55 protein-coding genes and 1 tRNA gene (2 of these 56 cut by a window edge) are annotated in these 56364 nt (G+C 73.4%); 14 read left to right on the top strand and 42 right to left on the bottom strand.

Annotated elements, in window-relative coordinates:
• From trpD to dcd, 9 genes are all read right to left on the bottom strand, one after another.
• Positions 1–998, bottom strand: the 5' portion of a protein-coding gene (trpD, locus tag R3E88_10150; protein ID MEZ4216825.1) for an anthranilate phosphoribosyltransferase. Its footprint begins 55 nt before the window's first position; the window shows 998 of its 1053 coding nt (coding positions 1–998); the start codon lies at positions 996–998; the stop codon falls past the left edge of the window.
• The gene (locus R3E88_10145) at positions 995–1585 is read right to left on the bottom strand and encodes an aminodeoxychorismate/anthranilate synthase component II (protein ID MEZ4216824.1); all 591 of its coding nucleotides are present in this window, start codon (positions 1583–1585) and stop codon (positions 995–997) included. Before R3E88_10145 ends, trpD begins: the two co-directional genes overlap by 4 nt.
• A gap of 5 nt (positions 1586–1590) precedes the next feature.
• A complete protein-coding gene (gene trpE, locus R3E88_10140; protein ID MEZ4216823.1) occupies positions 1591–3078 on the bottom strand; it encodes an anthranilate synthase component I in 1488 nt (495 codons plus the stop codon).
• 172 nt (positions 3079–3250) lie between these two features.
• Positions 3251–5668, bottom strand: a complete 2418-nt coding sequence (gene lptD / locus R3E88_10135; GenBank protein ID MEZ4216822.1) for an LPS assembly protein LptD — start codon at positions 5666–5668, stop codon at positions 3251–3253.
• A 187-nt stretch (positions 5669–5855) separates the two neighbouring features.
• Positions 5856–6479, bottom strand: a complete 624-nt coding sequence (locus R3E88_10130) for a cyclic nucleotide-binding domain-containing protein (protein MEZ4216821.1) — start codon at positions 6477–6479, stop codon at positions 5856–5858.
• Between the two features lie 103 nt (positions 6480–6582).
• Positions 6583–7107 carry a TlpA disulfide reductase family protein gene (locus tag R3E88_10125; GenBank protein ID MEZ4216820.1) on the bottom strand — a complete coding sequence of 175 codons (525 nt, stop codon included), beginning with the start codon at positions 7105–7107 and terminating at the stop codon, positions 6583–6585.
• 137 nt (positions 7108–7244) lie between these two features.
• A complete protein-coding gene (locus tag R3E88_10120; GenBank protein ID MEZ4216819.1) occupies positions 7245–7703 on the bottom strand; it encodes a hypothetical protein in 459 nt (152 codons plus the stop codon).
• A gap of 163 nt (positions 7704–7866) precedes the next feature.
• Positions 7867–8316 carry a D-aminoacyl-tRNA deacylase gene (gene dtd / locus R3E88_10115; GenBank protein ID MEZ4216818.1) on the bottom strand — a complete coding sequence of 150 codons (450 nt, stop codon included), beginning with the start codon at positions 8314–8316 and terminating at the stop codon, positions 7867–7869.
• A gap of 3 nt (positions 8317–8319) precedes the next feature.
• On the bottom strand, positions 8320–8832 hold the full coding sequence (dcd, locus tag R3E88_10110) for a dCTP deaminase (protein MEZ4216817.1): 513 nt from the start codon (positions 8830–8832) through the stop codon (positions 8320–8322).
• Between the two features lie 63 nt (positions 8833–8895).
• On the opposite strand from dcd, the gene R3E88_10105 reads away from it, so the two are divergent.
• Positions 8896–9696, top strand: coding sequence for a glycerophosphodiester phosphodiesterase family protein (locus R3E88_10105; protein MEZ4216816.1), 801 nt, complete (start codon positions 8896–8898; stop codon positions 9694–9696).
• Here the strand turns inward: R3E88_10105 and queG are convergent.
• Positions 9693–10793 carry a tRNA epoxyqueuosine(34) reductase QueG gene (queG, locus tag R3E88_10100; protein MEZ4216815.1) on the bottom strand — a complete coding sequence of 367 codons (1101 nt, stop codon included), beginning with the start codon at positions 10791–10793 and terminating at the stop codon, positions 9693–9695. The two genes, R3E88_10105 and queG, sit on opposite strands and share 4 nt — an antisense overlap.
• 10 nt (positions 10794–10803) lie before the next feature.
• Entirely contained in the window at positions 10804–11664 is an 861-nt protein-coding gene (locus R3E88_10095; GenBank protein MEZ4216814.1) for an exosortase/archaeosortase family protein, read from the bottom strand.
• A gap of 138 nt (positions 11665–11802) precedes the next feature.
• Between R3E88_10095 and R3E88_10090 the strand changes: the two genes are divergently transcribed.
• The 5 genes from R3E88_10090 (at position 11803) to R3E88_10070 (ending at position 16161) form a co-directional block, all read left to right on the top strand.
• The gene (locus R3E88_10090) at positions 11803–12618 is read left to right on the top strand and encodes a cyclic nucleotide-binding domain-containing protein (GenBank protein ID MEZ4216813.1); all 816 of its coding nucleotides are present in this window, start codon (positions 11803–11805) and stop codon (positions 12616–12618) included.
• A 42-nt stretch (positions 12619–12660) separates the two neighbouring features.
• Complete coding sequence (locus tag R3E88_10085; protein MEZ4216812.1) at positions 12661–14028, top strand: GH1 family beta-glucosidase; 1368 nt, start codon at positions 12661–12663, stop codon at positions 14026–14028.
• Positions 14029–14085: 57 nt separating this feature from the next.
• Positions 14086–15099, top strand: coding sequence for a sulfotransferase (locus R3E88_10080; protein ID MEZ4216811.1), 1014 nt, complete (start codon positions 14086–14088; stop codon positions 15097–15099).
• A gap of 29 nt (positions 15100–15128) precedes the next feature.
• Positions 15129–15302 (top strand): hypothetical protein, encoded by a 174-nt coding sequence (locus R3E88_10075; GenBank protein MEZ4216810.1) that lies wholly within the window; start codon positions 15129–15131, stop codon positions 15300–15302.
• A gap of 130 nt (positions 15303–15432) precedes the next feature.
• Positions 15433–16161: a DUF502 domain-containing protein gene (locus tag R3E88_10070; GenBank protein ID MEZ4216809.1), complete on the top strand. Its 729-nt coding sequence runs from the start codon at positions 15433–15435 to the stop codon at positions 16159–16161.
• 10 nt (positions 16162–16171) lie between these two features.
• Here R3E88_10070 and R3E88_10065 read toward each other — a convergent pair whose 3' ends face one another.
• From R3E88_10065 to greB, 5 genes are all read right to left on the bottom strand, one after another.
• On the bottom strand, positions 16172–17290 hold the full coding sequence (locus R3E88_10065) for a CvpA family protein (GenBank protein ID MEZ4216808.1): 1119 nt from the start codon (positions 17288–17290) through the stop codon (positions 16172–16174).
• A 116-nt stretch (positions 17291–17406) separates the two neighbouring features.
• Positions 17407–19002: an ABC transporter permease/substrate-binding protein gene (locus tag R3E88_10060; GenBank protein ID MEZ4216807.1), complete on the bottom strand. Its 1596-nt coding sequence runs from the start codon at positions 19000–19002 to the stop codon at positions 17407–17409.
• Positions 18999–19778, bottom strand: coding sequence for an ABC transporter ATP-binding protein (locus R3E88_10055; protein MEZ4216806.1), 780 nt, complete (start codon positions 19776–19778; stop codon positions 18999–19001). Before R3E88_10055 ends, R3E88_10060 begins: the two co-directional genes overlap by 4 nt.
• Complete coding sequence (locus R3E88_10050; protein MEZ4216805.1) at positions 19775–20329, bottom strand: gamma-glutamylcyclotransferase; 555 nt, start codon at positions 20327–20329, stop codon at positions 19775–19777. The genes R3E88_10055 and R3E88_10050 overlap by 4 nt, the downstream gene beginning before the upstream one ends.
• A complete protein-coding gene (greB, locus tag R3E88_10045) occupies positions 20326–20823 on the bottom strand; it encodes a transcription elongation factor GreB (GenBank protein ID MEZ4216804.1) in 498 nt (165 codons plus the stop codon). Before greB ends, R3E88_10050 begins: the two co-directional genes overlap by 4 nt.
• Before the next feature lie 126 nt (positions 20824–20949).
• On the opposite strand from greB, the gene R3E88_10040 reads away from it, so the two are divergent.
• From R3E88_10040 to R3E88_10030, 3 genes are all read left to right on the top strand, one after another.
• Complete coding sequence (locus R3E88_10040; protein MEZ4216803.1) at positions 20950–21267, top strand: hypothetical protein; 318 nt, start codon at positions 20950–20952, stop codon at positions 21265–21267.
• Positions 21268–21271: 4 nt separating this feature from the next.
• Positions 21272–21778 (top strand): DUF4262 domain-containing protein, encoded by a 507-nt coding sequence (locus R3E88_10035; protein ID MEZ4216802.1) that lies wholly within the window; start codon positions 21272–21274, stop codon positions 21776–21778.
• Between the two features lie 130 nt (positions 21779–21908).
• On the top strand, positions 21909–23390 hold the full coding sequence (locus R3E88_10030; protein ID MEZ4216801.1) for a protein kinase: 1482 nt from the start codon (positions 21909–21911) through the stop codon (positions 23388–23390).
• 24 nt (positions 23391–23414) lie between these two features.
• Here the strand turns inward: R3E88_10030 and R3E88_10025 are convergent, their stop codons facing one another.
• Both R3E88_10025 and R3E88_10020 read right to left on the bottom strand, forming a co-directional pair.
• The gene (locus R3E88_10025) at positions 23415–24026 is read right to left on the bottom strand and encodes a hypothetical protein (GenBank protein MEZ4216800.1); all 612 of its coding nucleotides are present in this window, start codon (positions 24024–24026) and stop codon (positions 23415–23417) included.
• Positions 24027–24103: 77 nt separating this feature from the next.
• Positions 24104–25726: a hypothetical protein gene (locus R3E88_10020; GenBank protein MEZ4216799.1), complete on the bottom strand. Its 1623-nt coding sequence runs from the start codon at positions 25724–25726 to the stop codon at positions 24104–24106.
• 110 nt (positions 25727–25836) lie between these two features.
• Between R3E88_10020 and R3E88_10015 the strand changes: the two genes are divergently transcribed.
• Positions 25837–27345 carry a hypothetical protein gene (locus tag R3E88_10015; GenBank protein ID MEZ4216798.1) on the top strand — a complete coding sequence of 503 codons (1509 nt, stop codon included), beginning with the start codon at positions 25837–25839 and terminating at the stop codon, positions 27343–27345.
• Here R3E88_10015 and R3E88_10010 read toward each other — a convergent pair.
• From R3E88_10010 to R3E88_09985, 6 genes are all read right to left on the bottom strand, one after another.
• Positions 27337–28974 carry a hypothetical protein gene (locus tag R3E88_10010; protein MEZ4216797.1) on the bottom strand — a complete coding sequence of 546 codons (1638 nt, stop codon included), beginning with the start codon at positions 28972–28974 and terminating at the stop codon, positions 27337–27339. The two genes, R3E88_10015 and R3E88_10010, sit on opposite strands and share 9 nt — an antisense overlap.
• Positions 28971–29720, bottom strand: a complete 750-nt coding sequence (locus R3E88_10005; GenBank protein MEZ4216796.1) for an SDR family oxidoreductase — start codon at positions 29718–29720, stop codon at positions 28971–28973. Before R3E88_10005 ends, R3E88_10010 begins: the two co-directional genes overlap by 4 nt.
• Positions 29721–29830: 110 nt before the next feature.
• Positions 29831–31351 carry an OmpA family protein gene (locus tag R3E88_10000; protein ID MEZ4216795.1) on the bottom strand — a complete coding sequence of 507 codons (1521 nt, stop codon included), beginning with the start codon at positions 31349–31351 and terminating at the stop codon, positions 29831–29833.
• Between the two features lie 47 nt (positions 31352–31398).
• Positions 31399–31860, bottom strand: a complete 462-nt coding sequence (locus R3E88_09995; GenBank protein MEZ4216794.1) for a hypothetical protein — start codon at positions 31858–31860, stop codon at positions 31399–31401.
• Between the two features lie 195 nt (positions 31861–32055).
• Complete coding sequence (locus R3E88_09990; GenBank protein ID MEZ4216793.1) at positions 32056–32310, bottom strand: Rho termination factor N-terminal domain-containing protein; 255 nt, start codon at positions 32308–32310, stop codon at positions 32056–32058.
• Positions 32311–32628: 318 nt separating this feature from the next.
• Entirely contained in the window at positions 32629–32802 is a 174-nt protein-coding gene (locus tag R3E88_09985) for a DUF1328 domain-containing protein (GenBank protein ID MEZ4216792.1), read from the bottom strand.
• A 196-nt stretch (positions 32803–32998) separates the two neighbouring features.
• On the opposite strand from R3E88_09985, the gene R3E88_09980 reads away from it, so the two are divergent.
• Genes R3E88_09980 through R3E88_09970 form a run of 3 tightly spaced genes read left to right on the top strand, consistent with a single transcriptional unit; the run spans position 32999 to position 34791 of the window.
• Positions 32999–33622, top strand: coding sequence for a superoxide dismutase (locus R3E88_09980; protein MEZ4216791.1), 624 nt, complete (start codon positions 32999–33001; stop codon positions 33620–33622).
• A gap of 7 nt (positions 33623–33629) precedes the next feature.
• A complete protein-coding gene (locus R3E88_09975; GenBank protein ID MEZ4216790.1) occupies positions 33630–33902 on the top strand; it encodes a hypothetical protein in 273 nt (90 codons plus the stop codon).
• The gene (locus tag R3E88_09970; protein MEZ4216789.1) at positions 33874–34791 is read left to right on the top strand and encodes an endonuclease/exonuclease/phosphatase family protein; all 918 of its coding nucleotides are present in this window, start codon (positions 33874–33876) and stop codon (positions 34789–34791) included. The genes R3E88_09975 and R3E88_09970 overlap by 29 nt, the downstream gene beginning before the upstream one ends.
• Positions 34792–34827: 36 nt before the next feature.
• Here the strand turns inward: R3E88_09970 and R3E88_09965 are convergent.
• From R3E88_09965 to R3E88_09900, 14 genes are all read right to left on the bottom strand, one after another.
• Positions 34828–34903, bottom strand: a tRNA-Gly gene (locus R3E88_09965).
• Positions 34904–35015: 112 nt separating this feature from the next.
• Entirely contained in the window at positions 35016–36329 is a 1314-nt protein-coding gene (locus R3E88_09960) for an AAA family ATPase (protein MEZ4216788.1), read from the bottom strand.
• Between the two features lie 52 nt (positions 36330–36381).
• Complete coding sequence (locus R3E88_09955; GenBank protein ID MEZ4216787.1) at positions 36382–39432, bottom strand: tetratricopeptide repeat protein; 3051 nt, start codon at positions 39430–39432, stop codon at positions 36382–36384.
• Between the two features lie 156 nt (positions 39433–39588).
• The gene (aroQ, locus tag R3E88_09950) at positions 39589–40035 is read right to left on the bottom strand and encodes a type II 3-dehydroquinate dehydratase (protein MEZ4216786.1); all 447 of its coding nucleotides are present in this window, start codon (positions 40033–40035) and stop codon (positions 39589–39591) included.
• A gap of 74 nt (positions 40036–40109) precedes the next feature.
• A complete protein-coding gene (locus tag R3E88_09945; GenBank protein MEZ4216785.1) occupies positions 40110–40484 on the bottom strand; it encodes a hypothetical protein in 375 nt (124 codons plus the stop codon).
• Positions 40481–41440: a hypothetical protein gene (locus R3E88_09940; GenBank protein ID MEZ4216784.1), complete on the bottom strand. Its 960-nt coding sequence runs from the start codon at positions 41438–41440 to the stop codon at positions 40481–40483. Before R3E88_09940 ends, R3E88_09945 begins: the two co-directional genes overlap by 4 nt.
• A gap of 23 nt (positions 41441–41463) precedes the next feature.
• Complete coding sequence (gene aroB, locus R3E88_09935) at positions 41464–42612, bottom strand: 3-dehydroquinate synthase (GenBank protein MEZ4216783.1); 1149 nt, start codon at positions 42610–42612, stop codon at positions 41464–41466.
• A complete protein-coding gene (locus R3E88_09930) occupies positions 42609–43196 on the bottom strand; it encodes a shikimate kinase (GenBank protein ID MEZ4216782.1) in 588 nt (195 codons plus the stop codon). Before R3E88_09930 ends, aroB begins: the two co-directional genes overlap by 4 nt.
• 163 nt (positions 43197–43359) lie before the next feature.
• Complete coding sequence (gene pilQ / locus R3E88_09925) at positions 43360–46332, bottom strand: type IV pilus secretin PilQ (protein ID MEZ4216781.1); 2973 nt, start codon at positions 46330–46332, stop codon at positions 43360–43362.
• Between the two features lie 26 nt (positions 46333–46358).
• A complete protein-coding gene (locus tag R3E88_09920) occupies positions 46359–46937 on the bottom strand; it encodes a pilus assembly protein PilP (protein MEZ4216780.1) in 579 nt (192 codons plus the stop codon).
• A gap of 12 nt (positions 46938–46949) precedes the next feature.
• Complete coding sequence (pilO, locus tag R3E88_09915) at positions 46950–47600, bottom strand: type 4a pilus biogenesis protein PilO (protein ID MEZ4216779.1); 651 nt, start codon at positions 47598–47600, stop codon at positions 46950–46952.
• A gap of 3 nt (positions 47601–47603) precedes the next feature.
• Positions 47604–48191: a PilN domain-containing protein gene (locus R3E88_09910; protein ID MEZ4216778.1), complete on the bottom strand. Its 588-nt coding sequence runs from the start codon at positions 48189–48191 to the stop codon at positions 47604–47606.
• Complete coding sequence (gene pilM, locus R3E88_09905; GenBank protein ID MEZ4216777.1) at positions 48191–49270, bottom strand: type IV pilus assembly protein PilM; 1080 nt, start codon at positions 49268–49270, stop codon at positions 48191–48193. The genes R3E88_09910 and pilM overlap by 1 nt, the downstream gene beginning before the upstream one ends.
• Positions 49271–49305: 35 nt before the next feature.
• Positions 49306–49557 (bottom strand): helix-turn-helix domain-containing protein, encoded by a 252-nt coding sequence (locus R3E88_09900; protein ID MEZ4216776.1) that lies wholly within the window; start codon positions 49555–49557, stop codon positions 49306–49308.
• 270 nt (positions 49558–49827) lie between these two features.
• Between R3E88_09900 and R3E88_09895 the strand changes: the two genes are divergently transcribed.
• Entirely contained in the window at positions 49828–51186 is a 1359-nt protein-coding gene (locus tag R3E88_09895) for a sigma-54 dependent transcriptional regulator (GenBank protein ID MEZ4216775.1), read from the top strand.
• A gap of 4 nt (positions 51187–51190) precedes the next feature.
• Here the strand turns inward: R3E88_09895 and R3E88_09890 are convergent, their stop codons facing one another.
• The 4 genes in view from R3E88_09890 to R3E88_09875 are tightly spaced (at most 45 nt apart) and all read right to left on the bottom strand, a layout consistent with a single transcriptional unit that may run on beyond the window.
• Positions 51191–52591, bottom strand: a complete 1401-nt coding sequence (locus R3E88_09890) for a sigma-54 dependent transcriptional regulator (GenBank protein ID MEZ4216774.1) — start codon at positions 52589–52591, stop codon at positions 51191–51193.
• Positions 52588–54342 (bottom strand): ATP-binding protein, encoded by a 1755-nt coding sequence (locus R3E88_09885; GenBank protein MEZ4216773.1) that lies wholly within the window; start codon positions 54340–54342, stop codon positions 52588–52590. The genes R3E88_09890 and R3E88_09885 overlap by 4 nt, the downstream gene beginning before the upstream one ends.
• A gap of 16 nt (positions 54343–54358) precedes the next feature.
• Positions 54359–55570, bottom strand: coding sequence for a type II secretion system F family protein (locus tag R3E88_09880; protein MEZ4216772.1), 1212 nt, complete (start codon positions 55568–55570; stop codon positions 54359–54361).
• 45 nt (positions 55571–55615) lie between these two features.
• Positions 55616–56364: the 3' portion of a PilT/PilU family type 4a pilus ATPase gene (locus R3E88_09875; protein MEZ4216771.1), read on the bottom strand. The gene runs 349 nt beyond the window's last position; only the last 749 of its 1098 coding nucleotides appear in the window; the start codon falls outside the window, past its right edge; the stop codon is at positions 55616–55618.

Here is a 56364-nt window from a genome sequence, read left to right as displayed (position 1 = left end):
ACGAGCGCGTCGAGCTTCTCGCGGGCGGCGCCCGAGTCGATGCTGTGCCGCGCGCGTTCGAGCCCTTCCGCGAGGTCGCGCGCACCGCGCGCCACCCAGATCGCGGCCGCCGCGTTGAGCGTCGCGATGTCGCGCGCGGCGCCCGGCTCGCCCGCGAGCACGGCGCGCGCGATCTCCGCGTTGCGGGCGGCGTCGCCCCCGTCGAGCGCGCCGGCCGCCGGCGGCGCGATGCCGAGCGCGCTCGGCTCGACCGACAGCACGCGCACCTCTCCGCCGTCGAGCAGCGCGGCGGCGCTCGGCCCGCGCGTCGTCAACTCGTCGAGGCCGTCGCTCCCGTGCACGACGAGCGCGCGCTCGCCGCCGAGCCGTCCGAGCGCCTCGGCCATGGGTCGCAGCAGCGCGGCGTCGTACACGCCGACGACCTGGTAGCGGGCGCCGACCGGGTTGAGCAGCGGCCCGAGTGCGTTCATCAGCGTGCGGATGCCGAGCTCCTGGCGGACGGGCGCCACGTGCCGCATCGCGGGGTGGGCGGTGCGCGCGAAGAAGGCGGCGATCCCCGTCTCGCGCAGCACGCGCGCGCTCTCCTCGATCGAGAGGTCGATCGCGACGCCGAGCGCTTCGAGCAGGTCGAAGCTGCCGCTGCGGCTCGTGGCCGCGCGGTTGCCGTGCTTCGCGACGGGCACGCCCGCGCCGGCGACGACGAAGGCCGCGGTCGTCGAGACGTTGAAGGTCTTGGCCGCACCCGCGCCGCCCGTGCCGCAGGTGTCGACGGTGCGGTCGTCGGCGGCGAGCGCCGTCCTCGCGCGCGCGCGGAGCGCGCGCGCCGCGGCGACCATCTCGCCGACGGTCTCGCCCTTCGTGCGCAGCGCGACGAGCAGCGCCGCGATGCGCACGGGCGTCGCGCGCCCGTCCACGATCTCGCCGAACGCGGCCTCGAGATCGGCCGCGTCGACCTCGCGACGCGCCGCCGCCGCCTCGATCGCGCGCGCGAGGCTCACGCGGCGCTCTCGCCGCGGCAGCGCGCGAGGAAGTTGGCGAGCAGCGCCTTGCCGGCCGACGTCAGGATCGACTCCGGGTGGAACTGCACGCCCTCGACCGGCAGCTCGCGGTGCCGCACGCCCATCACCTCGCCGTCCTCGCTGCGCGCAGAGACGACGAGCGCGGGCGGCCAGGTGGCCTCCTCGATCACGAGCGAGTGGTAGCGCGTGGCCTCGAACCCCTGCGGCAGGCCGCGGAACACGCCCTTGCCGTCGTGCTCGATGCGCGAGGTCTTGCCGTGCATGATCGAGCGCGCGCGCACGACCCTGCCGCCGTAGACGACGCCGATCGCCTGGTGACCGAGGCAGACGCCCAGCACGGGCGTCCCGCGCGCACCGAACTCGCGCACGACGTCGATGGAGACGCCCGCGTCGTGCGGCGTTCCCGGCCCGGGCGACACGACGACGCCTTCCGGCGCGCGGGCGAGCAGCTGCTCGAGCGTCTCGACGTCGTTGCGCACGACGTCGACGTCGGCGCCGAGCTCGCCCAGGTACTGCACGAGGTTGTACGTGAACGAGTCGTAGTTGTCGATCATGAGGAGGCGCATCGGCGTCAGTCCGTGCCCTCGCGGGCCAGGTCGATCGCGTGCACGAGCGCGCGCGCCTTGTTGAGCGTCTCCTTGAACTCGAGCTCCGGGTCGGAGTCCGCGACGACGCCGGCGCCGGCGAGCATCGTGATGCGGCCGTCCTTCACGACCGCGGTGCGGATCGTGATCGCCATGTCCATGTTCCCCGAGTAGTCGACGTAGCCGACGCAGCCGCCGTAGACGCCGCGCCGCACGGTCTCGAGCTCGTCGATGATCTCCATCGCGCGCACCTTCGGCGCGCCGGAGAGCGTGCCGGCCGGGAACGTCGCGCGCAGCACGTCGAGCCAGTCGAGCCCCGCGCGCAGGCGCCCGTGCACGTTCGAGACGGTGTGCATGACGTGCGAGTACTTCTCGACGATCGCGTACTCGTCGACGACGACCGAGCCGATCTCGGCCACGCGCCCGACGTCGTTGCGCCCGAGGTCGACGAGCATCACGTGCTCGGCGATCTCCTTCGGGTCGGTGCGCAGCTCGTGCTCCATGCGCGCCTCGTCCTCGGGGTCGCGGCCGCGGCGGCGCGTGCCGGCGATCGGGCGCACGTCGACGCGGCGCCCTTCGAGGCGCACGAGGATCTCGGGCGACGCGCCGATCAGCACGGCGCCCTCGGCGCGCACGAAGAAGAGATAGGGGCTCGGGTTGATCATGCGCAGCTGGCGGTAGATCGTGAAGGGATCGACCTGGAGCGGCACGGAGAACTGCTGCGCGAGCACGACCTGGAAGATGTCGCCCGCCTCGATGTACTCCTTCGCGCGCTTCACGACCTCGTGGAACTGCTCGCGCGTCATGCTGCGCTCGACGTCCATCGGCTCGCGCGCGGCCTCGCGACGCGGCTCGGGAGCGAGCGGTGCGCGAAGCAGGTCGACGACGGCGTCGACCTCGCGCCGCGCCTCCGCATAACGACGGGCCGGGTCGTCGCCGGCGCGCACGTGCACGTGCTTCACGATCAGCGCCGTGTGCCGGACGTTGTCGTAGACGACGACGGTCTCGGGAAGGCAGAACGCGAGGTCGGGGAGCCCGACGGTGTCGGGGTTCGCGTCCGGGATGCGCTCGACGAAGCGCACCCAGTCGTAGCCCACGACGCCCACCGCTCCGCCGACGAAGCGCGGCAGGTCGAGGTCGTCGGGCTTCACCGCCCGGTAGCGCGCGAGCTTCGCGCGCAGGAACTCGAGCGGGTCGCCCTCGGCGGTCGCGCGCTCGTGGCGGTCGCCCTCGAACCAGTCGATCTCGCGTCCGCGCGCGCGGAAGCGCGCGCGCGCGCCCGTGCCGATGAAGCTGTAGCGGGCCCACTTCTCGCCGCCCTGCACGCTCTCGAGCAGGAAGCTCGTCCGGCCGTCGTCGAGGCGGCGGAAGAGCGAGAGCGGCGTGTCGAGATCGGCGAGGATCTCGCGCGCGACGGGGATCAGGTTGCCTTCGCGCGCGAGCGCTTCGAACTGTTCGAGCGACGGTCGCAGCACCGTGTTCTCACTGGCGCCCGTTCCGGGTCGCCGGGCCGCGACCACCGCGGGCCGCGAAAGGTAGGGGCGCCGGTCCTCGGTCGCCGCAGGGTCGCGGCGGCCTCCTCGCGCGAGGCGAGCCGCGATCGAAGCGCATGGGCCGGAGGGCGTCAACGGCCGCGCGCGTCGCCGCTCACGGCGCGCCGGCGCCGATCCAGCCGCCGCGCTTCGCGAAGGGGTTCGAGAGATCGTCGCCGAGCCCGAGGATCGTGTAGCGGAAGCGGACCTGGAGCCCCTGGTTGCGCGAGTCCGAGAGCTCGAGGCCCGCCGCCCAGCATCCGCACTTCGACACGTAGTCGACGGTCGCCGCGTTCGTCAGGAACTGCGAGCCCTCGAAGCTGTAGTTCGCGCGGTACTGCAGGATGAAGCGATCGAGCACCGGCACGTAGACGCCGCCCGAGAGCTGCGAGATGCGGTCGAACGAATCGGGCCTCCCGGTCGTGTACGACGCGCTCTGGAACTGCTCGTAGAACTGCGGCGCGTCGCGCAGGTAGCGGTAGCGCGCGAGCAGCGACGCGCGGCCGACGAGCGGCATCCACAGCTCCGCCAGTCCCTCCGCGACCTCGGCCTTCCGCTCCGCGTCGAGCGCGAGCAGGAAGCGCGCGTTCGCGCGCCCGAGACGCAGGCTGCGCCCCTCGAGCACGAGCTTTCCGTACTCGCCCGCGGCGAAGTCGCGATCGAACGCGACCCCGACCTCGCCGAGCAGGCGGCGCGTCGGCCCGCGGCCGAGGTAGAAGCGGCTGTCGACCCCGACCACCAGCCGGTTCGTCGAGGCCACGACGTCGGCCGGATCGCGCACGACGGCGTCGAGCGCCTGCTGTCGCACGCGGTCCTGCAGGCGCGCCGTCTGCGGCGTGAAGAGCGGGTTCGTGCGCTGTCCGCGCTCGCTGTCGACGAAGGCCCAGCCGACGTGCGGCACGAGCTGGTGCTCGACGGGCGCGCGGCCCTCGCGCGCGTAGGTCCGCTCGAGCCGCAGCGACAGGTCGCTGCGACCCGTGATCTGGCCGCGCTCCTCGTAGCCCTGCAGGTCGCTCCAGTAGAGCGTCTCGCGATAGCCGCCCTCGCTGTACCACTCGAGCGCGCCGAACGGTCGCAGCGGAACGCCCATGCGGGGGTGCACGGTGAGTCGATGGCCGCGGTCGGCGAGCGGCTCGCCCTCGTCGAACACGGCGTTGCCGTCGCCGGGAACGGTCACACCCGCGATCTCGAGCGGTGCGATGCCGATGTCGTAGAAGCGACCGCCGACGAGGTCGGTCGTGCCGCCGACGAGCACGCGCGCCGGGTCGCGCTCGCGCCCGAAGAACGCGTAGTCGACGTCGAGCGCCGACGTCAGCCACGGAAGGCCGGCGAGCGGCCCGGACAGCCACTCGGCCTCGGCCCCGCCGTAGCGCTGCAGCAGGAACGGGTCGCGATCGAGTCCGTCGAGGCCCTGCAGGTCGTTCGCGTACGAGCCCGTCAGCTGGAAGGTCGCGCGGCGCTCCTCGCCCACGCCGCCGAACGCGAACGCGCGCGCCTCGAGGTAGCGGTCGCGGCGACGAGCGGTGAGGTCGTCGAAGTCGAGCGCGTACTGGTTGTCGGTGACCCAGGCCCCGTCGATCTTGACGCGCGTCCCGAGCGGCAGGTCCTGGTCGTGCTCGATCGCGGCGAACCCGCGGTCGCGCATCGCGCCCATCGGCGTTCCGTCGCGCGCGAGGTCGAGCGGCACCTTCGACCCCGTGGCGCTCGCGGTCGACGTGTCGTGCAGGAAGGCACCGCGAAGCTCGGTGCGCGAGCGCTCGCCGTAGACCGCCTCGATCTCGAGGTCCTGCTTGAACCCGCGCCGCGTCGAGTACTGCGGCGTCGCGAGCACGTTCACGTTCTCGCGCGCGGCCCAGAAGAACGGCAGGCCGACGAGCAGGCCGTTGCGGTTCCCGAACGACACGTCGGGGACGAGCAGGCCCGTCTGCCGCTCCGTCTTCACGGGGTAGAGCAGCCACGGGAGCCACACGACGGGAACGCCGAGCACCTCGAGCGTCGTGTTGCAGGACGTCCCGTAGCCGCCGACGTGCACGTCCGAGCGCGCGGCGTGCAGCTCCCACGGCAGGCGATCGTGCTCGTCCGGGCAGCGGCAGGCCGTGAAGCGCGCGCCGCGGATGCGGTAGCGGTCCTCGCCCGTGCGCACGAGCTCCTCGGCCGCGATGCGGAAGCCCGTCTCGCCCATGTCGAGCTCGGCGCCGAACACCACGCCGTCGAGCGTGTCGACGTCGAACTCGAGGAAGCGCGCGGCGACGGCCTCGCCCTCGGCGCGGTAGACGACGTCGCCGCTCGCGACGCCGATGCGGGTGGAGGCGCCGAAGGCCGCCCAGCGGGCCTCGAGCTCGCGCCCGCCCTGCACGACCCGCACGTGGCCGTCGGCGACGTACACGTCGCGGTCGCCGAAGTACTCGATCACGTCGGCGGTGATCTGCGCGGGCTCGCCCGGCTCGAAGCGCGGCGTCTGCGCGCGCGCGCTGGGCGGCGCGGCGACGAGCGCGATCGCGAGAGCGGCGAAGGCCGCGGTCCCGATCCCCATGCGCCCCAGGCGCCCCGTGCGCGCGAGCAAGCGGCCGCCCCCCCGGTGCCGATGTGCCGTGGCGGGCGGACCCTATCAGATCCCCGCGCGGCGGACTGCCCGGGCCGGCGGGCGAAAGGGACGGACGGGACGGACGGGACGGATTGGGAACGCGGCGGGGGTCGCGGTGTGTGGCGCGCGACGCGCGCTAGGCGGGGCGCTCGAGGCAGGCCGTCAGCGTGTCGAGGCTCGGCGTCACGAGCACGTCCTCGACGAGCCGCAGCGCCTTGCGATCGAAGAGCTGGTGCAGCGCGCGGTGCGCCTCGAGCATCGTGAGCCCCGTGTCGTCGGCGAGGCGTCGCAGCGTCGTGCGGATGCGCATGCCGTCGGCGCACGGCTCCGCCTCGTCGACGAGCACGCGCACGAGCGGACGCACGAGGTCGTCGACGCCGAGCTTCGAGAGCCGCCGCTCGGCGTCGATCAGCCGCTCCGTCAGCATGTGGATGACGCGGATCGCGACCTCGGGGCGGTCGATGCACAGCCCTTCGAAGGTGGCGGCGTCGAGCTGGATCAGGCGCGTCGGCACGAGCGCCACCGCGCGCGCCGTCCGGCGCTCGCCGAGGATCACGCTCATCTCGCCGAAGAACGCGCCGGGGCCGAGCCTCGCCACGACGCTCCGGCCGCTCGCACCGAGGCGCGAGAGCTCGACCTCGCCGCTCTGGATCACGAAGACCGAGTCCCCTTCCGCGCCTTCCTCGAAGACGATGTCGCCGGCCTCGAGCTGGCGCTCGTACGTCTGCTTGATCCGGAACTCGGTATCCGTGCCGCCCACGGCGCCCCTCCACCGGCGCGCTGCGCTCCGGCCGGTCGCGAATCGACCGGCCCCGGGGAGGGCTTGAGATGGGCCACGCGCGATGCGCGATCGGGCGAGCGCCCTAGTCGGCGGACGCGGCCGGGCCTGCGCGCATGCGCGCGAGCGCGAGCGACGCCTCGAGCTCGTCGAGCTCCACGGCGCCGACGTGCCGCGCGACGATCGCGCCGTCGGGCGCGAGCACGACCGTGGTCGGCAGCCCGGGCGCGCCGAAGGCGAGTGCGAGGTCGAGGTCGCCGAGCGCGATCGGGTAGCGGACGCCCTGCTCGGCGACCCACGGAGCCACGACCTCCGCCCCATCCTCGTCGGTCGCGACGCCGAGCACCGCGACGTCCCCCTCCGCCGCGTGGGCCTCGGCGAAGCGGTTCAGGACGGGGACGGTCTCGAGACAGGGCGCGCACCAGGTCGCCCAGAAGTCGAGGACCGCGACGCGCCCGGCGAGGTCGGCGAGCGCGACGCGCCCGCCCCCGAGCCGGGGCAGGTCGAACGGCGGAGAAGGCTCGCGCGAGGTGAGCGGGGCGGCTCCCGGCTCGGCGACGGCCGCGGGCGAGCCACCGGGAGCATCGGCCCGCCCGCAGCCCGCGAGCAGGATCGCGAGTGTGAGCGCGAATGCGAGTGCGAGAAGGCGCCCGCGCCTCGGGCGCGGGCGCCTTCTCGCGCACCGTGCGCGGACGCGACGAAGCCCGCCGCGAGCCGGGCTCGCGGCGGGCGCCGTCGTCTCCGCGGCTACCAGCCTTCGGGCGCCGACGCGACGTCGGACTCGGGCGGCGTCTCGCGATAGCGGTCCTGGTAGGCCGACGCGGGCTCGTCCTGTCGACCGAAGAACTCGATCTGCTGCTGGCCCGTCAGGTGGCCCGTCGTGATCACGTAGTCGCCGAGCACCGACGGCTCGAGCACGACCCGCGCCACCTCGGCATCTCCACCCGAGAACGCCCACGCCAGCCCGCCGACGACCACGCCGCCGAGCGCGTAGGCCGTCTTCACCGGTGCGTAGAGCAGGCTCGCGATCGCGGACCCGAGGCCCACGCCCGCGTCCTTCGCCATCGCCGCATCGTCCGCCCAGCTGGCGGCGGGCGCCGCGGCGACGGCGACGGCGCAGGTGATGACGGCGCCGATGCGCCGCGCGCCGGTCGCGCGTCGGCGCTCCGTCCGACTCGTTCGTTCCATCCCGTTCATGCGTTCCAACGTCCTCTCCTTTCACGGAGCCGCCGGCAGGGGCGGTTCCGCATCCCCCCAATTCGACCGAGTGTGGCGAGTCGCGCTCGGGCTGGCAACCGCCTAACAGCGTTCGACCGCGGGGGCGCGCGGCGTTTCGACACCGGGAGACTCGCGCGGGGTGATCGGCGACTCAGAACGTTCGTGCGGTGTCGAGCAGGAGCGTCACCGGCCCCGCGTTCGCGAGCTCGATATCCATCATCGCGCGGAATCTTCCCGTGACGACGCTCACACCCAGTGCGCGCGCCGCGCTCGCGACGCGGTCGACGAGTGGCTCGGCGCGCTCGGGCGGCGCGGCGTCCTGGAACGACGGTCGCCGTCCCTTGCGCGCGTCTCCGAGCAGCGTGAACTGCGAGACCACGCCGAGCGCGCCGCCGGTGTCGAGGAGCGAGCGGTTCATCCGCCCCTCGTCGTCGGGCAGGACGCGCAGGTGCACGAGCCGGTGCGCGAGCTCGTCGGCCGCCTCCGGCCCGTCGCTCGCCGCGACGCCGACGAGCGCGAGCAGGCCCTCCCCCATCTCGCCGACGAGCTCGTCGCCCACGCGGATGCGCGCGTAGCGCACGCGTTGGACCACCGCGCGCAGGGCTCAGATCCTGTCCTGCTGGGCGAAGCGCCCGCGGTAGATCGCCTCGCCCTCGGTGCGCATCAGCACGAGCTGGCAGATCCGAACGCCCGCGTGGATGCGCAGCGGGTGCCCGGAGATGTTCCCCATCTCGAGGACCTGGTGGTTCCGCACGCCCGGCTGCACCAGCGCAGAGGTCACGTGGATCATGAGGCCCAGCCGCGCAAACCGGCTCCGGCCTTCGAGAAATCCGACCAGATCGGACGGCAGGTCGACGCGCTCGCGCGTGATGCCGTGGATGGTCGCACCGGGCGCGAGGACGTAGGGCTCGGCGAGCGACGCGACGCGCGTGTGCTCGCGGTAGTCGCTCGACTCGCGGATGTCGATCGGCGCGGGGCCGCGCTCGATCACGCGGATCTCGTCGCCGAGCGTGAGGTCGATCGAGGCGGGACCGATCTGGTCGTCGGCGAGCGGGTCGACGACGAGCCGCCCGGCTGCGAGCTCGCGGCGGATCGCGTCGCGCGTGAGCACTCCCATGCGGGCGCGAATAGCACAGCGGCGCGCAGGCTCGCGCTGCCGCATTCGAGTACCGTCGCCGGAATGGCGCACCCGTACTTCGACGTCCCGGTCCCGACGGTCCTCGGACACCGCGGCGCGGCCGGCGATGCGCCCGAGAACACGCTCGCCTCGTTCGCGCTCGGGCTCGAGCTCGGCGCGCACATCCTCGAGAGCGACGTGCACGCGACGCGCGACGGCGTGCCCGTGCTCGTCCACGACCCGGACGTCGGTCGCATCGCCGGGCGGCCCGCGCGCGTGGTCGACCTCGACTGGGTCGAGCTGCGCGCGCTCGACGCGAGCGCGGACTTCGCGGGCGACCTGGACGCGATTCCTCAGACGTTCCGACCGTTTCGCATCCCGACCCTCGAGGAGGCGTTCGAGGCCTTCCCCGGCGCGCGCTTCAACCTCGAGATCAAGTGCGACGCGCCCGGCCTCGTCGAGCGGGTGGTAGAGCTCGTCGGCGCGCACGGGCGCGCGCCGCTCACGCTGCTGGCCGCGGAGCGCGACGAGCGGATGGCGCGCATCCAGGCCGAGGTGGACCGCCGCGGGGTCGACGTCGCGCTCGGCGCGGCGCTCGGCGACGTGCTCGAGTTCGTGCGCACGGCGCTCGCCGGCACGGCGCCGCAGAGCCGCGCGATGGCGCTGCAGATCCCCGTCGACTTCGGCGGCCGCCCGTTCGTGACGCGCGAGCTCGTCGAGCACGCGCACGCCCACGGGCGCTTCGTGCACGCCTGGACCGTGAACGACGAGGACGAGATGCGCCGCCTGCTCGCGCTCGGCGTCGACGGGATCGTGACCGACCGGCCGGGCGTGATGGCCGCGCTGCTGCGCGCGGCTCGCTAGTCGGCGCGCCGCGTGCCGCGCCCTTCCGCACCGGCCTCGGCCTGCGCGATGCGCGCGAGCGCCCAGCGGGCGTGCTCGGCCAGCATCGGGTCGTCGCCGCGCGCGTGGCGCTCGACGAGCGGCGCGAGCGCGCGGTCGCCCGCGTTGCCCGCCGCGACGAGCGCGTTGCGCACGAGCCCCCGCCAGCGCGCCCGCCGCACCGCGCTGTGCCGCGTGACCACCGTGAGCTCGTCCTCGGACACGGCGAGCAGCCAGCCGAGCGTCCCCTCGCACCAGGCCTCGCGGGGCGCGGCCAGTCGCTCGTGCAGCCCGAGCGGGTCGGAGAGCGCCGGGCGCGCGCGCCGGCGGTTCCACGGGCACACGTCCTGACAGACGTCGCAGCCGAAGACGCGGTCGCCGTGCGCGGCGCGCAGCTCGGGCGGGATCGGGCCCGGGTCCTCGATCGTCGTGTAGGCGATGCAGCGGCGCGCATCGAGCACGTAGGGCGCCGCGAAGGCGTCGGTCGGACACGCGTCGAGGCAGGCGCGGCACGTTCCGCAGTGGTCCGGCTCGGGCGTGCCGGGCGCGAGGTCGAGGTCGAGCAGGAGCACCCCGAGCAGCACGTGCGAGCCGAGCCGCGGATGGATGAGGCACGCGTTCTTGCCGATCCAGCCGAGCCCCGCGCGGGCCGCGAGCGCGCGCTCGGCCACCGGTCCGGTGTCGACGTAGGCCTTCGCGCGCACGGAGCGCCCGCACGCGACCTCGATCGCCGCGGCGACGGCGCGCAGACGGTCGAGCAGCACCTCGTGGTAGTCGTCGCCCCGTGCGTAGCGGGCCACGCGCAGCGCGGGCGGCGGGCGCTCGCACCCGTCGTCGCATGCGAGGCCGACGACGAGCGCGCTGCGCGCGCCCTCGAGCACGCGCCGCGGGTCGACGCGCTCCTCGAGGCGCGCCGCCATCCAGCCCATCGAGCCCGCGTAGCCGCGCGCGACCCACTCGCGCAGGCGCTCGGTGTCGGGCCCCGGCTCGACCGGGGCCACGCCCGCGAGGTCGAAGCCGAGCGCGAACGCGATGGAGCAGATGCGCTGCTCGAGGTTCTCGCCAGAAGCGTCCGTCATTCCTCGAGGATCATGCGACACGCGATGCCGTCCGCGCGTCCCGCGCGTCCGGCCAGGCGCGCCGCAGCACGGCGCCCACCGCGAGCAGCGCCAGGCAGCCGAGCACGTACGTCAGCACGCCCGCGGCCTCGTGCCACGAGCCCTCCGTCGCGGCGCGCGAGCCCACGCGCGTCGCCGCGACGATCGTGCCCACCACGCGCACGAGGTTGCCGAGCAGCGCGAGCGGCACCACGGACGCGACGAGCGCGACGCGCCGCCGGGGCGAGCGATCGGTGAAGTACGCGAGCACGACCGCGATCGGGATCAGCGTGACGACCGACGTGATGCCGCTGCACGCCTCGGCGACGAACAGCGCGTCGCCGCCCGGCAGCTCGATCACGTTGCCATCGCGGTACACGGCGAGCCCGAGCGCGCGCGCGATCTCGACGCCGACGTGGCTCACGAGCAGCTGCAGGCGCACGATCACCGGCGCGACCCACGCGTCGGGCAGCGGAATGGCGAAGGCCAGGAAGCCGAGCGGGAAGGCGAGCGCGCGCACCCAGGCCGCCCCGCACCGGAGCCACACGAGCGATGCGACCGCGGCGACGAGCGCGAGCCCGACGAGCGCCGGCCAGCCGGCGCCGAGCCCCGCGGCGTAGGCGACGACGGCGAGCGCGAGCGGCGCGAGCCCGCGCGCGTCGGGGCGCAGCGCGAGCGACCGTCGCGCGCCGGCGATCCCGGCGGCCGCCCACAGCGAGACGAAGGGCACGAGGAAGCCGTGCGTCGACCACTCGTTCGCGCGCCACGCCGCGGCCAGCTCGGGCCACGCCGGCGCGAACGCCGCGAGGAGCGCGATTCCCGGCAGTCCGATGGCGCGCGCGATGCGGAGCATGCTCTCCCCGAGGAGGTGCGGACGCGCCGGCATCGGCAGGTGGAGCCCCGCGCTCGACGCCCGCGCGCGTTCCCGGAGTGGCGGATCGTTCAAGGGATACTGGAACCGTGCCGAAAGCGGGAGCCGGAGGTGGCATTCGTGGCTCCGACTCCGCGCGGGCGCGCGCCCGACGACTTCGCCGACCCGCTCGAGCTGCGCGCCGACCCCCGCATCGCGTCGGACACGCCCGCGCGCGTCTTCACGAGCGACTTCCGCGGCTCCCTCCCGGCCCAGCTCCGCGATCTGAGCGTCCACGGCGCGTGCATCGCGACGGCCTCGCCCTTCGCCTTCAAGTCGATCGAGCGCGTCGAGCTCGCCCTGCCCTCGGGCCCGCTCGCGGTGCGCGCGAGCGGCCGCTGGCAGCGCGACGAGGAGGCCGACGACGTGGTGCTCACGGGCGTCGCGTTCGACGGCATCGAGCCCGAGACGTACGACCGGCTGTGGGAGGCCGTGGTCCACGGCGGACACGTGCTCGCGCGCTTCCTTCTCGAGTGCTGCGACCTCCCCGAGCTCGCGCTCGAGGATGCGATCGGCCTCGCGCAGGTGACGCGGCGGCGCAGCGTCCCGGTCGGCCGCGCGATCTACCGGCAGGGCGACGCCGACGCGGGCACCCACTCGTTCTTCCTCGTCTGGAGCGGCGAGGTCGCCCTCACGCTCCGCATCCGCAACGCGATCGAGCGGGAGACGGCGCGCCTGCAGCGCGGCGGCGCGTTCGGCGGCCTGCCGCTCGTCGCCGGCGCGCCGCACGCGGAGTCGGCGATCGCCGCGACCGACTGCGAGCTGCTCGAGATCGACGCCGGCTCGTTCGCCTATCTGCGCACGGCGCGGCCGTGGCTCGGCCTGCGCATGGGCCAGGTGCTGCTGCGCACCAACGCGCAGCGTCTGCTCCGCGTCCTCGACGAGGCCACGCGCTAGGCTGCGCCGCGCGCGGCGGCTCCGCCGCGCGCGAGGAGCCCGATGGCGCGCATCCGTTTTCCCGACGGCTTCCACTGGGGCGCGGCGACCGCCGCCTACCAGATCGAGGGAGGCTGGCGCGCCGACGGCAAGGGCGAGTCGATCTGGGACCGCTTCGCGCACACGGAAGGTCGCGTGCGCGGCGGCGACACCGGCGACCGCGCGTGCGACTCCTACCACCGGCTGCGCGACGACGTCGCGCTGCTGCGCGCGATGCACTGCACGAGCTACCGCTTCTCGATCGCCTGGCCGCGCCTGCAGCCGAACGGCCGCGGGCGCGCGCAGGACGCGGGCGTCGACTACTACCGGCGGCTCTGCGACGCGCTGCTCGACGCCGGCATCCGTCCGTTCCCGACGCTCTACCACTGGGACCTGCCGCAGGCGCTCGAGGACGCGGGCGGCTGGGCGGTGCGCGACACCGCCTTCCGCTTCGCGGACTACGCGGAGCTCGTCGCGCGCGCGCTCGGCGACCGCGTCGAGTGCTTCTCGCTCCTGAACGAGCCCGCCGTGTTCACGACCTTCGGCTACCTCGTCGGCCTGCACGCGCCCGGGCGGCGCGACGCGGACGCCTTCTGGGCGGCGACGCACGTCGCGAACCTCGCGCAGGCCGAGGGCTTCCGCGCGATGAAGGCGACACTTCCCGCCGCGCGCATCGGCAGCGCGTTCAGCTTCTCGCCGTGCGAGCCGGCGGGCGACGCCGAGGCCGACGCGGCGGCGGCCGAGCGGTGGCACCGCTTCGCGAACGAGTGGTTCGTGCGGCCGGCCCTGGACGGCGCCTACCCCGCCCTGTTCCCCGTCGAGGAGCTGCTGCCGCGGCTGCGCGCCCGTCCCGACGACCTCGCGCGCCTCGCCGTACCGCTCGACTTCGTGGGCGCCAACGTCTACGTCCGCACGCGCGTCGCGGCCGTCGACGGCGGACCGCTCGGGATCGACGCCGCGCCCGCCATCGCGCCCAGCGCGGGCGACGGGCCGCGCACGGACTTCGGCTGGGAGGTGTGGCCGGACGCGCTGCGCGACGTGCTCGTGTGGCTGACGCGCGCGTTCACGCGCGACGGCGCGAAGCCCGTCCTCGAGGTCACCGAGAGCGGCTGCAGCTACGCGGACGGGCCCGACGCGGAGGGCCACATCCGCGACGAGCGCCGCATCGACTACCACCGTGCGTACCTCGAGGCCGTGCACCGCGCGATCGAGGCCGGCGCCGACGTGCGCGGCTATCACGCGTGGTCGCTGCTCGACAACTTCGAGTGGAGCGAGGGATACGCCCAGCGCTTCGGCCTCGCGTGGGTCGACTTCGAGACGGGCGAACGAACGCTCAAGGACTCGGGCCGCTGGTACGCAGAGGTCGCGGCGACGGGTGGGTTCGACACCTGAGCCCGGCCGCGGGCCACTCCCGGAAGGCCGGCGGCGCGGCAGGCACGGAAGGACACGGTGCAGGATCGACTCGTCTTCCTGATCGGCTCGATGCGCTCGGGCTCGACGATGCTCGCGCGCATGCTCGGCGCGCACCCGGCCATCCACTCGCCCGCGGAGCCCCACCTCGTCACGCCGCTCGCCCATCTCGGCTACTACGAGAAGGTCGAGAAGGCGGCCTACGAGCCGCACATCACGCAGCAGGCGATGCGCGAGATCGTGCGCGCGCTCCCGCGCGGCGAGGACGACTACCTCGACGCGATGCGCGCGCTCACCGACACGCTCTACGAGCGGCTGCTCGCGCCGACCGGCCGCACCCACCTGCTCGACAAGACGCCCGCCTACGCCCTCGTCCTCGACTTCCTCGCGAAGCTCTACCCGCGCGCGAAGTACGTCGTGCTGACGCGCCACCCGATGGCCGTCTGGTCGAGCTACGTCGAGTCGTTCTTCGACGGCGACCACGAGGCCGCCCACCGCCACAACCCGATGCTCGAGCGCTACGTGCCGCCGATCGCGCGCTTCCTGCGCGAGCGGCCCGTGCCGCTCGTGCACGTGCGCTACGAGGAGCTCGTGCGCGACCCCGAAGCGCAGGCGCGCCGGATCTGCGAGCACCTCGAGCTGCCCTTCGAGCCCGGGATGATCGAGTACGGCGAGCAGGAGGGCGGCCGCACGCGAACGGCGCGCGGGCTCGGCGACCCCATCCAGGCCGGCAAGGAGAGTCGCCCGACGACGAAGTCGCTGGCGAAGTGGGCCCGGGAGCTCGCCGGGCAGACGGCGAAGATCGAGCAGTGCGAGCAGATCCTCGGGCGCCTGTACGACGAGGACCTCGCGACCTGGGGCTTCGAGCGCGCCGCGATCGCCGCCGAGCTCGCCGCCATCCCGCGCGAGGGCGGCGCGGTGCGGCGCAAGCCGCTCGACGCGCACACGCTCGAGCGGCGCCTGCTCGTGTGGCTGCGCCGCGACATCCACCGCAACGCGCTCGGGCGGCTCGTGCGCAAGGTGCGCGACGCGTGCGACGTGCTCCTGCGGTAGCGCCGCGCGCCGTGCTATAACGAGCCGCCATGACCCACGACGTGCACCGCGACGGTTCGTCCCTGGCGCTCCCGTCCAAGCTGGCCGCTGGCGCCTCCGGGCTCCTCGGCGAGCGCTACGAGCGCCCGGGCTTCGAGGTGATCCCGCTCGACTGCGAGATCTCCTCCTACGCCCCCGACGGCGACGACCGCCCGCTCTTCTGATCCTGGGGAGTCCACCGGGCGCGCGCGCCCGTAGGCTTCCCGAGGTCGCACTCCGACGCGCCCACGAACGCGGCAGGTCGCCCTGCGACTGCCAGTCAATCGGTTCCGCTCGCCTGCCGATGACCCGCGCATGGCCAGCGGACCCGAGCTCCGGTGGGATTCGATGCTGACGCGCCTCTGGCACGGACTCCGCGAAGCGACGCGCCGCTACTTCGTCGCCGGCCTGCTCGCCTTCGCCCCGCTCGCCATCACCTTCTGGGCCATCTCCTGGGCCGTGAAGTGGCTCGACAACCTGCTCCTGCCGCGGCTCGTCGGATGGATCTTCCCGAGCGTCGCGGAGGCGCCGCACCTTCCGCCGTTCGTGGGCGCGCTCTTCACGTTCGGCGTGATCCTGCTCGCCGGCGTCTTCGTGCGGCACTTCTTCGGCCACCAGATCGTGCGCCTCAGCGAGCAGGTGCTCGAGCGCGTGCCGGTCGCGCGCAGCATCTACGCCGCCGTCAAGCAGCTCTTCGAGGCCGTGTTCCGCTCCGAGGAGACCGCGCGCAACTTCAACCGCGTCGTGCTCGTCGAGTACCCGCGCAAGGGCGTCTACGCGCTCGCGTTCACCACCGGCCCGGCCGAGGGTGCGCTGGCGGATGCGGTCGGCGACGGATACCTGAACGTCTTCGTTCCGACGACGCCGAACCCGACGTCGGGCTTCTTCCTGCTCGCGCGGCGCGAGGAGATCGTCGAGATCGACCTGCCCGTCGAGGAGGCCTTCAAGGTGATCATGTCGGCGGGCATCGTGCAGCCGCCGTCGCGGTCGCGGAGGGTCGCGACGCTCTCGCCCGAGGTCGTCGCGCGCGCCGTCGGCGACTGAGGCGCGCCGCCTAGCGACGCGCGACGTCGCTCGCGGCGGGGATCGCGCGCCGGCCGGACGCGGCCGGAGAGAGCGCGGAGCGCGGCTCGCGCGGCCGCGGATCCGGAGCATCGGACGCGCTCGCGCCCGCCGCCTCGGGAGCGGGCTCGCCGGCGGCCGCGCTGCCACCCCCCGGCGCGTCGGCCGCGAGTCGCGATGCGAGCGCCTGGATGCGCGGGTGCGCGACGAGCCCGAACGTGTTGCCCGACTCGAGCATCGCGAGGATCTCCGGGTCGCGCGCGAGCGCCTGGATCTCCGGGTCCTGCTTGATGCCCTTGATCCGGGCCCCCACGACGTCGAGCACGACGCGCAGCTCGTCCCGGAAGGCGTTCGAATCCCCGGCCGCCGCCGCGCTCACGAAGCCGAGGTCGGCGAAGGTGGCTCGCATCTCGGGGTCGTGGGCGATCCGGTAGAAGCTCATGCGGTTGAGCGCGCGCTCGCTGGCGCCGTTCTCGACCAGCGTCCAGAAGAACGCGTCCTCCTGCACGGCGCGCACGCGCGGGTCGTCGAGCAGCGTCTGCACGGCGCGCAGCCGCTCGCCGGGCCGCGCCGCGACGCGCGCGATCACGCGCGACGCCGGGTCGTCGCCGAGCGCGCCCTCGACCACCTGCTCGACCGCCACCTCGGTGAGCCCCGCGGCGAGCGACCCCTCGGCCGAGGGCAGCGCCGCGAGCGGACCGTCGGGCGCGACCTCGCGCGCCGCGGCCGCGAACATCCCGAGCCAGGCGAGCAGCGCGGCGAGCACCGCGCCGCGAAGGCCGCCGAAGACGGCGCCGCCCACGCGGTCGAGGCCCGAGCGCGGGAGCCCGCCCCGCCGCTCGGCATCCCAGCGCTTCGCGAAGAAGCCCGCGACGCCGACCAGGACGAGCGCCGCCACGAAGCCCGCCGTGCCGGCGACGAGCGGGCCGAGCGCCGGCGCGACCCCGAGCCCGCGCGCGGCGGCCTCGCCGCCGCGCAGCGCCGCCTGGAAGCCCGCGACGTAGCCGATCGCGAGGCCCGCGAGGCTCGTGAAGGAGGCGATGGCGCCGCGCCAGGCGCCGATCGCGACGAAGACGGCGAGCAGAGCGACGAGCGCGAGGTCGAAGAGCATGCGCCCGCATCGGATGCCGCGCGGGCACGCTGAAGCCGCTCGCCGCCGGCCGCGACGACGAGGGCGGAGGGCGCGGCGGTCGTCCTTCGCGCGAGCCCCGGCCGACCGACCGGACGCTAGTCGCGCCCCCTGCCCGCGTCGTCCGGCGCCGCGGCCCCGAGCCGCTCAGCGACGAGCTCGGCCGCGACCTCGGCGGGCGCTCGCCCCTCTCCTTCGACGGCGTCGTTCATCCGCCGCATCCGCTCCGCGTCGATCGCGCCGTCGAGCCGCGCGAGCGCCGCGAGCACGGCGGGCTCCTCGCGCGCGAGACGCGCGCTCGCGAGCACGATCGCGTCGTAGGGCGGAATCACGCCCTTCTCGTCGCGGAGCACGCGGAGCCCGAGCGAGGCGATCCGGCCGTCGGTCGAGTACGCGCTGATCGCGTCGACCTCGCCCTGGACGAGCGCGGGCACCATGAGCGAGGCGTCCATCGCGCGTCGCTGGCGAAGGCGGATGTCGTAGCGCGCGACGAGGGCGCGCCACTCCTCCCGCCCGAAGAACTCGTAGTCGCCCGCCATGGCGAGCGCGGGGGAGTGCCGGGCGAAGTCGCCGATCGTCTCGATCCCGAGCTCGCGCGCGCGCGCCTCGCGCATCGCGATCGCATAGGTGTTCTCGAAGCCGAGCGCGGCGGCGACGCGCACGCCGTAGTCGCGCGCGAGCCGCGCGCGAACCTGCGCGAGCACGTCGCCGCGATCGGACGGGAGCCCGGGCTCGTGGAACACGGTCGCCCAGATCGTGCCGGAGTAGTCCACGTACACGTCGATCGCGTCATCGCGGAGCGCATCGAAGGCGACCGTCGATCCGAGCGACTCGACCGCGCGCGTCGGGCGCCCCGTCTCGCGCTCGATCCACTGCGCGAGCACCGCTGCGAGCACGTACTGCTCGGTGAACGACTTCGCGCCGATCGCGATCGCGCGGCGCGGCGCGCGTGCCCCATCGACGCCTCGCACGGCGAGCGGCGCGATCGCGATCGCGACGAGCGCCGCGAGCGCGGCGCCCGCGAGTGCGACGCGCGCGCGGCTGCGCTCCGCGACGCCTCGCTCGAGCGCGCGCACGATCCCGTCGAGCACGAGCGCGAGCGCGGCAGCCGCCGCGCTCCCGGCGACGACCGAGCCGAAGCTCCGCGTCTGCAGTCCCGCGAAGATCAGGTTGCCGAGGCTCGCCGCGCCGACGGGCGTCGCGAGCGTCGCGGTGCCGACGATCCAGACCGTCGCCGTCCGCACGCCGGCCACGATCACGGGGAGCGCGAGCGGAAGCTCGACGCGCACGAGACTCTGCCGCGGCGTCATGCCGACGCCGAGCGCGGCCTCGCGCAGCGCCGGATCGACGCCGCGCAGCCCGGCCACCGTGTTGCGCAGCATCGGGAGCAGCCCGTAGAGCGTGAGCGCCAGCGCCGCGGGAAGGAATCCGATGCTCGGGAGCGCGAAGCCGAGCGCGCGCTCGGTGGCACCGCTCGCGACCGCGAGCAGCGGCACCATGAGCGCGAGCAGCGCGAGGCTCGGCACGGTCTGGAGGACGCCGGCGGTCCCGAGCGCGAGCGCCTCGGTGCGCGCGCGACGCGACGCGACGACGCCGAGCGGGATGGCGATCGCGGCGCCGAGCCCGAGCGCGACGAGCACGAGCTGCAGGTGCGCGAGGGCGAGCCCCGGCAGCTCGGCCCACGGCCCGCTCACGCGGAGCCCGGGCGCGCGGCGGCGGCCCGCAGCGCCTCGATGCGCGCGAGCTGACGCTCGGGTGTCGAGAGCAGCTCGGCCACGCGATCGCTGCCCGGCGCCGCGAGCAGCTCGGCGGGCGTGCCGACGCGCACGAGCCGCCCCGCGTCGAGCACCGCGATGCGATCCGCGAGCAGCAGCGCCTCGCCCATGTCGTGCGTGACGAACACGATCGTGAGCGCGAGCTCGTCGCGGATCGCCGCGAGCTCCTGCTGCAGGTGGTCGCGCGTGATCGGGTCGAGCGCGCCGAACGGCTCGTCGAGCAGCAGCACTTCGGGCTCTGCGGCGAGCGCGCGCGCGAGGCCCACGCGCTGACGCTGCCCGCCCGAGAGCTCCGCCGGATCGCGGTCGCGGAACTCGCGCGGCGGGAGCCGCACCAGCTCGAGCAGCGCATCGACCCGCGCCGCGATGCGCCCGGCGTCCCAGCCGAGGAGCCGCGGCGTGACCGCGACGTTCTCTCCGACGGTCATGTGCGGAAAGAGGCCGACGCGCTGGAAGCCGTAGCCGATGCGCCGCCGCAGCTCGTGCGCCGGCACCTGCGACGCGTCGCGACCGGCGACGTGCACGCTCCCCGCGGTCGGCTCCACGAGCCGGTTGATCATCTTGAGCGTCGTCGTCTTGCCGCAGCCCGACGCGCCGATCAGCACCACGAGCTCGCGCGCCGCGACGTCGAGGTCGATGCCGTCGACCACCGCGCGTCCGCCGTAGTGCCGCGCCAGGCCGCGGAGCGCGATCACGGCCCGCGCTCCGCGAGCACGAGCCGCTCGATCTCGAACACGTGCGCGTCGTCGGCCCCGAGCGCGCGCAGCGCGGCCGCGAGCTCGAGCACGTAGTCGACGTTCGCGCCCGACGGGCCTCGCGCCGCGCGCACCTCGCGCGCGATCGACGCGGCGTCGGCCGGGCCGAGGTAGTTCGGGTTCGCGGGCGTCGCGGCGTAGGCGAGCGCGCGCACGGAGGCGCAGCGCGCGGGCGGGGGCGCGGCCAGGTGGGCGTCGACCGCGAAGCGCGCATAGCCGCCGCGCTCGCGGTGGTCGAGCGCCTCCAGCACCGCGGCCTCGAGCCCCGAGGCGACGCGGAACGCGCGCCCCACGCAGTGGGCCCCCGACTCGGGCACGAGGGTCACGACGCGCCCCGGCGCACCCGGCACGCCGCGGTGGTCGGTCGAGCCCTGCCAGAAGGCGCGCCGGTAGCCCTCGATGCGCGCGGGGTGGCTCTCCGCGAACGCGAAGTCGGGCCGCCAGACGAGCGAGCCGTAGCCGAAGATCCAGAGCGGGTCGGGCGACGTCACGCGCGCGCCTCGGCGGGCGGCTCGTAGCCGATCGCGACGATCTCGAACGCGGCCTCGCCCTTCGGCCGGCGCACGACGACCTCGTCGCCGACGGCGCGCCCGAGCAGCGCGCGCCCGATCGGCGAGTCCATGCTCACGAAGCCGCGCGCCGCGTCGAACTCGTCGGGGCCGACGATGCGGTACACGCGCTCCTCGCCGTCGTCGTCCTCGAGCGTCACCCACGCGCCGAAGAACACGCGATCGCGACGCGCGGGAGGAGCGTCGACGACCGTCAGCTCGTCGAGCCGCTTCTGCAGGAAGCGGACGCGCCGGTCGATCTCGCGCAGCCGCTTCTTGCCGTAGATGTACTCCGCGTTCTCGGAGCGGTCGCCGTGCGCGGCGGCGACCTGCACCTCGCGCGTCACACGCGGTCGCTCGATGCGCCAGAGCCGGTCGAGCTCGGCCGCGAGCGCGGCGCGCCCTTCGCGCGTGATGTAGTGGCCCTTGCCCGCCATCGTCGACGCTCCCTCGCGGGCCGCTAGGCTCGTCGCTCGCTCGGCGCCGCGCAAGCCGTGCGAGCGGCGCACTCCGCACGCGAACCGCAGCGAGCGCGCCCGCCGGCCGCGCTATGCTGCGCGCCCATGTCCGACGACTCCGACGATCGCGACCTCCGCGCCGACGGCGCGCTCGACGACGACGCCAGCGACGACGACGCCGACGAGCCGTCGCCGACGCCGTTCGACCACCCGCTCTTCCTGCCCGCCCTCTTCGTCGCGTTCGCGCTGTGGTTCGGCTACGACGGCTGGTTCAACCCGCACATCGAGTCCGTCCAGTTCAACCGCATCATGTTCGGCGTCTGGGTCGTGGGCGCGCTGTGGTTCGGGCGCAAGGGCTGGCTGGAGCTGCGCGAGGACCGCGAGCGCGCCGCCTCCGCCTCCCGCGGCGAGACCGCCGACTAGCATCGTGGACGAGATCGACCTGCGCGTCCGGCGCGACGTCGACACCTTCGGCTGGCACGTCGCGAAGATCGCGGGCGACGACGCCGCGCCGCCGTGGGCGTTCTCGATCGGGCTCGAGGAGCGCTTCGCCCACCCCGAGGTCGTCGTGTTCGGAATGGAGCTCGACGTGCTCCACCGGCTCGTCAACCACGTCGGCGACGAAGTGCGGCGCGGCCGCGTGTTCGTCGACGGCGAGCGCGCGGAGCGCGTGCTCGCGCACCACCCGCCCGTCTTCCGCAGCGTCCGCCCGTGCTGGCACGAGGCCTTCCTCGGCAACGCCGGCTGGTTCTACCGCGGGCGCCCGTTCCGCGCGCTGCAGTGCTTCTGGCCGGACGCGAACGGTGCGCTGCCGTGGGAGCCGGGCTTCGACGCGGCCTGGCAGGGACGCCAGCCCTTCCTGTTCGAGGAGGACGAGGCGCGCGCGCTCGGGCCCGGGCTTGCCGCCGTGCTGCGCGCCGAGGGCGCGCTCTAGCGCGCAGCCCCCGGCCGCGCGGCGGGCAGCGCTCGGGCCGACACACGCCGCGGCGACCGGACGCCGCGAAGCGCGCGATGCATCGCGCCGAGCGCTCCGGTCGGCTCGCGCGTCGGCCGATACGGGCCGCGTGTCGGACCCCGCCGCAGAGCAGGACGAGACCGGCCCCGGAAGCCGGACGCGCACCGTCGCGAGCCCCCACGTCGACTCGGGGGCGCGGGCGGTCCGCCCGGAGCCCCGCCGCCGACGACCCCGCCCGGCGCGCGAGGAGACGGGCGCGCGGCCGCAGCCCGGCGACGTCCTGCACGCGGACTTCCGCTACCAGATCGTGCGTCGACTCGGCCGCGGCGGCTTCGGCTCCGTCTACATGGCGCGGTGCCTCGATGCGGGCGAGCCCGGAGCGCCGCCCGCCCACGTCGCGATCAAGGTGCTCGGCTCGAGCCGCGACCCGCGCGCCGCGAGCGCGCTCAAGCGAGAGCTCGCGGCGCTGCTCGCGATCGAGGACGATCGCATCCCCAAGGTCTACGACTGGAGCCTCGATGGCGAGAACGCGTTCGTCGCGATGCAGTACTTCGCCGCCGGGAGCCTCGCCGACGCGTGGCCCTTCCTCGACCACCGCGACGAGCAGCAGGTCTGGCGCCTGATCACCGACCTGCTGCAGGCGCTCTCCGCCGCGCACCGCGCGGGCATCCTCCACCTCGACCTCAAGCCCTCCAACGTGCTGCTCGACGGCGACGGCGGCTTCGTGCTCACGGACTTCGGCGTCTCCCAGGCGGCGCGCATGTCGAAGGGCCTGCTGCACCAGGGCAAGGTCGCCGTCGGCCTCGGCACGCACGGCTATCGCGCGCCCGAGCAGGACAAGCTCTCGCTCAAGGACTTCGACCTGCGAACGGACCTGTGGGGCGTCGGCGCGACGGCGTGGGCGCTCTACACGGGCATCGATCTGAACAAGCGGCAGGAAGTGCTGCGACGCGCCGAGGACGGCTACGTCTACGGTCTCCCGCTGCTCTCGGACGTCGCGATCTCCTGCCCGCCGCCGCTCGAGGAGGTCGTGATGAGCCTCCTCTTCATCGATCCCGACCGCAGGCCCGGCGGCGCCTCGCAGGTGCTCGCGCAGGTGCGCGCGATCGCGAGCGGCTTCGGCCTCGACTCGCAGACGGTCGCGTCCGCGCGCCGCTCCGCCACCGACCCGACGCAGGTGCAGGCCGTGATCGACGCGATCGTCGACCCGCTGTGGTCGTCGATCTCCAAGGCGCCCGGCTTCGACCGCTACTTCGCGAAGTACGAGGACGGCGAGGTCCTCGCGAGCCACGTCGACGGCGGCTTCCACACGTTCCTGCTGCTGTCGGGAACGGTCGAGGTCGTGCGCAACGACGCGGTCGTCGACATCGAGGACCGCGAGGGCGCGATGCTGTGCGCGATCTCGACGCTGACGGGCGCGCCGCGCGAGCTCACGCTGCGCGCGCGCGGAACGGTCTGGACCTGCGTGTTCAACGAAGCCGAGCTCGAGCAGCTCATCACGTGCAACTCGTCGGTCGCCGTGCGCATGCTCCGGCAGCTCGCGAAGCGCGTGGCGTCGGGCCCGCCCCGCCACGGAAGCGCTGCCGACTGACGCACCGAGCGGGCTGCGGCTCGCTCAGGGCTCGATCGACGCGGGCGTCGCCGCCCCGTCGTGCGACGGCATCGGCGCGGGCGGCTCGGCGCCCGCGACCGCGCGCGAGGGCGCGGGCGCGGCGATTGCGGCGGGCGCCGCCGGCGCGATCGCCGTCGGCTCCGCGTCGGGCTCGCCGGTGCTCCCGCGCGAAGGGTCGACCGGCGCGTGCGCGACGGGCGGCGGCGTCGCGCGCGCCGACTCGAGGCTCGCGATCTTGCGCTTCCACTCGGCGCGCTCGCGTTCGAGGTAGCCGACGCGCTTCTGCGCCTTGTCGAGCTCGCGCTCGGCCGCGCGCTTCGCGTCGACCGCCTCGTCGCGCGCCGCCTCGAGCGACGCGAGCGACGAGGCGTCGGGCTGCGCGTCGAGCTCGGTGCGCAGCGACGCGAGCGTCGCCTCGAGCTCCTCCACGTGCTCCTCCTTCGCGAGGAGCGCGGACTCGAGCCGCTCGATCTTGCGCATCTCCACGGTGTGGAGCGGGATGTAGGAGTAGAGGAAGGAGGCCGCGCCGCCGGTCGCCGCGGTCGCGACGAAGAAGAGTGGATAGGTGATCACGAGCCGGCGCCAGTGCAGCAAGCGTCCGCGAAGTCGTCCCACGCGAGCCTTCCCTTCCCCGTCCGTCGCCGCGCGCCGACGGCGCGCGCGTCTCGCACGTTCGCGAGCGACGGCGCGCGTCAGCGCCGGCGCTCGTACACCACGACGGGGGGGCCGCCGCGAGCCGACCGGAACCGGTGCTCGCCCGGCTCCTCGCGGTTCTCGAACGCGGTATCGGTAAACGGGAGCTCGATCTTTCGGAAGGCGCCGAGATCGATGCGCGCCTCGATGAATCGCCGCACGCGCCCGTCGCGGTCGGGATGCACGACGGTGCTCCGGATCACGACCCAGTCGGGCGGTGCATCGACGAGCGCGCGGTCGAGGTCCTCGCCGGTGAGCCCGCCGACGACGCGCAGACCGGTGTAGAGCTTGAGCGGCATGTCTCCGTAGGTGATCCACACCACGTCGCTCGGGCGCGCGTGCGCGCGGAGGAAGGTGACGAGCCCCGCGATCGGGCCATCGATGTCGTGCGTGAGCTCGCGGGCGAAGGACGCGAGCGGCTGCAGCGCGAGGAAGGCGACGACCGCCGCACCGGCGAGCGCGCGGTGGGTGCGCGCGAGCGCGGCGCACGCGAGCCCGAACCCGACGGCGACGAGCGGAAGCAGCGGCGCCGCGTAGCGGAAGAACGGGCCCGGCGCGACGACGGCGAGCACCGCGAGCGTCGCGAGCGCGGGCCCCACCACGAGCGCGACGCCCTCGCCTCCGAGCGCGCGCGCCGCTCGCGCGGGGCCGCCGCGCGCGAGCGCGAGGAGCACCGCGCCCGCGCCCGCGGCGAGCCACGCGAGTCCCGACGTGTAGGCGAGCAACCGTCGCGCGAAGACGGCCGCGTTCGCGACCCACGTCGCCGGGCTCCGCATCGCCTCGACGTAGCTTCCCGGGTACTCCATGCCCGCTTGCCAGACGATCCACGGCAGGCAGACGGCGAGCGCCGCCGCCGCAGGCACGGCGAGCCGCCGCCACTGCGCGCGGTGGAAGTACGCGGCATGGAGCGCGAGCGCCGCGAGGAGCGGCGGCACGTACACGTAGTGCGCGTGGAAGAGCGCGACGAGCGCCGCGCCGAGTGCGACAGCGCCCGCGCGGCGGCCGCGCATCGCGTGCACGTACCCGAGCAGCGCGGCCGCGAACGCGAACGTGGCGAGCGAGTAGTAGCGGCACTGGCGCGACAGCACCCAGTGCGGAACGAGCCCGAGCAGCGCGACGCCCGTGCAGCACGCCGCCGTTCGCCCGCGGTGCAGGGCGCGCGCGAGCGCGACCGCGACGGGGAGGACGGCCAGGCCGAGTAGCGCCGCCGGGAGTCGCGCGGCGGTCGTCGTCTCCCCGAGCAGCGCGAACGACGCAGCGACCAGATAGAAATGGAGCCACGTGTGCCAGCGCCAGCGCCCGTGCTCGTCGACCTCGACGCCGAGCTCCTGCGAGAGCGAGTTCGCGCCGTCGAACCCGTGCGGGATGCCGGTGGCGAGCGTCGTGCGCGCGAGCAGCGCGGACTGCGCCTCGTCCTGCCAGAGCAGCTGCCCGTCGAGGTTCGCGAGCGCGAGCCACGCGCCGAGCCCGAGCGCGGCCAGCGGGCCGAACGCGCGGCGCCATCGGGCCGCGTTCGCGCCGAGCCGGGCACGTCCGGTGCCGCGCGCACCCCGCGCTCCATTGGGCGACACCTCGAACGTCGCGCCGCCCATCATCGGAGCGGCCGGATCGATCGGAGCCATCGGAGCCGTTCGGCCGGCTTCGCCGTGCAAGGAGTCTCCGCCACCGCGCACGCCGACGCGGGCGACCGTGGGAGTCGGCGGGTGATAGCATAGTCGCGGTGCGCGAACGGATGCCGAGTCGCGGTGGGCAGCGAGGCGATGCGCAGCGACCGGCCACCGACGCGGTGCCGACGCCGCTCTCGCCGGTGCCGCGCTGGGAACGCGTCGCAGTCGCCGCCGCGCTCGCCTATCTCGCCGCACGCCTCCTCTTCCTCGCGACGCACGTCGACCCCTCCCTGCCCCCCGACGAAGTCACGCACGCCGGCTTCGCGCGCTACCAGGCGGGCGCCCTCCTCCTGCGCGCGGACGGCGAGGGCTCCTACGCGCTCGGCCTCGTGTCGCACCGCCCGTGGCTGAACACGTGGATGCTCGCGCGCTGGCTCGCGCTGCGGCCCGGCGAGCTCGTGTCGGACCTCGTCTGGATGCGCTTCGCCAACGCGGCGATGGCGATCGCGACCGCGCTCGCCGCCTGGGCGTTCGCGCGGCGCGCCGGGCTCGAGGCCGGCGCCCGCGTGCTCGCGATCGTGCTGCTGACCAACGTCCCGATGTGGAGCTTCCTCGCAGCGTCGGCGAGCTACGACAATCTCGCGACGCTGCTCGCGACGGCGGCCTTCGCGCTGCTCGCGCGCTGGATCGACACGCACCGCGCGCGCGACGGGCTCCGCCTCGCGGCCACCTGCGCGGCAGGCGTGCTGACGAAGTCCGCCCTGCTCCCGCTCGCCGCGCTCCTCGGCGCCGCGAGCCTCGCCGCGCGCCGCGCCGCCGCGCCGCGCGCGCTGCTCGCCGCGCTCGCATCGCCGCGCTCGCTCGGCGCGCGCGGACTCGCGCTCGCCGGGCTCGCCGCGGGGCTCGTGGCGCTCGCCGCCGCGCTCTACGGAGGCAACCTCGTCCGCTACGGCGTGCTCGAGCCCGCGGCGAACCAGGTGCTCCCGCTCGAGGCCGCACTCGAGAACCGCATCTTCCGCCAGGAGCACGTGCTGCGGAGCTTCCGCGCCGGCGCCATCGACTTCCGCCAGGCCGCGCGCGAGATCGAGGCGATCGAGCACGCGGGCGACCGCGCGGGCGCGATGTGGATGCTGCGCCGCGCGCTCGAGCTGCGTCGCGGCGAGGGCGAGCCGCTCGTCGGTCGCCTTCGTTATGCGGCGACCTGGACTGCGCTGATGGCCGAGCGCGTCTTCGGCGTGATGGGACATCGCGCGCTCTACAAGGAAGGAGGGCTCGCGGCGACCTACGGCGCCGTGGCGCTCGCCGCCTTCGCGGCGCTCGCCGCGCGCTTCCGCCACCTCTCCCTCCACCTCCGGATCGGCGCGCTCGTCGCCCTCGCCTACGCGCTCGTCCTCATGCAGCTCGTCAACTATCCCGTCTACCGGGCGACCGGCCTCGCGGTCGAGGCCGTGCAGGGGCGCTACCTCTTCCCCGTGCTGGCTCCGCTGCTCGCGGCACTCGTCGCGGGCGCGCGCGATGCGCTGCCCGTGCGCGCGCGCACGCCCGTCGCCGTCGCGGTCGCCGCACTGTTCGTGCTCGGCGACTTCCCGTACTTCCTGCTCCGCGCCGGCCCGGAGTGGTTCGGCTCACCGTAGCGACGCGTCGCGCGCGGGGACCCAGACGCGCACGAAGCGACCTTCGGAGGCGAGCCGCCACTCGCCGCTCCGCGCGAGCGCGGCATCGAGCGCGGCGGCGTCGGTGCGGTAGCGCTTCGCCGCCTCCTCGAGACGCGCCGGGTCCATCGTCAGCGGTGCGCCGGTCGCGTGCTTCCACTCCTCGACCAGGTCGACGTGCACGATCGCGGCGTCCGCGCCGCCGAGATCGAGCGCGTCGCCGCGCGCGCGCGCCACCGTCGCGAAGCGCACGCCGGGCGCGTGGAACGTCCAGAACCCGGTCGCCGTCCGCACGCGCGCACCGTGGATCGCCTGATAGTCCGCGGGAAGCGCGAGCGGCCACTCGAGCACCCAGGGGATCTCGACGACCGTCATCGAGGCGTCGACGCGGGCGTAGCCCTCCGGAAGCGCGTCGCGCACGAGCGCGTACGGCGCCGGTGCGAGGCCCGACGGCCGGCTCGTGTAGGCGTTCTCGCGCGCGTAGTCGGTGACGAGCGGACCGAGAGCCGCCATCCCGGCGATCGCCGCGCCCGTCGCGGCGGCGGCGGCGAGCGGGCTCGCGAGCGCGCGCGCGGCGCGATCGAGACCGACCGCCACGAGCACGAGCAGTCCGGGCAGCGCGGCGATCGCATAACGAGCGATCACGAGAGGGTCGTCGCCGCCATAGGGCGCGATCCACGCGAACGCGCCGAGCTGCGCGGCGAACGCGCCGATCGCGACGCCTGCGAGCGCGGGTGTGCGCCGCAGGCTCGTCGCCGCGCCGAGCGCGGCGAGCCCGAAGAAGGCGACGACGGCCGGCGCTGCGGCTCCATCGCCGATCGCGGCGCGGACGCCGGCCGTCGCGCGCGCCGCGACCCACCAGGCCGTCCACGACGCGGGGGCCGCGGCGCCCTTCGCGCGCGCGAACGCGAGCAGCGCGGGGAGAGCGGGTGCGACGAGCAGCGCGCCGATGCCTGCGGCCGTGGCGAGCGCGATGCGCGAGGCGCGCCGGCCGTCCGCACCCGCGCGTGCGCGGAGCCCGGGTGCCGCGCCGAGCCAGAGCGCGAGCCCGAGCGCCGGCGCGGCGGCGGCGTTCCACCAGACGCCGAGGGCACACGCCGCGCCGAGCGCCACCGCGGCGCGCGTCGACGCCTCGCGGCGGAGCGCGTCGGCGGCGAGCAACGCCACTGCGCCGCAGAGCGCGACCAGCGCATAGGGACGCGCGACCCGCGCGTACATCACGAGCAGTGGACACAGCGCGGCGAGCCATGCGCCCGCGACGCCGGCCCCTGCCCCCGCCGCGCGCCGCGCCGCGAGCCCGACGAGCGCGACGACGGCCACGCTCGCGAGCCACATCGGGGCGCGCAGCGTCCACTCGTCGACGCCGACGGTCGTCGCCAGCAGCCGCACCCACAGGGCGAGCGGGCTCGAGAAGTCCGAGAGCGGATCCTCGGGAAGCGTGTTGTGCAGGAAGAGGTAGGCCAGGTCGAGATCGGGGCGGAGCCCGGCGCGGAGCGCGTGGAACTCGTCGTCGATCGGCACCTGTGCGCCGAGCCCGAGCGCGCGCAGCGCCGCTCCCGTCGCGGTCGCCGCCGCGATTCCGGCGAGCCCGCGGCTCGCGCGCGCGCTCATCCCGCGAGGTAGCCGCCGTTGATGACGAGCATCTGGCCCGTGACCCAGCCGGCCTCGTCCGAGGCGAGGTACACGACGCCGGCCGCGACGTCGTCGGGCGTTCCGATCCGCCCCATCGCGTAGGCGCGTTCGACACCGCGTCCTGCGATCACCTCGGGCGGCACCGTGTCGATCAGCCCGAGGGCGATCGTGTTCGCGGTGACGCCGTAGCGGCCGACCTCCTTCGCGATCGTGCGCGTGAGCGCGTCGACCGCGGCCTTCGCCGCGCCGTACACCGAGGAGCCGACGTGGCCGACGCGGCCCGCGTCGGACGTGATCGAGACGACGCGGCCGAAGCCGCGCGCGCACATGCCGCGCAGCGCGATGTGCGTGCAGGCGAGCGCGCCCTCGAAGTTCATCGCCATGTAGCCCGGCCAGACGTCCGGCGGCGTCTCGAGGAAGGGCGCCGGCATGCGGCGCCCCGGGCTTCCGCCCGCGTTGTTCACGAGGATGTCGATCGGGCCGAGCTCGACCTCGGCCGCCGCCATCGCGGCCTCGGCCGCCGCGTAGTCGGCGACGTCGAACGGGGCGGCCACGGCGCGGCCCGCCGCGTCGCGGATCGCGGCGGCCGACGCCTCGGCCGTCCGCGGATCGACGTCGTTCACCACGACTGCGGCGCCGCGCCGGGCGAGCGTCGCCGCGATGCCCGCACCGATGCCGCGTCCCGCTCCGGTCACGAGCGCGACGCGCCCCGAGAGATCGAACATCCGCCCGCCTCCTCGCCGTCGCCGCGGCCCCTCCGTCGGGCGCGCGGCGCGGAGCGGATCCTACGCGAGGCGGGCGGACCGCGACGAGGGGGCGGACCGCGCGCGGTCGCTCACTCGAGCGACCGCGCGGCGCCCGCCGAGGCGGCGGCGACCGTGACGACGCGGCGCGTGTCGAGCAGGACGTCGATGCGCCGATTGAGCGCGCGCCCCTCCGCCGTCGTGTTCGGGGCCAGCGGGTCGGCGGCGCCGCGACCGACCGCCACGATGCGGTAGCTCGGGAGAGCGTGGTTCGCGACGAGATACGCGCGCACCGCCCGCGCGCGCTCGCGCGAGAGACGCTCGTTCAGCGCCGCGCCGCCCGTCGCGTCCGTGTGTCCCTCGATCGTGACCGAGGGGCTCCCGAACATCCGGATCACGCGCTGCACCTTCGCGAGCAGCGCGTAGGCCTCGGGCTCGATCTGCGCCTCGCCGACCGCGAAGTCGAGCGCGCGCAGCCGGATCACGAGCTGCCCGTCCTGCCGGTAGACCTCGGCCTCGTCCGGCTCGAAGCGATCGCGCGCGCGCTCGAAGAGCGCGTCGAGCTCCTGCTCGCGCGCGAGCGCGCGGTTGCGCCCGCCGAGCTGCGCCACCTCTTCGCGCGACGCGGCGAGCTCCTCGCGGAGCCTCGCGTTCTGGTCGACGACGAAATCGCGATCGCGGCGCAGCGACGCGACCGACGACTCGATCGCGTTGCGCCGCTCGTCCATCGGGACGTCGCGCAGGTCGGGGAGACCGAGGCGCTCGCCGAGCTGGCGCAGGTACTGCTCCTGCGCGAGCACCGTCGCCTCCGCGCTCCGTTCCTCGACGCCGCGCGCTGCGCGGCCGAGCGCGAGCGCGCGGCGCGCGTGGAAGGCCGCGACCTCCGCGCGCTGCTGCATCGCGGCGTCCGCATGGCGGTGGTACTCGATGAAAGCGGACGATTCGTCGAGCTCCGCCGCCGCCAGCGCCTCCGCTTCGGGCACGCGCTCGCGCGCGCCCTCCTCCCGCGCGCGCTCGAGGGTGCGCCGCGCGTCGCCGAGCGTGCGCTCCTCGATGGCGCGGAGCTCGAGCGCGTTGTAGCGGGACGCGAGCGCGTCGCGCGATGCGCGGGCTCGGCCCACGTCGCCGTCCTCGATCGCGCGCGCGAGCTCGCGGAGCCGCGACTCGGCCGCCTCGAAGGGCTCGCCGAGCCGGTACGCGCCGGCGCGCAGCGCGCGCGAGCGCGCGTTCCAGGCCGGCGCGAGCGTCGTGCGCGCGATGTCGGCGGATGCCTCCGCCGCGTCGAGCGCCGCGTCGCCGACCGCCACCTGGTGGAGGATGGCCGCGACGTCCTCGCCCTCGCGCCGCAGCGAGCTCGCGCGCTCGAGCGCCGACTGCGCGTGATCCATGCCGGCCGGTGCGAGCACGTCGATCTCGCGACTCCGCGCCGCCGACAGGTCGAGCGCGAGCTGCGTGATCCGGTTGCCCGGATCGGCCGTGAGCGGAATCGGCTCGACGTCGAGCGACGACGTCGCACACGCGAGTCCGAGTGCGACCGCGACCGATGTCGCGACGAGCGAGCCGCGTCGCGCGGCCGGCACCGGCCGCGCGCGAGCAAGGGTTCGTGCGTGCATGTCTCCTCCTCCGATCTGGTCGTCGCGTGATCGCGCCGCGGGCCCTCTCACGACGCGGCGGACTCTCCGTCGTCGCCCGCGAGCGCCGCCGTCACCTCGCGCCGCGCCTCGGCCATCTCGTCGAGGGCGTCGGACACGCGGCTGCGCGCCGCATCCCATCCGTCCGCACCCGCTTCGCGCAGCTCGCCCATCTCGTCGGCGAGCGCGTCGCGCGCGCGCTGTGCGCGGTCGATCGCCGGCTCGAGACGCCCGCGCGCATCGTCGGGCAGGCCGGCGAGCTCGCGCCGCGCCTCGTCGATCTGGCGGGCGGCATCGTCGACCGCGTGCTGCGCGCGCGCGACGAGCTCCTCCCGCTGCGCCGCGACGTAGCTCGCCGCCGCATCGACGGCCTCGCGCGCCTCCTCCTGCACGTGCTCGGCGGACGCATCGGACGCGTCGCGCGCGTCTCCTCCGCAGCCCAGGAGCAGTGCGGTGCCCGTCGCGATCGCACTCGCTGCGGTCGTCGTCATTCGTGTCATTCGTTCCTCCCTGTCGGTGCGAGGGTGCGAGCGGTGCGAGCGGTGCGAGGGTGCGAGCGGTGCGAGGGTGCGAGCGGTGCGAGGGTGCGAGCGCATGGACGCGCTTGCCGCGCGAGTGCGCAGATGCGCTCCCGGTGCGAGCGCGGGCCGCGCCTCGCGACGCCTCCCGCGCACCCGATCCCCGCGTCACCGCTCGGCGCGCAGCGCGGCGATCAGCTCGTCCTTGCGCATCGTCGAGCGACCCTCGATCTCGCGATCGGCGGCGAGCGCGTAGAGCTCGTCGCGCGTCCGCTCCTCGTAGGGGCGCGTGTCCGTGTCGTCGCTGCCCGGGGTGGCGCTCCGGGCCGCCTGCTTCGCGTCGTCGGCGAGCCTGCGCGCCTCGCGCCGGCCCTTCTCGAACGCGCTCCCGGCGCGGTCGACCGCCTCGTCGACGGTCTCGATCGCGCGGTCGGCAGCGAGCGCCGTCCCGCCGATCGCGAAGTCCGCGGCCGTCTTCGCGGCGCGTCGCACCGCGCCCTCGTCCCGATCCTTCGATGCCATCTGTCGAACCTCCTTCCGACGAGAGCCCGCGAGGACGACCGCGCGCGTCGTCGCGCGCGCCGACCGCCACGGGCGTTCTCGTTCGCTCGATGGAGTGGAAGAGCAAGGTCCGTGCCGCCGCGCACGACGTCGCATCGCAGGGCGGCAAGGGCCGGCGCGCGCCGCGGGGCGCGAGGCGTGTCGATTGTACGAACGACGCCTCGCCGGCGGCCGCGCGACTCAGACGACCGGCCGCCCCGGACGCCTGCCTGCGATGAGCGAGATCACGAAGGCGACCAGGAACACGAAGAAGAGCACCTTCGCGATGCCTGCGGCCGTGCCCGCGATGCCGGTGAAGCCGAGCGTCGCGGCGATCAGGGCCACGATGAAGAACGTCAGGGACCAGGAGAGCATGCGCGTCACCTCCGTGTGTGCGGACTCCGTTGCGGAGCCTTCGGGTCGGGAGATGCGAGTCACGTGCCAGCTGCGGTCGCGCGTGCGACGGCACGTCGCTTGCTGCTGTCTCGAGGCCGAAGCGTCGGCCGAGAAGGAGCGCGTGGCGCAGCCGCACCGCGCGCGGAGTGCCGACCCGCACCCGGAGGAGAAGAACGTGAGATTCGAGATCCCGCCCCTTCCCTACGCGAAGAACGCGCTCGAGCCGCACATCGGCGCCGAGACGCTCGACCTCCACTACGAGAAGCATCACAAGGGCTACCTCGCGAAGCTGCGCAAGGCGATCGAAGGCACGCCGGACGCCGAGCAGAGCCTGGCCGCGCTCGTGCGCAAGAGCTCGGGCGACGTGTTCAACAACGCCGCGCAGGTGTGGAACCACGACTTCTACTGGCTGAGCCTCAAGCCGGGAGGCGGCGGCGCTCCGTCCGGCGAGCTGCTCGAGGTGATCGAGGGCTCGTTCGGATCGCTCGGCGATTTCCGCACCGCGTTCGCCGAAGCCGCGAACGGCGAGTTCGGGTCCGGCTGGGCGTGGCTCGTGAAGGACGCCTCGGGCGCGCTCGCGGTCGTCCACAGCTCCGACGCCGAGAACCCGCTCCAGCGCGACCTCGTCCCGCTGCTGACGCTCGACGTCTGGGAGCACGCCTACTATCTCGACTACCGCAACGAGCGCGCGCGCTACGTCGACGCGTTCCTCGACCACCTCCTCAACTGGGACTTCGTCGCGAACAACCTCGCCTCCGAGTCCACGCCCGGCCGCGCGGCGGGCGCGCGCGGTCGGTGACCGCGCCGTGACGACGCAGGCCACCGACCGACGCACGTGCGCGCACGAGGCGTGCGGCTGCGCCGCACCGGAGGGCGCGGGCTACTGCAGCGGCTACTGCAGCAACGTCGACGCCGACGACTCGCCCGACGCGGCGCTCGCCGCGTGCGCGTGCGGTCACGCGGCGTGCGCGGAGTCGCAGCGCGTTCCCGCCTCGGGCCGCGCGGTCGTGACCGCCCTCGGCGGCGGCCCCGGGCGCAACGCGGGCGGCGATGCGGGAGACCCGAGTGACGGCGCCTGACGCCCCGCGTGCGCAGCGCCCGTCGCCTCGCACCGCAAGCGAGGCAATGCGCGTCGTGCTCGTCGGGTGGAACGTGCACGCGTGGGTCGGCGACGACGGGCGCCGCGACCCTCGGCGCGCCCTCGGCGCCCTGCGCGCCTTCGACGCCGACGTCGCCGCGCTCCAGGAGGTCGACGGCCCCGACCGCCGTCTCGCCAGCGAACCGGGCGGTGCCCGCAATCCCGGCAGACGCAACGTCGCGCGCGACGACGCGGGATGCGAAGCCGGATGCGGGTTTCGTCGCCATTGCAGCTGCGACTGGGAGCGCCTGGCGTCGGCGGCTGGCTACCGAAGCGTGCACGGTCCGACCCTAGACACTGGATTCGGCAACGCCCTGCTCGTCCGTCGCCCGATCGAGATCGCACATCTCGAGAGACTCGACCTCTCCGTGCTCCCGCGCGAGCCGCGCGGTGCGATCGACGCGCGACTCGCGCTCGACGGCGGCGACTCGCTGCGCGTCGTGGCGACGCACCTCGGCCTGCGCAGCTCGGAGCGCCGCCACCAGGCGCGCCAGCTCGCGCGGCACCTCGAGGCGACCGACACCGGCGGGCCGATCGTGCTCCTCGGCGACTTCAACGACTGGACGCCGTGGGCCGGCCAGCTCGCGCCGCTCGCGCGCATCGCCGGCCCGCTGTCGCGCGTCGCGACCTTTCCCAGCCGGCGGCCGATCCTCCCGCTCGATCGCGCCGCGTGCCGTCTCCCGCGGGCGTGCGCCGCCTCGATCACCGCGCTTCGGATGTCGTCGGTGCGCGGGATCTCCGACCACCTGCCGCTGCGCGTCGCGCTCGGGTCGGCCGCCCGGACCGCGCCGTGCGCCAAGCGGGGTCGAGCGCGGAGAGCAAACCAGTGAATGGAACGAACCACCGCGCGGCGACCGCGGGAAAGATGGAGCGCGAGACGAGGCTCGAACTCGCGACCCTCAGCTTGGGAAGCTGATGCTCTACCAACTGAGCTACTCGCGCGCCGGCCCGAGGTTGGCACCGGGCGCGCGGGTCGGCAAGAGCGCGGCGACGTGTCGCGCGGCACCCGGCGCCGCGCCTCCAGCGGATGGGCGGCGGCCGGTGGCCCGCCGGGTCAGTCGTCGAGCAGCTCGACGAAGAGGTCGTCGATCTCGTCGGCGTCGGTGATCTCGGCGCTCGCGATCGGGCCCGAGAGCTCGAGCTCGTCCTCCTCGTCGGGCAGCGCGATGCGCGTCGCCTCGGCCTCGGGGCCGCCTGCATTGTGGGCACCGAAGCGGGGTAGCTCGTCGTCGGGCTCTGCGAGCGCGCCGGCGAGCTCGACCGCGTCGTCGTCGCCGTCGTCGAGCAGCGAGGTCAGGTCGGCCTCGGCGTCGTCGCTCGACGGGTCGGCGAAGGCGCCCATGAGCATCGTCGCCTCGGCGGCGCCGCGCGGGGTGCCGGCCGTCGAGCGCGCGGGCGCGGCGGGAGCGACGAAGTCGAGCGGCTCGTCCGACGGCTCGTGGATCGCGATCTCGGTCGCTGCGCCGAGGGCCTCGTCGGGCGGCGCGGCGGGCGACCGGGGGGCGCGCGCGACGGCGCGCGCCGAGCTCGGCTGCGGCTTCGGCGCGAGGATCGGAGCGGGATCGAACGCGAGGTCGCGGCCGGCGTTCTCGACGTCGCCGGCGGCCACCGACTTGTGGCCGGCGAGATAGGCCTCGAAGAGCGCGTTGTCGGCGAGCGCGTTGATGCGGCGCGGACGACCGCCGCCGAGCTTGAACAGGGCCAGGACGGCCTCGTCGTCGAAGATCTCGCTCGTCGCGCCGGCGGCCTCGAGGCGCTGCTCGACGTAGGCGCGGGCCTCGCGCTCCGACAGCGGCTGGAGCGGCACGCGCACGTCGACGCGCTCCCCGAGCGACGGGATGCTCGCGACCATCGCATCGAGCTCCGGGAGACCGACGAGCAGCAGCGAGAGCAGCCGCCGCCCCTCGTACTCGAGATTCAGCAGGCCGCCGATCTCGGCCATCGCCTCGCGTCCGAGCACGTGCGCGTCGTCGAGGATCAGCACGGCGTGGCGGCCGTCCTCGCGCACGATCGCGAGCTGCTCGTAGAGCATGCCGATCAGCGCGGCGCGCTCGGACGGCGGGCTCTCGATGCCGAGCTGCGCGGCGAAGCGCCGGAGCACCGACGTCGCGTCGGCCGTGCCCTGCATCATCACCATCAGCGCCGACTCGAACATCTCCTCCTCGAGGCCCTCGAAGAGGCGGCGCGCGAGCAGGCTCTTGCCGGTGCCACCCTCGCCCGTGAGCACGACGAGCCCCTTGCTCTGTCGCAGCGCGCGATCGATGCGCAGCTGAGCGCGCCGGTGCGTCTCGCTCTCGACGTAGAAGCGCAGGTCGGGCTCGTTCTGGAACGGATCCTGCGCGAGTTCGAAGTGGTAGAGATGCTCCACGGGTCCCTCGATTCGTCGGAGTCGTCGTTCGGCGCACGGGCGACGCGCGCCGCTACACGAACGAGATCTTCTTCTTCGCCTTCTTCTTCGGCGCGGGCTCGACCGCCGGCTCGGGCTCGATCGCAACGTCCTCGTCCGCCGCGTCGACCGGCGCATCGTCCGGCTCGGCGAGCTCGACGTCCGCGTCCGCGAGCACCTGCTCGGCCTCCTCGATCACGTCGTCGAAGCTCTCGAAGCCCGAGGCCGGCGCCTCGGATTCGGCATCGGATGCCGCCTGGGTCGCGGCCTCCTCGGCCTGCGCATCGGCGACGAGATCGTCGAACGTCTCGAACGCCTCGTCGGAGGCCGCGGCCTCCCGCTCGGCGCGCGCGGCGGACGTCTCGTTGATGCGCTCGAGGAGCTCGGCGACCGCGTCGTCGAGCCCGGGGAAGCGCGGGTCGAGCTCGCTCGCGTTCTCGTAGGTGGTGCGCGCGCGGTCGTACTGGCCGCTCTCCATGAAGGCGCGACCGAGGTCGAGGAAGAGGCCCGCGCGGCGCGCGTTCGGCACGTCGGGGCTCGACAGCGCCTGCTCGAGGTGCCCGATCGCGTCGTTCGGGCGGCCGACCTCGAGCTGGCACTGCGCCATCAGCTGGAGGCTGTCGAGCGCGCGGCTCGGACTCGCGACGCACACCTGGAAGGCGGCGATCGCGTCGTCGAGCAGGCCCATCTCCTTGTACGCGATCGCGAGGTCGTAGCGCGTCTCGTAGTCGCCGTCGTCGAGCGTCTGGCTGACGCCGCGCTTGAAGTCCTCGAACAGGCTCGCGAACGCCTCCTCCTCGGTACCTGCGAGCGAGCCGTCGCGACTCGCGTCGTTCGGATCGTCGTCGGCGAGGGCGTCGGTGAGCTCGGCGGCGAGGTCGAACGTGTCGTCCGCGGATGCGGCCGCGGCGAGCGGAGGTGCGGTGGGTTCGGCGGCCGCGACGGGAGCGGGCTCCGGAGCCGCCGCGATCGCGGGCGCCACCGGAACCTCTGTCGCCGGATCGGGTGCGGCCGCCGGCTTCGCGGGCTTGCGGACCGCGTCGAGCGCGGCGGCGAGCTCCGAAGCGTCGAGCGCCGGCTCGGCGCCCGAGGACGCGGCGAGGTCGGGCTCGGTGTCGTCGACACCGCCCTCGTCGGCGTGCTCGAAGTCGTCGAGGTCGACGTCGATCTCGATGCCGTCGGCCTCGTCCGCGGCGACGTCGAGCTCCGAGTGCGTGTCCTCGTCGGCGATGTCGCTCCCGGAGAGCGTCGCGCCGGGGTCCGCCTTCGTCGCAGGCACGCGCGTCGGATCGGCGCCGCGCGACGCGGCGATCTCGCCGATGCGCAGCAGCGCGCTCGGATGATTCGGCGCGATCCGCAGGATGCGCTCGTAGACCTCGCCCGCCTCGTCGTACATGCCCTGCTGGAAGAAGAACTCGGCCTCCTCCAGATCGGCGCGCACCTGCTGGGCGGTCGTGGTGCTGTTGTCGCCGTCGCTCGTCGCGCCGGGCGTCGAGACCTCGTCCGTCGTGTCGTCGTCGAGATCGAGGTCGATCTCGATCTCGTCGGCGAGCGCGGAGTCGCCGACCTCGCTGGCGACCTCCGAGACGTCGGCGTCGGAGAAGAGCGCATCGTCGCGGTCGACGTCGGCGTCGTCGCTCGCGTCGATGGGCGAGAGTGCGTCGGCGGCCGCGGCGTCGAGCTCGGCGATGCGGCTGCGGAGCACGTCGAAGCCTTCGCCGTCGCCTTCCTCGCGCGCGCGCTCGGCGGCCGTCGTCCACATCGCGACGGCGCCGCTCTCGTCGCCCGTCGCGCACAGCGCCTCGCCGAGCTTCTCGAGGGCCGTGCGATGGCCCGGCTCGTCCGCGACGACCGCACGCAGGCTCGCGATCGCCTGGTCGGTCTTGCCGTACCGCAGGTACACGCTCGCCTCGGCGAGCAGCTGCTCGGGGTCGCCCTGCGGAAGCGGCGTGTCGTCGTCGGGAACGAGCGTGTCGGGCTCGGTCTCGTCGGCGAGGATCAGCTCGTCCTCGAGACCGTCGCCGAGCCCGTCGTCGCCGAGATCCGGCGCCGTGGCACCGGCGCCGAGGTCGCCCGGCGCGACGCCGCCGAGATCGTCCTGGGCGCCGAGCTCGAAGACGTCGGTCCCGTCGTCGACGAGCAGCTCGTCGTCGAGCAGCTCGTCGTCCTCGATCAGCGCATCGTCGGTCTCGTCGCGCGCATGGCCGAGGTCGGAGACGTCCGCGCCGAGCCCCGCGGAGCCGACGGACGGGAGGCGCTGCATGATCGTGCGCGCCATGTCGTCGTCGCCGCGATCGCGGTAGAGCTTCGCGAGCCGCCGCGTGACGTCGACGAGGTCTTCCGTGCGCTCGAGCGCCTTGTAGACGTCGCACAGGACCTCGAGCGAGGCCTCGTCGGCAGACGCGTCGACCGCGCGCCGCGCATAGCCTTCGGCGCGCTCGGGCTTGCGCATCGCGATCGCGTTTCGCGCGAGCAGGATCAGCACGTCGGCGCGGCCCGGCTGCACCTCGAGCACGCGCTCGTAGACCTTCTCGCTCTGGCCGGGCTCGCCCTGCCTCGCGAGCTCTTCCGCGACCGCCTCGAACTCCTGCGCGGCGTCGTCGGTGAGCCCCTCGGCCTGGAGGAGCTCCGCCACCTTCAGCCGGCTCGTCGTGTTCGTCGGGTCGAGCTGCGCCATCTTGCGCAGCAGCTCGAGCGCCTCGCGCTTCTTGCCTTCCTTGTGGTAGCCGTCGGCCGCGCTCTGGAGCGCACCGACGGCCTCGGCGTCGAGCCCCATCCGCTGGTAGAGCTCGGACAGCGACACGTACGCGACATAACGTTTGGGATCGAGATTCAGGATCTGCTTGTAGACCGCGACCGCGCGCGCGTCGAAGCCGTCCTGCTGGTACTGGTCGGCGACCTTCGTGTAGTAGCCGATCGCCTCTTCGTTCTCGCCCCAGCGGCGGTGCGCATCCCCGATCTCGAGCCGGAGCTTGGCGTCCCGGGGGTCGAGCTTGAGGAGCGTCTGGTACTCCTTGAGGGCCTTCTGCTTCGCGCCCTTCTGGGCGTACTTGCGCGCGGCCTCCAGGACTTTCCGCTTGTTCACTGCCACGAGGCCCCTCGTCCCCCGCACCGTTCGCCGACCGCAAGAAGGCAGATCGGGTGCAGAACACCCGCTCTCCGCCCTATCGGACGTTGGGACCGGGCCACTTGAGGATGGGGACGGGACGAGGGCGACCGGGTCGGCCCGGCCCGGCCGGACTCAGTCGCGCAGGTGGGCGAGGAGCGCGTCGAGGCCGAGCGCGTAGCTCTGCGCGCCGAAGCCGGAGACGACGCCGATCGCGACGCCCGAGACGTAGGAGTGGTGCCGGAAGGGCTCGCGGGCGAAGACGTTCGAGAGATGGACTTCGACCACGGGCAACGCGACGCTCGCGAGGGCGTCGCGGAGCGCGACGCTCGTGTGCGTGAGGCCTCCGGGGTTGATCAGGATCCCCTGCTCGCGCCCCCGCGCCGCGTGGATCCGGTCGATCAGTGCACCCTCGTGGTTCGACTGGAAGGGCTCGATCGCGGCACCCGCCGCGCGAGCGCGCTCGGACAGGGCGGCGTCGATCTGCGCGAGCGTCGTCGCGCCGTACACGTCGGGCTCGCGCTCGCCCAGCAGGTTCAGGTTGGGACCGTGGAGGACGAGGATGCGCGGCGATGCGGTCACGGTCGCGGCTCCTTCGCGGGCCCGGGTCCCCGGCCGCGCCGGCCTCGGGCCGCGGACCGCGGAGCACGACGCGGCTACAGCTCGTCGCGGATCGGGAGCAGGTGGCGGCGGATCAGATAGCGCGCCTTTCCGAGGTTGCCATCGGGAAGGAGCGCGAGCGCGACGAAGTTCTCCTCGTCGACGCTGTGGATCACGACCGTGAAACGCTGGAGCGCGAAGACGCACTCGCGCGCCGGCCCGCCCGCGAGCGCGTCCGACGCCTTGCGCACCTCCTCGAGGATGCGTCCGAACTCGACGCCCGCGATCGCGATGTCGTCGAGCTCGGCGCGGCCCCCTCCACCCGAGGCCTCGACCTGTGCGATCGGGATGCCGTCCACGCCCATGAGCGCAGCCGCGATCCCGCCGCCGCAACCGTCGACGATCGCCCGGAGCGAGGCCTCGAAGCTCATGCGTGCCCCCTCTGCAGGTTCGCGAGCCAGGACTCGAGCGTCGCGAGGAGCTGCGCGCGCCGCGCCCCGTCCGCAGCGGGAGCGAACCCGCCTTCGGGCTCCGCGGCGTCCGCGCGGAGCGGGGATGCTAGGCCGAGCGCCGAGGCCGCGTCCAGCTCGATGGCGCGGCCGCCGACCGGGCCCTCGGGCGCCCGCTCGGCGAGACGGCTCCGGATGCGCTCGGCCGCCGCCGGGTTGCCCTGCTCGGCGAGCAGCCGCGCCATGGTCGCGGTCGCGAAGCGCGGTGCGACGGCCGCATCGTCGATCTGGAACGGCTCGAGCTCGACGGCCGACAGCGCCTCCACGTCCTCGAGCGGAAAGCCCTCCGGCTCGTCGAGACGCCCCGCGATCATCGCCTCCGCGGCGATCGAGTTGGCGTCCCGCATCTCCTCGCGCACCGAGGCGGCTTCGGCGAACGCCGCCTCCAGCTCGTCCTCACCGACGGCGTCGGCGCCGAGCGCGTGTGCGGCTCCGAACGGAGCGTCCGCCCGCGCCTCCGCGGCCACGGCTTCGATGTCGGGGAGCGACTCGACGTCGGACGCGAGCACCCGCGCGGGCGAGTCCGAAGCGGGAGGCGCGGGCGCGCCACCGGCGTTCGTGATGCCGCCGCCGTAGGTGGCCTCGCCGTCGGCCGGCGTGAACAGCGATTCGGACGCGCCGCCCGCCATGCTTCCCATCGCACGCTCGAGCTCGTAGCGGGCCGCCGCCGTCTCGCCGAGGTCGAGCAGTGCGAGCCCGAGCGCGATGCGGCCGGCGGCGTCGTCCGGGCGCGCGACGAGCCCCGCGACGGCGACACGCCGCGCATCGTCGAGCCTCCCGGCGCGGCGGTAGAGCTCGGCCAGCATCGCGAACTCCGCGCTCGACGGATCGGCCTCGACCCGCCGTTCGATCTCCTCGACGTCCGTTCGGAGTGCCACGGCTCCTCCGCGCGCGGCCCGCATCAGGCCGCGCGCCCGCGCTTGGGATAGATCTCCTGCGGCGTCATCGCCCGCGTCTCCGCGCGGCCGATGCGTCGCAGGACGACGTAGTGGATGCGTCGATCCTGCTTCTTCTTATCGACGCTCAGGGCATCGAGATAAGCGCGCCGTGGAAAGCTCGGGAGCGCCGTCGGGAGCCCCGCGCGCGAGACGAGATCCTCGAGGCGGGTGCGCGTGCCCTCCGGCGCGAGGCCGAGCTCCTCGGAGCGGCGTGCCGCGTAGACCATCCCCATCGCGACCGCCTCGCCGTGGAGCACGCGGCGATAGCGATAGTGCTTCTCCACCGCGTGGGCGAGCGTGTGCCCGAAGTTCAGCAGCATCCGCAACCCGCCCTCGCGCTCGTCGCGCGAGACGATGCGGGCCTTGATGCGGCACGCCCGATCGATCGCCGGGACGAGGGCGCCGGGGTCGAGCGCCAACGCATGGCCGACCCTCCGTTCGAGCTCGGCGAAGAAGCGGGCGTCCCAGATCGCCCCGGCCTTGATGATCTCCGCCATCCCCGCCGCGCGCTCGCGCGAGGGCAGCGAGGCGAGCGTCGCGGGATCGATCCACACGAGACGCGGCTGGTGGAACGCGCCGACGAGGTTCTTCCCCTGCTTCAGGTTGACCGCGACCTTGCCGCCGACGCTGGCGTCGACCATCGCCAGCAGCGTCGTCGGCACCTGGACGAAGGGGATGCCGCGCAGGTAGGTGGCCGCGACGTAGCCCGTGAGATCGCCCACCATGCCCCCGCCCAGGGCGACCAGCGCCGAGCTGCGGTCGAGCCCGGCCGCGAGGAGCGCGCCGTACAGGCGCTCCGCCTGGCGGAGGTTCTTCGTCGCGTCGCCGTCGGGCAGGTCGAAGCGATCGACCGCGAGGCCGGCCGCGCGCAGCGAGCGCGTGAGCGCGGGCGCGTAGCGGCGCCCGACCTCGGGCACCGTGAGGATCGCGACGCGCTTCGCGCCGGTCGCTGCCGCGATGGCGTCGCCCGCTCGCGCGAGGCTGCCCGCCTCGATGTGGATCCAGTAGCTGCGGTCGCCGAGCGCGACGCGGATGCGCCGCTCGCCCGTAGAGCCCGCCGTGCTCCGCGCGTCCGCCGCGGTGCGGCGGCCCCCCCTGCCCTTCGAGCTCACCCGTCCTCCCAGTCCGGCAGCGCGCGCAGGCGCGCGGCGATGCGCGCGGCGACCTGCGGTGCATCTCCGTTCGCACCGGGGCCATCGACGTCGACGACCACGCGGGCGGTAGCGTAGGCCGGCTCGCGCGCCGCGAGCAGCGCCTCGATGCGCGCGAGCCGCTCCGGCGCCGAGAGGCTCGCGAGCAGCGGACGATCCGCGGCGTCGCCGACGCGCGCGCACAGCGTGCGCGGCGTCGCGCGGAGATAGACCACGACGCCGCGCTCCGCGAGCCACGCGGGCGCGCCGTCCTGCGCGATCGCACCGCCGCCGAGCGCCACCACCGCAGCGCGGCTCGCCGCGTCGGCCATCGCCGCGCGCTCGCGCGCGCGGAACGCCGCCTCCCCTTCGTGCTCGAAGATCGCGGAGATCGACCGGCCGGCGCTCGCGACGATCGCCTCGTCGGTGTCGACGAAGGCGCGCCCGAGGGCGCGCGCGAGCACCGGACCCACCGTCGACTTGCCCGCGCCCATCATCCCGACGAGCCACACCGCGCCCGAGGCGACAGATCCTCCTCGCGCGCGCTCCCCCTCCAGCTCGGACATGGGCGCAGTATAGGTGCGACGTGCGAACGCGGAACGACCCGCGACGGACGCGGCGCACCGAACGAGGAGGCGGGGAAGGGCCATGAGCCCTTCCCCGCCTCGGGTTCGCCTCTGGGAAGGCGGGAACCGGTGGAGGCGCTCGCCTCCGGAGATCGGCCGTGCGCTAGCTCGCCATCTCGGGCTGCACGACGATGCGCGGCGTCACGAAGATCAGGAGCTCCTGGCGCGAGTCGTCGACCTCCTTGCTCTTGAACGCCGTCCCGAAGATCGGGATGCGGTGGAGGTACGGAACCCGCGTCTGCCGCAGCGCCTTGTCGATCGTGTAGATGCCGCCCATCACGAGCGTCTGGCCGTCCTTCACGAGCGTCTCGGTCTTCGCCTGGTTCTTGGCGATGGCCGGCGAGCCCGTCGGCGTCGGGACGGTCGCGTCCGGCGCGTCGCGCGTCACCTCGATCTTCATGATGATGCTCTTGTTCGAGGTGATGTGCGGCGTGACCTTGAGCGACAGCACGGCGTCGATGAACTCGAGCTTCGCGTCGCCGTTCTCGAAGGTCTGGAACGGAATCGACACGCCCTGCTCGACCTCGGCCTCGGTGTTGTCGAGCGTGACGACACGCGGGCTCGACACCACCTTGCCGTTGCCCGACTCCTCGGCGGCCTGCAGCTGGACGTCCAGGTTGAACTGCTCGTCCAGGATGAAGGCCGAGAGGTTGAGCAGGCCGGTCGGCGTCGCCGTGATGTTGTTCAGGAAGCTCACGTTGTTCGAGTTCGAGAGCGACCGGAAGTTCGACGGCGCCCAGCGGAAGTCCTTGCTCCCGAGAGTCGCGTCGATCGGGCTCGACGAGTCGAAGGGATCCGTGAGCTGGTTGCGGCCGACCGACCAGACCGAGCCGAGCTCCCGCGAGAACTCGAGCTTCGCCTCGACGATCTTGGCCTCGATCATCACCTGCGGCGTCTCGGTGTCGACCGCGCCCACGAGCGCGGTCGCTTCGTCCACCACCGAGGCGATGTCCTTCACGATCAGCGTGCTCGTGCGCTCGTCGAGGTTGACGCTGCCGCGCGACGTCAGCAGGCGCTTCACGAGCCCCTGCATCGACTTCACGTCCCCGTAGTTCACGGGGATCAGCTTCACGACCAGGTCCTCGAGCTTCTCCTTGGCGCGTCGCTCCTGCAGGCGCACCTCCTCCTCCTGCGCGAGCACGTCCGCCGGAGCGATCCGGAGCACGTTGCCCACGCGGACGAAGCCCAGGCCCTTCGTCAGGAGGATCACGTCGAGCGCCTGGTCCCACGGGACGTCGACCAGGCGGATGCTGACGTTGCCCTGCACCTCGTCACCCGAGATGATGTTGAGGTCGCTCACCTCGGCGATCAGGCGCAGCACGTCCGCGATCGCGACATCCTTGAAGTCGAGCGAGATGCGGCGGCCGCGATACTGCTTGCCGTCGATCAGCCCGCCCTCCTGGAGGACCTCGATCGCCGCCGGCGGCTCGAGCGACGCGGGAGGCGAGCTCGCGCTCGAGACCGCCGCGAGCGGAAGCTCCTCGGCGACCGCGACCACGGGCGTCGCGACCGCGACGTCCTCGATCATCGGCAGATCGTCCTCGACGACGCTCGGCGACGTCGGCATCTGCGGCTCGGTCGGATCGAGCGACGCGTCGGCCTCGAGCTCGTCGGCAGCGGCGACCTCGAGATCGTCGCTCTCCGTCGCGCGCGCGACCGCCGCCGGCGGTGCCATCGCGGGAGCGGGGAACTCGACCAGCACGTTCGAGCCCATCGAAGCGATGGTGGGCACCAGGTTGGCCGTCCGCTTCACGACGATGCGAACCTCGGCCGGCTCGACGTCGGGCTGCTGGAAGACCGAGATGAGCGAGAGCGGGCTGCCCTCGCGCGGCGCGATGCGCCCCTCGGCCTCCTTCGAGATCACCGCGTGCGGGAGTCGGATCACGACCGTCTCGGCGTCGGGTGCCACCCAGTCGTGATCGATCGCGCCGCTCGCGACGATCGCGATGCGCTCGACCTGGTTCGCGGCGTCGGACTCGTACTCGACGCCGAAGACCGTCACGACCTCGGCCTGCGTCGCCGTCGGCTCGTCCGTTGCGGAGGACGACTCGTCGTCGCGAACCGACTCGATCGCGAAGCCGGGCTCCTCGTCGAGCTCGGCCGCCGGGCTCGCCGGCGCCGACTCCGTCTCCATCGCGACCTCGGTCGGCGCGGATGCCGCCCACTTGGATTCGCTCGCCGCGAGAGCCGCTGCGAGGGCGCCCTCGAGCGCCTCACCCTCGCCGACGCTCACGAAGAGCCCGTCCGGCGCGGGCGCGAGGTGCTTCGCCTGGAAGCCCATCGCATCGCTGCCGCCGTCCATGACGACGCGGACCTTGTCCGCATGGGCGCCGACACGGACGCTCGAGACCACCGAGGAGTCGCTCTGCACACGGCCCTGCTTGACCGTCGAGGCGAGACCCGGCAGGTCGACGACCAGTCGGTCGGGGCTCTCGAGCACGAACGTCTGCATCTCGCCGATCGCACCGTCGGCGACGAGGTGTACGACGACACCCCCGACGACGGCCTCGACCCGCACGTCCGAGAGCGCAGAGGCCGCCGGCGGGGCGGCCGCCGACGCCGGTTCGAACGCCGCGTCCATCGGCGCCGCGTCCTCTCCCCAGACGTCGCTGCTCTCGTCCGCGTCCGCCTCCGAAGCCTCGGCGGTGTGCTCGCCGTCGCTCGCGAAGATGCGGACCGCGACGCCGTCCTCCGTGACCTCGACGTCGTGCGCCGCCTCGCGTGCGAGTGCGATCTCGACCCGCGTCGCGGTCGCGCCGCCGTCGTCCACGAAGCTCGACGCCGACACCTGGTCGACGAGCCCGTCGTACACGGCGACCGGCGACATCGCGTTCGCCATCGGAACGTCGCCGAGCTCGACCGAGAGGGACCACGGATCGCTGTGCTCGCCGACCACGACGTCGGCATCGCGGACGCCGACGAACGTGACCAGCGTCGACTCGCCATCGCTCGTCACGCTCAGCGACGACAACCGATCCGCGCCCGTCGCTGCCGCGCCCTCCGGAGCCTGCGAGGTCGCGCAGGCCATCAGACCCGCGACGACGCCGACAGCGGCGAGCAGCACCCACTTCTTCATCCCGTTCTCCCGAGCGAACATTGCGCTCACCCCCCCTGCTGACTCGTGCGAATCCGGAGCTCGACGTCCTTCGTACTCTCGTTGCCCGCGTAGTCGACGTACGTCTCCTTCACGAGCACGAGGTTGTCTCCGATGTGGATCACTCGGCCCTCGTTCTTGCCCATCCGGCTGCCCACCCTCACGGTGTACGTCGTGCCGGACGGGTCGGTGACCAGCGCTCGCGCGGTGTCGCCGCGCCAGACGAGGGCCACCACCTCGAGCTGCTCGAGCTCGAACTGCTCGAGCGGGCCACCGCCCTTCCTCTCGTCGGCGGTCGTGTCGATCCGGAACGGCTGGAACGGGTCGCGTCGTCCCTCGGCGGAGTACGTGTAGTTCTCGCCCACCGACGCGAAGCTCCCGATCTGGCTCTCCTGTGGCGGCGCCGCCTCGGGCGCCGCCTTGGCCGCCTGCTTCTCGCGCGTCTCGCTCTTCTTGACCTGCGCCGCGACGCGCGCTCGCTCGGCCTCGTAGTCCGCCGTCGTCGGACCGCCGACCTCGTCGCCGCCGCACCCGGCCAGCGCCCAGAGCGCCAGAAGGAGCGCGATCCCCACTGCCTTCGTCTTCACGCTCGCCCCCTCCTACGCGCGTCCGCCGCGCGCCGGCGGCGTGCTCGCCGCGGTGTCGCTGGCGGGCTCTTCGTCGTCCGCGAGGAACCGGAAGGTCGTCGCGGTGCCGTTCACGGTCAGGATCGAGTTGGAGCCGTCGCGCCCCGCCTTGATCTCGAGCGCACCGATGTTCACGATGCGCGACAGCTTCGAGAGCCGCTCGAAGAACTTCGCGATGTCGTGGTAGGTGCCGTCGAAGTTGATCTTGAAGGGCACCTCCGCGTAGAAGTCGTGCTCGAGCTCCTTCTCGCGGTTGATGCCCTTGAGGTCGATCCCGACCTTCTTGCCGGCCGTGCTGATGTCGCGCAGCAGGTCCTCGAACTGCTTGCGGTTCGGCAGCTGCTTGAGCGCCACCTCGAGATCGCGCTCGAGGTCCGCGACCTCCTGCTCGAACTCGCCGAGGTTGCTCGCGACGACGCGGACCTTGTTGAGCTTGCGCTGGAGCTCCTGGGCCTCTGCTTCGAGGCGCGTCACCTGCCCGCGCGACTCCTGGTACGACATCATGTAGTACCCGGCTGCCACCGCGACGAGCAGCACGCCGATGGCTCCGAGGCGCGCGCTTCGCGGAACCTTCGACAGCTTCTCGAGCTGCTCGTCGACGTCGAATCCGAGTTCAAGTGCCATGGGTCAGGCCGCCTCTCCGCTCGCGCTCGTCACCGCGGGCTGATCGGGGTTCACCATCTCGGCCGTGACCGTGAACTTCACGACCTTCACGCCACCCTCCACGCCGGCGCCTCGCGACGTCGACTCGAGATCGACGTTCTGGAAGTACCGGGACTCGTTCAGGCCGCGCAGGAAGTCCGCGACCACGCCGGTGTCCAGGCTCTCGCCGTCGACGGTCACCTTGTTGCCGCTCGTCTTGAGGCTCGTGAGCCAGAGTCGCTCGGGCGTGCGGAGGGACAGCTCGTCCATCAGCCGCAGCGGGCCGCTGCGCGCCGCGTCGAGGCTCCGGATGACGTCGAGCTTCACCTGCAGGCGCTGCTTCTTCGTCTTGAAGTCGGCGACCTGCTGCTCCTGGGGCTTGTACTGCTCGATGTTCGACTTGAGCTGGCGGACCGACGCCTCGGCGGCGGTCATGTCGTGCGCGATGTCGCGTTCGGCGAACCAGATGCCGCCGCCCACGACCACGAGGCCGAAGACGAGCGCCGCCACGGTCTCGCGCAGGTCGGCGACCCGCCGGGCCTCGCGATGCGGAAGGAGATTGATCTCGATCATCAGAATTCCGCCTTTCGCGTCGCCAGGCCGACGCTCACGCCGAGAGAGGGACCGATCTCGCTCAGGTAGTCGGGGTCGAAGCCCTTGCTCCCGACCATCCGCGCGAGCGGGTTCATGACCTCGACGGTCAGGCCGGTGCGCTCGGCGAAGGCGGTGTCGAAGCCCGCCATCCGCGAGCCGCCGCCCGAGAGCAGGACCTTCGAGATGCGGGCGTCGGAGCTCGTCGCCATGAAGAAGTCGAGCGATCGCGCGATCTCGCCCACGACGGTGTCGGTGACCGATCGAATCGCCTGCTCGACCTCCTGGGGCACGACCTCCTGGTCGCCGTCGCGGCTCGAGCCGCCCATCTTGATGCGCTCGGCCTCATCGAAGCTGATCGAGAGCGCCTTCTGGATCTCTTCCGTGTAGTGGTTGCCGCCGGTGTTGATGTCGCGCGTGAAGGCCGGCACCCCGTCCTGCACCACGCTGATGTTCACGACCTGCGCCCCCACGTTCACGAGCGCCACGGTCTGGTCGGCCTCGACCTCGTAGTTGGCCTCGAAGGCGTTCTCGACCGCGAAGGCCGCCACGTCCACGCACGTGGGGACGAGACCGGCCTCGGAGATGACCTGCACGTAGTCGTCGATCAGGTCGCGCTTCGCGGCGACGAGCAGCACGTCCATCTGCCCCTCGCCGTCGCTCGTGTCGAGGATCTGGAAGTCGAGGTTCACCTCGTTCACGTCGAACGGGATGTACTGCTCGGCCTCCCACTGGATCTGGTCTTCGAGCTCCTCTCGCGTCATGGCGGGGAGACTCACCTTCTTGACGATCACCGAATGTCCGGCGACGGCGGCCGCGACCTCCTTGGTCTTGATCCGGCCGTTCTCGATCGCCTCCTTGATGGCGTCGACGATCGCGCTCGAGTTGAGGAAGACGCCCTGGACGATCGCCTCCGGCGGCAGCGGCGCGATGCCGAGGCTGCGGAGTTCGAAGCCCTTGCCCTTCCCCTTCAGCGCGAGCTCGACGGCCTTGACCGACGAGGATCCGATGTCGAGTCCGACGAGGGACTTCTTCGCGAAACCAGGCAGAGACAGGTGCATGGATCTCTCCGTTCGGAGCCGCCGCTCCGCGCCCGTTAGGCGTTGTCCGTGCTCAGCGCGAGGCGTCGCGAGGTCACGCCGACCTCGTCGTCCTCGCCGAACACGAGCTCCTTGTCCGAGACCTTGAGGCCGAGCGCGAGCAGGACCTTGCGCTTCGTATCGAGCCGACACGGACGTCCGGCCTCGAGACGGTCGATGGTGAGCGTCGAGAGCCCGGCCTTCCGGGCGAGCTCGGCCTTGCTCATCATCAGCCGCTCGCGATATCGCTGGACGTTGTTGGTCGGCACCAGCCCCCCCTCCGCGGAACGCGGCGACCTCCACGCGCACGCGCGTACGTCGATTGCGGGTATCGGCCCCGAGATTCAGGGACTTGAGGGACCTACTCACCTCCTCTTGGTGTCGCGAGTCACACCCAACTCGACGGCAGGAGGGACGCATCGGCATGCGGACGGCCGGGTCTCGACCGCCCGACCGAACACGCTCACGGAAGCCGGCCGTGCGGCCGAGAACGCGCGCGCGCTCCATTCTTCTCCCCCGAGCGCGGCGCGGAGCCCGGAATGCCCCAGACGCTGCTCGTGATCGACCCAGACCCGGCGCTGCTGCGGGAGCTGGAGTCGGCGCTCGCCGGCGAGGGCGACGGCGACCTCCGCTTCGTCCGCGCGGACGACGCCGCCGAGGCGCTGCCCCGGCTCGACGAAGGCTGGGTCGACGTCGTGCTGTGCGACCCGCGGCTCCCGGGACTCGACGGCTACGACATCGTCCCGCAGATCCGCCGCCGTCTTCCGCGTGCGACCGTCGTCCTCACGGACGTCGGCGACCCCGAGGAGCTGGCGCGGGGGGCTCTCGCGCGCGGGGTACGAGAGGTCCTGCCCCGTCCGATCGCCCCGGCCGCAGCGCTCCTCGTCCTGCAGCGCGCCCGCGAGGCGCAGCACCGCTTCCGCTCGCTCGGGCTCCTGCATCGCGAGCTCCGCCGCGCGCTCGGAGACCGACCGGTGGTCGCGGCATCGACCTCGATGATCGCCGTGCTCGAGGCCGTCGAGCGCGTCGCCGGCCGCGTCGACGACGTGCTCGTGCGCGGGGAGCCCGGGACGGGCAAGGAGTCGATCGCACGCGCGATCCACGCCCAGTCGATTCGACACGAAGGGCCGTTCGTGGCGCTCGCGTGCGAAGGCGCCGGCGCCGAGCATCTCGAGAGCGAGCTCTTCGGACGCGCGCGCAGCGGCGACGCCGACTCCGCACCCGCGCGACGCGGGCTGCTCGTCGAGGCACGAGGCGGAACGCTCTTCCTCGACGAGATCGGGGCCCTCCCCCAAACCCTCCAGGTGCGCCTCGTGCACGCGCTCGATGCGGGCGCGAGCCGCGCGGGGGATGCACCGACCGGCGGGGCGCCCGACCTGCGCGTCGTCGCCTCGACCCAGCGAGATCTCGACCGCGAGGCGAAGGCCGGGCGCTTCGAGAGCACCCTGCTCGCGCGCTTCGAGGAAGGACGCATCGAAGTGCCGCCCCTGCGCGAGCGTCGGGCCGACATTCCCCTGCTCGCCGATCACATCCTCGCGCGCCTCGCGGCCCAGCACGGGCGCGGCGTGCGCGCCATCGCCGACGACGCCCTCGCCTGCCTCTCGCGCCATGCATGGCCGGGCAACGTGCGCGAGCTCGAGAACACGCTCGAACGCGCACTCCTGGTCGGAGACGGAGCGCGCATCGAGGTCGGCGACCTGCCCGACGTGATCCAGCGCGCCGACGGCGGAGAGCTCGACGTCTGGGAGCTGCGCGCCGCGCGCCGCGCCGCAGAGACGGCGGCGATCCGACGCGCCCTGCGCGCGACGGGCGGGAATCGGACGCACGCCGCGCGCCGGCTCCGGATCAGCCAGCGCGCCCTGCTCTACAAGCTCAAGGAGTACGGGATCCGCGACTGAGCACTCAGCCCGCGTCGTCCTCGTCGGCCCGCCCGGTGTCCATCCCGAGCTTGTCCAGCCGATAGCGGAGCGAGCGGAACGAGACGCCGAGCAGGCGCGCGGCGCGCTTCTTCACGCCGCCCGTCATGCGCAGCGCCTCGCCGATCAGCGAGCGCTCGTAGTCCGCGATCAAGCGATCGAGGTCGACGCCCGCGTTCGGGATCGACGGTGCGCCCTCCGGGTCGGCCGGACGCAGCAGCGTCGGTGGCATCTCCGCGAGACCGATGGCCCCCCCTCGCGACAGCGCGACCGCCCGTTCGATCACGTTCTCGAGCTCGCGCACGTTGCCCGGATACGCGTACTCGGTGAGCAGCTCCATCGCGTCGGCGTCGACGTCCCCCACCTCCTTCCCGAGCTCCTGCGAAAAGCGCTCGAGGAACCGGTGGACGAGCAGCGGAACGTCGCCGCGCCTCTCGCGGAGCGGGGGCAGCGCGATCTGGATGACGTTGAGGCGGTAGTAGAGGTCTTCCCGGAAGCGACCCGCCGCGACCTCTTCCTCGAGCCGGCGATTCGTCGCCGAGATGATCCTCGCGTCCACGCGCCGATCGCTCGTCCCGCCGACGCGTCGGATCGTCTTCTCCTGGATCGCGCGCAGGAGCTTGACCTGCAACGGCTGCGACAGCTCGCCCACCTCGTCGAGGAACAGCGTTCCCCCGTCGGCGGTCTCGAAGAGGCCTTCCTTGTTCTGCACGGCGCCGGTGAACGCGCCCTTCATGTGCCCGAAGAGCTCGCTCTCGAGCAGGTTCTCGGGGATCGCGCCGCAGTTCACGGCGACGAACGGGGCGTCGGCGCGGCCGCTCTGCTCGTGGATGGCGCGCGCCACGAGCTCCTTGCCCGTCCCGCTCTCGCCGCTCACGAGCACGTTGGTCTTCGTTCCGGCGACCTGCGCGATCATCTCGAAGACGCGCTGCATCTCGGCGCTGTTGCCGACGATGCGGCGCTGGCGCGCCTGCGTGCGGAGCTCGGTGCGGAGCCGGCGATTCTCGGAAGTGAGGCGCCGCTTCTCGAGCGCGTTTCCGACGACGACGCCGAGCTCGTCGACCTTGAACGGCTTCGTGATGTAGTCGTATGCACCGTCCTTCATCGCGGCGATCGCGGAATCCGTCGTCGCGAAGGCGGTGATCATGATGACGGGCGTCTCGGGGCAGGACGCCTGGACGTGGCGGAGGACGTCGAGACCGGAGCCGTCGGCCATCTGCATGTCGGACACCACGACGTCGACGTCGTCCGCCTCGAGGAGCGCGCGCGCCTGCTCGACACCCGCGGCCGTCGACACGACGTGGCCCGCGCGCCGGAAGAAGATCTCGAGGAACTCGCGAAGGCTCTGCTCGTCGTCGACGACCAGGATGTGCGCAGCGTCGTTCATGCCCTGCCTTCGCCCGTCGTCTCGTCGCGGCCACGCGCCTCGACGGAGGGAAGTCGAACGACGAAGCGCGCGCCGCGCCCCGTCTTCCTCGCCACTTCGATCTCGCCGCCGTGCGCCTCGACGATCCGATGGACCATCGCGAGCCCGAGGCCCGTGCCGCTGCGCTTCGTCGTGAAGAACGGCTCGAAGAGCCGCCCCACGGCCGCGGCGTCGATCCCGGCCCCCTCGTCGTCCACGACGATCTCGACCCCCGCGAGCGTCGCGGCCTCCCCACTTCGGCCCTCGCTCCTCGCCCCTTGAGGCGCCGGCTCCGCGCGCCGGATCGCCAGCCGCAGCACCCCCGGCTCGCTCATCGCCTCGAGACCGTTGCGGCACAGGTTCCAGAGCACCTGTCGGATCTGATCGGCGTCGCCGAGCGCGACCGCGTCGCTCTCGCATCGCAGCTCGATCGAGACGTGCGCGGGGCACGTCGTCGACAGCATCTCCACCACGTCCGCGCACACCGCGGCGAGGTCGATGCGCTCGCGCCGCACGGGTCGCGGCCGCGCGTAGTCGAGGAAGTCGGTGATCAGTGCGTTCAGGCGATCGGCTTCGCGCACGACGATGTCCATCAGTCGCGACGGGTCGGGCGCGTCCGGGTCCGCGAGATCCTTGCGGAGGATCTGGACCGAACCCGAGATCGCGGCGAGCGGGTTGCGCACCTCGTGCGCGATCTTCGCGGCCATCTCGCCGACGGCGGCCAGCCGCTCGCTCCGCGTCAGCTTCCGCTCCATCTCGACCACGTCGGTGACGTCCTGGAAGATGACGACGTGACCGACCGCCGCGCCGTCCGTGTCGCGGAGCGCCGACGCGGCGAGACCGAGGAAGCGCACGCGCCCGTCGGTCGGCCGGAGCTCGAGACGCGCGCGTCGCACCCGCTCGCCCTGCTCGGGCGTTCCCGACCGCACCACCTCCCACGCGCCGCCGATGACGTCGTCGACGCGAACCCCGACCACGTCGGCGCTGCGCATGCCCGTGATCCGCTCCGCCTCCGGATTGAAGGAGCCGATGCGGCCGCTCGGATCCGTCGTCAGCAGGCCGCTGTTGAGGCTCTCCACGATCCTCGCGTTGAGGTCGCGAAGGCGGCGGAGGTCGTGCGCGCTCTTGTCGAGCGCCGCGCCGGTGCGGCGCAGCTCGCTCGTGAGCGTGCTCGCGAGGGCCGCCACCAGGAACAGGGCGCCCACGTGGACGCCCCAGGTCGCTGCCGCGACCGCGACGTGGGCCGGCCGCGCACCGACACCGTGGCCGAGCTGCTCCAGCACGAGCACCGCTCCGTACGCCACGGCGCTCGCCGTCGCGGCCGCGACCGCGCGCCGGCGCTCGAAGAGCACGGCACCATAGGCCGTGACCGCGACGTACAGGAAGCTGAACACGGACTGGTGCCCACCGGAGAAGTGGACGAGCGAGGTCACGATCCCGACGTCCGCCGCGATCTGGAACGTCGCGAAGTTCGCGGCGCTCCGCGCGCGGTCGAACGCGAGGCCGGAGAGCGCCGTCGCGAGGAACGCGAAGGCGAGCGTCCAGTAGAGGCCGCTCCGCTCGGTCTCGGACAGCGTCGGGCCGACGCCGATGCCGTCGAGCAGCAGGAGGATCCCGAAGCTCAGCAGCGAGAGCGCGAGCCGCGCCACCATGAGCGCGACGAGGCGCCGTTCCGTCGCGACGGAGAGCGGGAGCTCGCCGCCCGGCGCCTCGACGGCTTCGTCACGTCCCATGGGCGCGCGGTCGCGCCTACATCACGGCTTCGGCGATCTTGAAGATCGGCAGGTACATCGCGATCAGGATGCCGCCGATCGCGCCGCCGAGGAAGACGATCATGATCGGCTCGAGCAGCGACGTCAGTGCGGCGACCGCGTTGTCGACCTCGTCGTCGTAGAAGTCGGCGATCTTCGAGAGCATCGTCTCCATCGAGCCCGTCTCTTCGCCGACCGCGATCATCTGCACGACCATGCCGGGGAAGACCTTGGATTCCTGCAGAGGCTCGGTGAGCGTCTTGCCCTCGGAGATCGACGACCGCGTCATCTGGATCTCCTCCTCGATCACCATGTTGCCCGCGGTGCGAGCCACGATGTCGAGGCCTTCGAGGATCGGAACACCGCTCGCGATCATCGTTCCGAGCGTCCGCGTGAAGCGCGCCACGGCCACCTTCTTCAGGAGCGGCCCGAACACCGGCGACATCAGGAACAGCTTGTCCGTCCGGTAGCGGAACTGCGCGTTGCGCTTGCGTGCCTGGAAGAAGGCGAAGAAGCCGCCGCCCGCGAGCATGAAGCAGTACCCGATGTACGCCTGCATCCAATTGCTCAGGTCGATCACCATCTGGGTGGGCGCCGGGAGCTCGCCGCCGAAGTCGACGAACATCTTCTCGAAGACGGGGATCACCTTCACCAGGAGCACGGTGATGACGCCGATGGCGATCACCATGACCGTCGACGGATACACCATCGCGCCGCGGACCTGGGCCGCGAGCTTGTCCGCCTTCTCGAGGTACGCCGCCAGGCGGTTGAGGATCGTGTCCAGGATGCCGCCGACCTCACCGGCCGCGACGAGGTTCACGAACAGGTCCGAGAAGACGCGCGGGTGCTTGCCGAGCGCGTCCGCGAACGTCGACCCCTGCTCGACGTCGCTGCGAATCTCGCGAACGACCTTCTTGAACGTCGCGTTCTCCATCTGGTCGCCGAGGATCGTGAGGCACTGCACCAGCGGGAGACCCGCGTCGATCATGACCGCGAACTGACGCGTGAAGACGACCAGATCCTTCGTCTTCACGCGCGGCTTCAGGAACGGGAACAGGTCCTCGAGATCCTTCGGCTTCTCCTTGACCTTGCCCGGCACGATGCCCTGCGAACGCAGCTGCGCCATCACGGCGGCTTCGTTCACGGCCTCGAGCACGCCCTTCTTCTGCGCGCCCTGGCGGGTGCGTCCCGTCCACGTGTAGACCGGCATCGTCGTTCCTCCGCCGCGCGTCGGCGCGGCCTCCCTCGTGGTCCGCTAGCTCGCGCGCCGCGCGTTCACGCCGCCGTCGGAGCCCTGGCCGATCAGGTTCCGGAGCTCCTGCACGTCCGAGCTGCGACCCATCGCGTCGTCGAGCGTGATCAGTCGGCGCTTGTACAGCGCCGCCAGCGACTGGTTCATGGTCTGCATGCCGTACTTCTCCTGGCCGACCTGCATCGCCGAGTACAGCTGCGCGATCTTGTCGTCCCGGATGAGCGCGCGAATGGCCGAGTTGGGCACCATGACCTCGAGGGCGAGCACGCGGCCCGGCCCGTTCGCGCGCGGCAGGAGCGTCTGGCACATGATCCCCTCGAGCACGAACGAGAGCTGCTGGCGGATCTGCGACTGCTGGTAGGGCGGGAACATGTCGACGATGCGGTTGATCGTCTGGACGGCCGAGTTCGTGTGGAGCGTCGCGAGGCAGTAGTGGCCCGTCTCCGCGATCGAGAGCGCCGCCTCCATGGTCTCGAGGTCGCGAAGCTCGCCGACGAGCACGACGTCGGGATCCTGCCGGAGGATGTACTTGAGCGCGGTCTTGAAGCCCGTCGTGTCCGCGCCCACCTCGCGCTGGTTCACGATGCAGCCCTTGTGCGGGTGCAGGTACTCGATCGGGTCCTCGATCGTGACGATGTGCTCGTTGCGCTCGGTGTTGACGCGGTCGATCACCGACGCGAGCGTCGTCGACTTGCCCGAGCCGGTCGGCCCCGTGACGAGCAGGAGGCCTCGCGGCTTGCGCGCGAGCTCCG

Source organism: Myxococcota bacterium (genome assembly GCA_041389495.1).
In the GTDB taxonomy this organism is placed as follows: Bacteria; Myxococcota_A; UBA9160; order UBA9160; family UBA4427; genus JAWKRT01.
Note: the sequence above shows the minus strand (reverse complement) of the source record. Positions and strands in the feature narration are given on the sequence as shown.

What these genes read in the sequence shown, in the direction of transcription:
- R3E88_10145 (MEZ4216824.1), bottom strand. Translation starts at nt 1,585, where the DNA reads ATGCGCCTCCTCATGATCGACAACTACGACTCGTTCACGTACAACCTC.
- lptD (MEZ4216822.1), bottom strand. Translation starts at nt 5,668, where the DNA reads ATGGGGATCGGGACCGCGGCCTTCGCCGCTCTCGCGATCGCGCTCGTC.
- dcd (MEZ4216817.1), bottom strand. Translation starts at nt 8,832, where the DNA reads ATGGGAGTGCTCACGCGCGACGCGATCCGCCGCGAGCTCGCAGCCGGG.
- R3E88_10105 (MEZ4216816.1), top strand. Translation starts at nt 8,896, where the DNA reads ATGGCGCACCCGTACTTCGACGTCCCGGTCCCGACGGTCCTCGGACAC.
- queG (MEZ4216815.1), bottom strand. Translation starts at nt 10,793, where the DNA reads ATGACGGACGCTTCTGGCGAGAACCTCGAGCAGCGCATCTGCTCCATC.
- R3E88_10095 (MEZ4216814.1), bottom strand. Translation starts at nt 11,664, where the DNA reads ATGCTCCGCATCGCGCGCGCCATCGGACTGCCGGGAATCGCGCTCCTC.
- R3E88_10085 (MEZ4216812.1), top strand. Translation starts at nt 12,661, where the DNA reads ATGGCGCGCATCCGTTTTCCCGACGGCTTCCACTGGGGCGCGGCGACC.
- R3E88_10075 (MEZ4216810.1), top strand. Translation starts at nt 15,129, where the DNA reads ATGACCCACGACGTGCACCGCGACGGTTCGTCCCTGGCGCTCCCGTCC.
- R3E88_10070 (MEZ4216809.1), top strand. Translation starts at nt 15,433, where the DNA reads ATGGCCAGCGGACCCGAGCTCCGGTGGGATTCGATGCTGACGCGCCTC.
- R3E88_10065 (MEZ4216808.1), bottom strand. Translation starts at nt 17,290, where the DNA reads ATGCTCTTCGACCTCGCGCTCGTCGCTCTGCTCGCCGTCTTCGTCGCG.
- greB (MEZ4216804.1), bottom strand. Translation starts at nt 20,823, where the DNA reads ATGGCGGGCAAGGGCCACTACATCACGCGCGAAGGGCGCGCCGCGCTC.
- R3E88_10040 (MEZ4216803.1), top strand. Translation starts at nt 20,950, where the DNA reads ATGTCCGACGACTCCGACGATCGCGACCTCCGCGCCGACGGCGCGCTC.
- R3E88_10020 (MEZ4216799.1), bottom strand. Translation starts at nt 25,726, where the DNA reads ATGGCTCCGATCGATCCGGCCGCTCCGATGATGGGCGGCGCGACGTTC.
- R3E88_10015 (MEZ4216798.1), top strand. Translation starts at nt 25,837, where the DNA reads ATGCCGAGTCGCGGTGGGCAGCGAGGCGATGCGCAGCGACCGGCCACC.
- R3E88_10010 (MEZ4216797.1), bottom strand. Translation starts at nt 28,974, where the DNA reads ATGAGCGCGCGCGCGAGCCGCGGGCTCGCCGGAATCGCGGCGGCGACC.
- R3E88_10005 (MEZ4216796.1), bottom strand. Translation starts at nt 29,720, where the DNA reads ATGTTCGATCTCTCGGGGCGCGTCGCGCTCGTGACCGGAGCGGGACGC.
- R3E88_10000 (MEZ4216795.1), bottom strand. Translation starts at nt 31,351, where the DNA reads ATGCACGCACGAACCCTTGCTCGCGCGCGGCCGGTGCCGGCCGCGCGA.
- R3E88_09995 (MEZ4216794.1), bottom strand. Translation starts at nt 31,860, where the DNA reads ATGACGACGACCGCAGCGAGTGCGATCGCGACGGGCACCGCACTGCTC.
- R3E88_09985 (MEZ4216792.1), bottom strand. Translation starts at nt 32,802, where the DNA reads ATGCTCTCCTGGTCCCTGACGTTCTTCATCGTGGCCCTGATCGCCGCG.
- R3E88_09970 (MEZ4216789.1), top strand. Translation starts at nt 33,874, where the DNA reads ATGCGGGAGACCCGAGTGACGGCGCCTGACGCCCCGCGTGCGCAGCGC.
- R3E88_09945 (MEZ4216785.1), bottom strand. Translation starts at nt 40,484, where the DNA reads ATGAGCTTCGAGGCCTCGCTCCGGGCGATCGTCGACGGTTGCGGCGGC.
- R3E88_09930 (MEZ4216782.1), bottom strand. Translation starts at nt 43,196, where the DNA reads ATGTCCGAGCTGGAGGGGGAGCGCGCGCGAGGAGGATCTGTCGCCTCG.
- pilQ (MEZ4216781.1), bottom strand. Translation starts at nt 46,332, where the DNA reads ATGAAGAAGTGGGTGCTGCTCGCCGCTGTCGGCGTCGTCGCGGGTCTG.
- pilO (MEZ4216779.1), bottom strand. Translation starts at nt 47,600, where the DNA reads ATGGCACTTGAACTCGGATTCGACGTCGACGAGCAGCTCGAGAAGCTG.
- R3E88_09910 (MEZ4216778.1), bottom strand. Translation starts at nt 48,191, where the DNA reads ATGATCGAGATCAATCTCCTTCCGCATCGCGAGGCCCGGCGGGTCGCC.
- pilM (MEZ4216777.1), bottom strand. Translation starts at nt 49,270, where the DNA reads ATGCACCTGTCTCTGCCTGGTTTCGCGAAGAAGTCCCTCGTCGGACTC.
- R3E88_09895 (MEZ4216775.1), top strand. Translation starts at nt 49,828, where the DNA reads ATGCCCCAGACGCTGCTCGTGATCGACCCAGACCCGGCGCTGCTGCGG.
- R3E88_09890 (MEZ4216774.1), bottom strand. Translation starts at nt 52,591, where the DNA reads ATGAACGACGCTGCGCACATCCTGGTCGTCGACGACGAGCAGAGCCTT.
- R3E88_09885 (MEZ4216773.1), bottom strand. Translation starts at nt 54,342, where the DNA reads ATGGGACGTGACGAAGCCGTCGAGGCGCCGGGCGGCGAGCTCCCGCTC.
- R3E88_09880 (MEZ4216772.1), bottom strand. Translation starts at nt 55,570, where the DNA reads ATGCCGGTCTACACGTGGACGGGACGCACCCGCCAGGGCGCGCAGAAG.